This window comes from Iodobacter arcticus, assembly GCF_042664895.1.
In the GTDB taxonomy this organism is placed as follows: Bacteria; Pseudomonadota; Gammaproteobacteria; order Burkholderiales; family Chitinibacteraceae; genus Iodobacter; species Iodobacter arcticus.
This window is the reverse complement of sequence record NZ_JBHTBQ010000044.1, coordinates 1-57,671: the sequence shown is the minus strand read 5'-3', so window position 1 is coordinate 57,671 and position 57,671 is coordinate 1. Positions and strand designations below refer to the sequence as shown.

At 48.5% G+C, this 57,671-nt stretch carries 53 protein-coding genes (1 of these 53 running past the window's edge); 9 read left to right on the top strand and 44 right to left on the bottom strand.

The window, feature by feature from the left end:
- Both ACFQNF_RS17735 and ACFQNF_RS17730 read right to left on the bottom strand, forming a co-directional pair.
- On the bottom strand, positions 1 to 440 hold the 5' portion of the coding sequence (locus ACFQNF_RS17735; protein WP_380189240.1) for a phasin family protein. 127 nt of this gene lie to the left of the window's left edge; only the first 440 of its 567 coding nucleotides appear in the window; its start codon is at positions 438 to 440; its stop codon lies off the left edge, out of view.
- A 117-nt stretch (positions 441 to 557) separates the two neighbouring features.
- Entirely contained in the window at positions 558 to 743 is a 186-nt protein-coding gene (locus ACFQNF_RS17730; RefSeq protein ID WP_380189239.1) for a YjfB family protein, read from the bottom strand.
- A 123-nt stretch (positions 744 to 866) separates the two neighbouring features.
- On the opposite strand from ACFQNF_RS17730, the gene dnaE reads away from it, so the two are divergent.
- The 4 genes from dnaE (at position 867) to mltA (ending at position 8,150) form a co-directional block, all read left to right on the top strand.
- Positions 867 to 4,304 (top strand): DNA polymerase III subunit alpha, encoded by a 3,438-nt coding sequence (gene dnaE, locus ACFQNF_RS17725; protein WP_380189238.1) that lies wholly within the window; start codon positions 867 to 869, stop codon positions 4,302 to 4,304.
- 97 nt (positions 4,305 to 4,401) lie between these two features.
- Positions 4,402 to 6,672 (top strand): NADP-dependent malic enzyme, encoded by a 2,271-nt coding sequence (locus ACFQNF_RS17720; RefSeq protein WP_380189237.1) that lies wholly within the window; start codon positions 4,402 to 4,404, stop codon positions 6,670 to 6,672.
- A 69-nt stretch (positions 6,673 to 6,741) separates the two neighbouring features.
- Positions 6,742 to 6,987 (top strand): PhaM family polyhydroxyalkanoate granule multifunctional regulatory protein, encoded by a 246-nt coding sequence (locus tag ACFQNF_RS17715; RefSeq protein ID WP_380189236.1) that lies wholly within the window; start codon positions 6,742 to 6,744, stop codon positions 6,985 to 6,987.
- On the top strand, positions 6,984 to 8,150 hold the full coding sequence (gene mltA / locus ACFQNF_RS17710; protein ID WP_380189235.1) for a murein transglycosylase A: 1,167 nt from the start codon (positions 6,984 to 6,986) through the stop codon (positions 8,148 to 8,150). Before ACFQNF_RS17715 ends, mltA begins: the two co-directional genes overlap by 4 nt.
- A 76-nt stretch (positions 8,151 to 8,226) precedes the next feature.
- On the opposite strand, the gene ACFQNF_RS17705 is transcribed toward mltA, so the two are convergent.
- From ACFQNF_RS17705 to acnB, 3 genes are all read right to left on the bottom strand, one after another.
- Entirely contained in the window at positions 8,227 to 8,754 is a 528-nt protein-coding gene (locus ACFQNF_RS17705; RefSeq protein ID WP_380189234.1) for an outer membrane beta-barrel protein, read from the bottom strand.
- A 143-nt stretch (positions 8,755 to 8,897) separates the two neighbouring features.
- A complete protein-coding gene (locus ACFQNF_RS17700) occupies positions 8,898 to 10,010 on the bottom strand; it encodes an aromatic ring-hydroxylating oxygenase subunit alpha (RefSeq protein WP_380189233.1) in 1,113 nt (370 codons plus the stop codon).
- 214 nt (positions 10,011 to 10,224) lie between these two features.
- A complete protein-coding gene (acnB, locus tag ACFQNF_RS17695) occupies positions 10,225 to 12,798 on the bottom strand; it encodes a bifunctional aconitate hydratase 2/2-methylisocitrate dehydratase (protein ID WP_380189232.1) in 2,574 nt (857 codons plus the stop codon).
- Between the two features lie 391 nt (positions 12,799 to 13,189).
- Here acnB and ACFQNF_RS17690 point away from each other — a divergent pair, with 391 nt between their 5' ends.
- The 4 genes from ACFQNF_RS17690 to ACFQNF_RS17675 all read left to right on the top strand — a co-directional run bounded on the left by ACFQNF_RS17690 (position 13,190) and on the right by ACFQNF_RS17675 (position 18,629).
- A complete protein-coding gene (locus ACFQNF_RS17690) occupies positions 13,190 to 14,770 on the top strand; it encodes a DEAD/DEAH box helicase (RefSeq protein WP_380189231.1) in 1,581 nt (526 codons plus the stop codon).
- A 124-nt stretch (positions 14,771 to 14,894) separates the two neighbouring features.
- Positions 14,895 to 15,434 (top strand): GNAT family N-acetyltransferase, encoded by a 540-nt coding sequence (locus tag ACFQNF_RS17685; RefSeq protein ID WP_380189230.1) that lies wholly within the window; start codon positions 14,895 to 14,897, stop codon positions 15,432 to 15,434.
- 102 nt (positions 15,435 to 15,536) lie between these two features.
- Positions 15,537 to 16,715, top strand: coding sequence for a DUF2863 family protein (locus tag ACFQNF_RS17680; protein WP_380189229.1), 1,179 nt, complete (start codon positions 15,537 to 15,539; stop codon positions 16,713 to 16,715).
- Positions 16,716 to 16,820: 105 nt separating this feature from the next.
- Complete coding sequence (locus ACFQNF_RS17675; protein WP_380189228.1) at positions 16,821 to 18,629, top strand: GGDEF domain-containing protein; 1,809 nt, start codon at positions 16,821 to 16,823, stop codon at positions 18,627 to 18,629.
- A 77-nt stretch (positions 18,630 to 18,706) separates the two neighbouring features.
- Here the strand turns inward: ACFQNF_RS17675 and rfaE1 are convergent, their stop codons facing one another.
- The 19 genes from rfaE1 to ACFQNF_RS17580 all read right to left on the bottom strand — a co-directional run bounded on the left by rfaE1 (position 18,707) and on the right by ACFQNF_RS17580 (position 36,614).
- On the bottom strand, positions 18,707 to 19,630 hold the full coding sequence (rfaE1, locus tag ACFQNF_RS17670) for a D-glycero-beta-D-manno-heptose-7-phosphate kinase (protein WP_380189227.1): 924 nt from the start codon (positions 19,628 to 19,630) through the stop codon (positions 18,707 to 18,709).
- Between the two features lie 27 nt (positions 19,631 to 19,657).
- On the bottom strand, positions 19,658 to 20,353 hold the full coding sequence (pyrF, locus tag ACFQNF_RS17665; RefSeq protein WP_380189226.1) for an orotidine-5'-phosphate decarboxylase: 696 nt from the start codon (positions 20,351 to 20,353) through the stop codon (positions 19,658 to 19,660).
- 53 nt (positions 20,354 to 20,406) lie between these two features.
- A complete protein-coding gene (lapB, locus tag ACFQNF_RS17660) occupies positions 20,407 to 21,576 on the bottom strand; it encodes a lipopolysaccharide assembly protein LapB (protein WP_380189225.1) in 1,170 nt (389 codons plus the stop codon).
- 8 nt (positions 21,577 to 21,584) lie between these two features.
- Positions 21,585 to 21,827, bottom strand: a complete 243-nt coding sequence (locus ACFQNF_RS17655; protein WP_380189224.1) for a LapA family protein — start codon at positions 21,825 to 21,827, stop codon at positions 21,585 to 21,587.
- Positions 21,828 to 22,039: 212 nt separating this feature from the next.
- On the bottom strand, positions 22,040 to 22,324 hold the full coding sequence (locus tag ACFQNF_RS17650) for an integration host factor subunit beta (RefSeq protein WP_046350225.1): 285 nt from the start codon (positions 22,322 to 22,324) through the stop codon (positions 22,040 to 22,042).
- Positions 22,325 to 22,340: 16 nt separating this feature from the next.
- Positions 22,341 to 24,017, bottom strand: coding sequence for a 30S ribosomal protein S1 (gene rpsA / locus ACFQNF_RS17645; RefSeq protein WP_130108283.1), 1,677 nt, complete (start codon positions 24,015 to 24,017; stop codon positions 22,341 to 22,343).
- A gap of 243 nt (positions 24,018 to 24,260) precedes the next feature.
- Complete coding sequence (cmk, locus tag ACFQNF_RS17640) at positions 24,261 to 24,929, bottom strand: (d)CMP kinase (RefSeq protein ID WP_380189223.1); 669 nt, start codon at positions 24,927 to 24,929, stop codon at positions 24,261 to 24,263.
- 30 nt (positions 24,930 to 24,959) lie between these two features.
- A complete protein-coding gene (locus ACFQNF_RS17635; protein WP_380189222.1) occupies positions 24,960 to 25,946 on the bottom strand; it encodes an aldo/keto reductase in 987 nt (328 codons plus the stop codon).
- A 45-nt stretch (positions 25,947 to 25,991) separates the two neighbouring features.
- On the bottom strand, positions 25,992 to 26,867 hold the full coding sequence (locus ACFQNF_RS17630; protein WP_380189221.1) for a prephenate dehydrogenase: 876 nt from the start codon (positions 26,865 to 26,867) through the stop codon (positions 25,992 to 25,994).
- Positions 26,867 to 27,517, bottom strand: a complete 651-nt coding sequence (locus tag ACFQNF_RS17625) for a DUF4377 domain-containing protein (protein ID WP_380189220.1) — start codon at positions 27,515 to 27,517, stop codon at positions 26,867 to 26,869. Before ACFQNF_RS17625 ends, ACFQNF_RS17630 begins: the two co-directional genes overlap by 1 nt.
- A 16-nt stretch (positions 27,518 to 27,533) precedes the next feature.
- A complete protein-coding gene (locus ACFQNF_RS17620) occupies positions 27,534 to 28,544 on the bottom strand; it encodes a 3-deoxy-7-phosphoheptulonate synthase (RefSeq protein ID WP_380189219.1) in 1,011 nt (336 codons plus the stop codon).
- An 80-nt stretch (positions 28,545 to 28,624) separates the two neighbouring features.
- Positions 28,625 to 29,194 (bottom strand): CDP-diacylglycerol--glycerol-3-phosphate 3-phosphatidyltransferase, encoded by a 570-nt coding sequence (gene pgsA, locus ACFQNF_RS17615; RefSeq protein WP_380189995.1) that lies wholly within the window; start codon positions 29,192 to 29,194, stop codon positions 28,625 to 28,627.
- Positions 29,195 to 29,346: 152 nt separating this feature from the next.
- Positions 29,347 to 31,209: an excinuclease ABC subunit UvrC gene (uvrC, locus tag ACFQNF_RS17610; RefSeq protein ID WP_380189218.1), complete on the bottom strand. Its 1,863-nt coding sequence runs from the start codon at positions 31,207 to 31,209 to the stop codon at positions 29,347 to 29,349.
- 256 nt (positions 31,210 to 31,465) lie between these two features.
- Positions 31,466 to 31,621 (bottom strand): hypothetical protein, encoded by a 156-nt coding sequence (locus ACFQNF_RS17605; RefSeq protein WP_380189217.1) that lies wholly within the window; start codon positions 31,619 to 31,621, stop codon positions 31,466 to 31,468.
- Between the two features lie 177 nt (positions 31,622 to 31,798).
- Positions 31,799 to 32,794: an ADP-glyceromanno-heptose 6-epimerase gene (gene rfaD / locus ACFQNF_RS17600; RefSeq protein ID WP_380189216.1), complete on the bottom strand. Its 996-nt coding sequence runs from the start codon at positions 32,792 to 32,794 to the stop codon at positions 31,799 to 31,801.
- A gap of 66 nt (positions 32,795 to 32,860) precedes the next feature.
- Complete coding sequence (locus ACFQNF_RS17595) at positions 32,861 to 34,555, bottom strand: glycoside hydrolase family 9 protein (RefSeq protein WP_380189215.1); 1,695 nt, start codon at positions 34,553 to 34,555, stop codon at positions 32,861 to 32,863.
- Positions 34,556 to 35,440: an ROK family protein gene (locus ACFQNF_RS17590; RefSeq protein ID WP_380189214.1), complete on the bottom strand. Its 885-nt coding sequence runs from the start codon at positions 35,438 to 35,440 to the stop codon at positions 34,556 to 34,558.
- A complete protein-coding gene (locus ACFQNF_RS17585) occupies positions 35,437 to 36,108 on the bottom strand; it encodes a uracil-DNA glycosylase (protein ID WP_380189993.1) in 672 nt (223 codons plus the stop codon). Before ACFQNF_RS17585 ends, ACFQNF_RS17590 begins: the two co-directional genes overlap by 4 nt.
- Positions 36,108 to 36,614, bottom strand: a complete 507-nt coding sequence (locus ACFQNF_RS17580; protein ID WP_380189213.1) for a PilZ domain-containing protein — start codon at positions 36,612 to 36,614, stop codon at positions 36,108 to 36,110. The genes ACFQNF_RS17585 and ACFQNF_RS17580 overlap by 1 nt, the downstream gene beginning before the upstream one ends.
- A gap of 113 nt (positions 36,615 to 36,727) precedes the next feature.
- Here ACFQNF_RS17580 and ACFQNF_RS17575 point away from each other — a divergent pair, with 113 nt between their 5' ends.
- A complete protein-coding gene (locus ACFQNF_RS17575; protein WP_380189212.1) occupies positions 36,728 to 37,708 on the top strand; it encodes a carbonic anhydrase in 981 nt (326 codons plus the stop codon).
- A gap of 10 nt (positions 37,709 to 37,718) precedes the next feature.
- Here ACFQNF_RS17575 and ACFQNF_RS17570 read toward each other — a convergent pair whose 3' ends face one another.
- The 20 genes from ACFQNF_RS17570 to rpsB form a co-directional block, all read right to left on the bottom strand.
- Positions 37,719 to 38,492, bottom strand: a complete 774-nt coding sequence (locus ACFQNF_RS17570) for a TrmH family RNA methyltransferase (RefSeq protein ID WP_380189211.1) — start codon at positions 38,490 to 38,492, stop codon at positions 37,719 to 37,721.
- Positions 38,493 to 38,508: 16 nt separating this feature from the next.
- Positions 38,509 to 39,930 carry an HDOD domain-containing protein gene (locus tag ACFQNF_RS17565; protein ID WP_380189210.1) on the bottom strand — a complete coding sequence of 474 codons (1,422 nt, stop codon included), beginning with the start codon at positions 39,928 to 39,930 and terminating at the stop codon, positions 38,509 to 38,511.
- Entirely contained in the window at positions 39,918 to 40,637 is a 720-nt protein-coding gene (locus ACFQNF_RS17560; protein ID WP_380189209.1) for a class I SAM-dependent methyltransferase, read from the bottom strand. The genes ACFQNF_RS17565 and ACFQNF_RS17560 overlap by 13 nt, the downstream gene beginning before the upstream one ends.
- Positions 40,634 to 41,518 (bottom strand): flagellar motor protein MotB, encoded by an 885-nt coding sequence (gene motB / locus ACFQNF_RS17555; protein WP_380189208.1) that lies wholly within the window; start codon positions 41,516 to 41,518, stop codon positions 40,634 to 40,636. The genes ACFQNF_RS17560 and motB overlap by 4 nt, the downstream gene beginning before the upstream one ends.
- Positions 41,519 to 41,546: 28 nt before the next feature.
- Entirely contained in the window at positions 41,547 to 42,407 is an 861-nt protein-coding gene (gene motA, locus ACFQNF_RS17550; protein WP_380189207.1) for a flagellar motor stator protein MotA, read from the bottom strand.
- 110 nt (positions 42,408 to 42,517) lie between these two features.
- The gene (rnhB, locus tag ACFQNF_RS17545; RefSeq protein ID WP_380189991.1) at positions 42,518 to 43,093 is read right to left on the bottom strand and encodes a ribonuclease HII; all 576 of its coding nucleotides are present in this window, start codon (positions 43,091 to 43,093) and stop codon (positions 42,518 to 42,520) included.
- Positions 43,094 to 43,095: 2 nt separating this feature from the next.
- A complete protein-coding gene (gene lpxB / locus ACFQNF_RS17540) occupies positions 43,096 to 44,268 on the bottom strand; it encodes a lipid-A-disaccharide synthase (protein ID WP_380189206.1) in 1,173 nt (390 codons plus the stop codon).
- Position 44,269: 1 nt separating this feature from the next.
- On the bottom strand, positions 44,270 to 45,046 hold the full coding sequence (gene lpxA, locus ACFQNF_RS17535; RefSeq protein WP_380189205.1) for an acyl-ACP--UDP-N-acetylglucosamine O-acyltransferase: 777 nt from the start codon (positions 45,044 to 45,046) through the stop codon (positions 44,270 to 44,272).
- Positions 45,047 to 45,063: 17 nt separating this feature from the next.
- A complete protein-coding gene (gene fabZ / locus ACFQNF_RS17530; RefSeq protein WP_380189204.1) occupies positions 45,064 to 45,516 on the bottom strand; it encodes a 3-hydroxyacyl-ACP dehydratase FabZ in 453 nt (150 codons plus the stop codon).
- 159 nt (positions 45,517 to 45,675) lie between these two features.
- Positions 45,676 to 46,725, bottom strand: a complete 1,050-nt coding sequence (gene lpxD, locus ACFQNF_RS17525; RefSeq protein WP_380189203.1) for a UDP-3-O-(3-hydroxymyristoyl)glucosamine N-acyltransferase — start codon at positions 46,723 to 46,725, stop codon at positions 45,676 to 45,678.
- 4 nt (positions 46,726 to 46,729) lie between these two features.
- Positions 46,730 to 47,224 carry an OmpH/Skp family outer membrane protein gene (locus tag ACFQNF_RS17520; RefSeq protein ID WP_380189202.1) on the bottom strand — a complete coding sequence of 165 codons (495 nt, stop codon included), beginning with the start codon at positions 47,222 to 47,224 and terminating at the stop codon, positions 46,730 to 46,732.
- Positions 47,225 to 47,243: 19 nt separating this feature from the next.
- A complete protein-coding gene (bamA, locus tag ACFQNF_RS17515; protein WP_380189201.1) occupies positions 47,244 to 49,508 on the bottom strand; it encodes an outer membrane protein assembly factor BamA in 2,265 nt (754 codons plus the stop codon).
- A gap of 154 nt (positions 49,509 to 49,662) precedes the next feature.
- Positions 49,663 to 51,012 carry an RIP metalloprotease RseP gene (gene rseP, locus ACFQNF_RS17510; RefSeq protein WP_380189200.1) on the bottom strand — a complete coding sequence of 450 codons (1,350 nt, stop codon included), beginning with the start codon at positions 51,010 to 51,012 and terminating at the stop codon, positions 49,663 to 49,665.
- Positions 51,006 to 52,220 (bottom strand): 1-deoxy-D-xylulose-5-phosphate reductoisomerase, encoded by a 1,215-nt coding sequence (gene ispC, locus ACFQNF_RS17505; protein WP_380189199.1) that lies wholly within the window; start codon positions 52,218 to 52,220, stop codon positions 51,006 to 51,008. Before ispC ends, rseP begins: the two co-directional genes overlap by 7 nt.
- A gap of 247 nt (positions 52,221 to 52,467) precedes the next feature.
- The gene (locus ACFQNF_RS17500; protein ID WP_380189198.1) at positions 52,468 to 53,295 is read right to left on the bottom strand and encodes a phosphatidate cytidylyltransferase; all 828 of its coding nucleotides are present in this window, start codon (positions 53,293 to 53,295) and stop codon (positions 52,468 to 52,470) included.
- Positions 53,289 to 54,041: a polyprenyl diphosphate synthase gene (uppS, locus tag ACFQNF_RS17495; RefSeq protein WP_380189989.1), complete on the bottom strand. Its 753-nt coding sequence runs from the start codon at positions 54,039 to 54,041 to the stop codon at positions 53,289 to 53,291. The genes ACFQNF_RS17500 and uppS overlap by 7 nt, the downstream gene beginning before the upstream one ends.
- 62 nt (positions 54,042 to 54,103) lie before the next feature.
- Positions 54,104 to 54,661 (bottom strand): ribosome recycling factor, encoded by a 558-nt coding sequence (gene frr, locus ACFQNF_RS17490; RefSeq protein ID WP_380189197.1) that lies wholly within the window; start codon positions 54,659 to 54,661, stop codon positions 54,104 to 54,106.
- A gap of 105 nt (positions 54,662 to 54,766) precedes the next feature.
- On the bottom strand, positions 54,767 to 55,486 hold the full coding sequence (gene pyrH, locus ACFQNF_RS17485) for a UMP kinase (RefSeq protein WP_046350092.1): 720 nt from the start codon (positions 55,484 to 55,486) through the stop codon (positions 54,767 to 54,769).
- Positions 55,487 to 55,574: 88 nt separating this feature from the next.
- On the bottom strand, positions 55,575 to 56,450 hold the full coding sequence (tsf, locus tag ACFQNF_RS17480) for a translation elongation factor Ts (RefSeq protein ID WP_380189196.1): 876 nt from the start codon (positions 56,448 to 56,450) through the stop codon (positions 55,575 to 55,577).
- 155 nt (positions 56,451 to 56,605) lie between these two features.
- Complete coding sequence (gene rpsB, locus ACFQNF_RS17475) at positions 56,606 to 57,328, bottom strand: 30S ribosomal protein S2 (protein WP_046350090.1); 723 nt, start codon at positions 57,326 to 57,328, stop codon at positions 56,606 to 56,608.
- Between the last annotated feature and the right edge of the window lie 343 nt (positions 57,329 to 57,671).

Here is a 57,671-nt window from a genome sequence, read left to right as displayed (position 1 = left end):
TCAACGACATTACGCAATGCGTTTACAGCAACGCCTGAGCCTGCTGGTGCGTTTTCAGTGGCTTTATCTAAAGTAGCCAGCAGGTTTTTGTTGAATTCTAAAACTTGTTCTTCGATCAGGCTGTTGAGTTCTTGCTGAGTTGCACTTGCCGCATCAAATACATTACGAGCCACCGACATACTTTTTTCTACGGATGGCTGAGCAAGCTGACGCTGAAATGCCACCAAGCCTTGTACATCTTTTACGCTTGAAAGCGCTTTCGTTGTTTCTGCGTGCTCTGCCATCAAATCACGAGTGATACCAATTTGCAGATTAACTAAACGCTCTACGCTGCTCAATGCAATATTGGTCAGACGTAGTGTTTTGTTCAGATTGGCTTGGCTTAGGTCCGCAAATTGTGTGGTGTTGAATTGTGGGGCTTTAAATAGGTCTTTGAACATGGTTTTTCTCCGGTTGTGCAGTGCAACAATGCAATTCATTATGAATGCACCATTCAGGGGAGTCAAACAATTTTGTGCAGTGCAACAAAATATTCAAATTCCAACACAAAAACAGAGCTAAGCCCTTGTATCTACAACGCTTCCAAGCCCTGCGGGGTTGTTGTATTTAGGTGCAGCAGGCACGGCATCAAGCAAGCTAAGCGCTGATTGTGCTTGAATATCCATGGTTTTTTTCATCACCATAAGGGCTGCAGTGCTTTGCACGGTTGCAGCGCCACTGGCACTTGCTGCGGAAACATCCATAAATCACCTCTAAGCAAGGATTTGTTGACTCCCATTCTAGCATTGGGCCGCTTTATTTTCTGCGTGAAATTATCTACTCCATCTTTGAGCCGCTTCGCGGCTGATGAGTGATAAAATGCGCGCATGAATTCGCCCTCCTTTATCCATTTACGTCTCCACTCCGAGTTTTCAGTCACCGATGGCATCGTCCGCCTTAATGATGCGGTGAAAGCGGCCAAGTCAGGCGGCATGCCTGCGCTTGGCGTTTCGGATTTAATGAACCTTTTCGGCATGGTGAAACACTATAAAGCCTGTCGCGAGGCCGGAATTAAACCCATCGTCGGTATTGATGCCTGGATAGAGAACCCAGACGATCGGGACACGCCCTTTCGTATTCTGCTGATTTGCAAAAGCCGAGCAGGCTATGGCCGCCTTTGCGATCTGCTATCGAATGCTTTTCGTAATAACCAATACCGTGGTCGTGCCGAGCTTAAAAAAGAATGGCTCACGAACGGCGATAACAGCGAGCTAATTTGTCTATCAGGCGCAGGGCTGGGTGAAATTGGCCAACTTCTGATTGCCGGGCAATACGATGCGGCTCTGGCAGCAACGCTCTGGTGGGCAGATACCTTTCCTGATCGTTTCTATCTGGAGCTGCAACGCACGGGCTTTCCAACGTGCGAGCCTAGCGTGCAAGGACACTTGGATTTAGCATCAGATCTGGATTTACCCGTTGTGGCTACCCACCCTGTGCAGTTTATGGATAGGGATGATTACAAGGCACACGAAGCGCGTGTTTGTATTGCCGAAGGCAATATGGTGTCGGATAAGCGCCGCCCTCGCCTCTTTACCGAAGAGCAATATTTTAAATCTACGGCCGAGATGGCCGAGCTGTTTGCCGATGTGCCGCAAGCCCTCGCCAATAGTGTGGCGATTGCCGAGCGCTGTAATTTATCAGTTACGCTCGGCAAAAACTATTTGCCGGATTTTCCTACGCCTGACGGCATGACGCTGGATGATTTTCTTGTTTTTGAAGCCAAACGCGGCTTAGAAACCCGATTGCAACTACTTTATCCGGATGAAACCAAGCGTGATGCCGAGCGCCCGCGTTATTTAGATCGGCTCAAGTTTGAAACCGATACCATTGTGCAAATGGGCTTTCCAGGTTACTTCCTGATCGTTGCCGACTTTATTATCTGGGCCAAGCACAATGGCTGTCCTGTTGGTCCCGGCCGTGGATCGGGAGCTGGGTCCTTAGTTGCTTACAGCATGGGCATTACCGATATCGACCCTACGGCCTATGCCCTGCTGTTTGAGCGTTTTCTGAATCCTGAACGCGTTTCCATGCCCGACTTCGATATCGATTTTTGTCAGGAAAACCGCTGGCGGGTCATTGAATATGTGCGTGAGAAGTATGGCGTTGAGGCGGTCAGCCAGATTGCTACTTTTGGCACGATGGCCGCCAAGGCTGTGGTACGCGATGTGGGCCGTGTGCTTGATCTGCCCTATATGTTTTGTGATGGCTTATCCAAGCTGATCCCTGCTGCGCCCGGCAAGCAATATAGCCTGGATGACGCGCTGGAAATGGAGCCCATTTTAAAGCAGCGCGTTGAAACTGAAGACGAAGTGAAAGAGCTGTGGGTGCTGGCTAAAAAGCTGGAAGGAATTACGCGCAATATCGGCATGCACGCAGGGGGCGTCTTGATTGCGCCCGGCAAGATCACCGATTTTTGCCCGATTTACTTAGCTTCTGGTGCGGATTCGGCACCGGTTTCGATGCTCGACAAAGACGATGTTGAAAAAATCGGTCTGGTTAAGTTCGACTTTTTGGGTCTGCGCAACTTAACCATTATTGAGCTGGCATTAAGCTATATCCGCGATATGGAAGGCAGCGCTCCCGATTTAATGCTGCTCGGTTTTGAAGACCCTGCCGCTTATAAAGTCTTTAGGGATGCCAACACCACCGCCGTGTTTCAGGTGGAATCGGACGGAATGAAGCGGCTGCTGGCCAAGCTAAAGCCAGACCGTTTTGAAGATATTATTGCGGTATTGGCGCTCTATCGTCCTGGCCCATTGGGCTCGGGGATGGTGGATACCTTTATTAACCGTAAAAACAAGTTAGAAGAAGTTGATTACTTTCACCCAGACCTGACAGCTTGCCTCGACCCCACTTACGGTGTGATCGTATATCAAGAGCAGGTGATGCAGATTTCGCAAATTATCGGTGGCTATACCCTCGGTGGTGCGGATATGTTACGCCGCGCCATGGGGAAGAAAAACGCCGATGAAATGGCTAAGCACCGCGAAAAAATCGCTGAAGGTGCGGCGCTAAAAGGCTACAACCCTAAGCTTGCCGAGCAGCTATTTGACTTGATGGCGAAGTTTGCCGAGTACGGTTTTAATAAATCGCACACGGCAGCTTACGCGGTGGTTTCCTACCATACTGCTTGGCTAAAAGCGCATCACTGCGCGGCGTTTATGGCCGCCACCATGAGCTCGGAGCTCGACAATACCGATCAGCTTAAAGTGTTTTATGACGATAGCGTCGAAACCAATAAACTGACTTTATTGCCGCCCGACGTGAATCACAGCTTTCATAAGTTTGTGCCCGTTTCACGCAAGGAAATACGCTATGCACTTGGTGCAATCAAAGGTGTAGGTGAATCTGCCGTGCAAATGATTGTGCGCGAGCGAGAAACCAACGGCCCATTCACTGATTTATATGATTTTTGCCGCCGCACCGAAAAGCGCGAAGTCAATAAACGTACTTTAGAAGCCTTGATTCGTGCGGGGGCATTTGATCAGATCGATGATCATCGTGCTCGCCTTTTGGCCAATGTAGAGCAGGCGATGGCTTTGGCTGAAAGCGAATCAGCCAATAAAAATCAATCCAGTCTGTTTGATATGCTCGAAGCCGTTGATGTGCCCCAAGTGGCCATTATTGAAGCGCCTCTATGGGATGAGCGGGTAAAGCTGGCCGAAGAAAAAAATGCAGTTGGTTTTTATATTTCCGGCCACCCTTTTGATGCCCACGCCAAAGGCATTCGCCAGTTTATTAAATCGTCTTTAGAGCGCTTAGAGCCAAGCCGCACGCCACAAATGATGACCGGCATTGTGAGTGGCTTAAGAATTAAAAACGGCGAGCGTGGCCGAATGGCTTTTGTGACCTTGGATGATGGCAAATCACGCCGTGATGTCACGGTTTATTCCGAAGTATTTGAAGCCAACCGGAACAAAATTAAAGAAGACACGCTCTTAGTGATTGAAGGCAAGGTTTCCGAAGATCGGTTTTCAGGAGGCTTACGCATTATTGCAGATACCATTTATGATATTGCAGAAGCGCGCAGCCGTTTTGCGCGCAGCATGACACTGGGAATGCGCCAAGGCATGGATGCCCAGCGTCTTAAAAACTTGCTGGCGCTGCACCGTGGTGGAGAGTGCCCCGTTGAAGTGGATTACCAAAATACAGACGCAGCCTGCACTCTTTCACTGGGTGAAAGCTGGAGAATTACATTGCACGATGAATTACTGGCAGAATTAAAAAGCTGGCTAGGAAATGAATCAGTTTCTGTTAAGTTTTAAACACAATTTTAACAACTACTGAAACACCTGATTACAACATGCTTAAAGAAAGCACAGCATCTAAGCCGAACATCAGTTTTTGACAAGGGATACAAATATGGACGAAGAAATTCGCAAGAAAGCCCTCGAATATCACCGCTTTCCTAAGCCAGGTAAGATTCAGGTTATGCCTACTAAGGCTTTATCAAGCCAACGCGATTTAGCGCTGGCTTACTCTCCAGGCGTTGCGGCTGCATGCGATGCCATCGTTGAAGATCCTAACGAAGCGCGCAACCTTACTGCGCGAGGCAATTTAGTCGCGGTCATCACCAATGGCACTGCAGTACTCGGCCTAGGCGATATCGGCCCGTTGGCGAGCAAGCCAGTCATGGAAGGGAAAGGCGTTTTATTTAAAAAATTCGCCGGAATTGATGTATTCGATATCGAAATCGATGAAAAAGACCCTGTAAAGCTCGTTGAAATCATTGCCTCGCTTGAGCCCACTTTCGGCGGGATTAACTTAGAAGACATTAAAGCGCCAGAATGCTTCTACGTTGAAAAAATGCTGCGTGAGCGGATGAAAATCCCCGTCTTTCACGACGACCAGCATGGCACTGCGATTATTGTGGGTGCTGCCGTTAAAAATGGCTTACGTTTGATCGGCAAGAAAATTGACGAAGTAAAACTAGTGGCCTCAGGTGCCGGTGCGGCGGCCATTGCTTGTTTAGACTTACTGATATCCTTAGGTGTAAAACGTGAAAACGTGACCGTTTGCGATTCCAAAGGTGTGATTTTTGTAGGCCGCGGCCCGCTGGATGAAACCAAACAGCGCTACGCGCAAACCACAGAATCACGCACGCTTAAAGATGCACTGGTGGGTGCGGATATCTTCCTGGGTCTGTCAGGCGCGGGTCTTGTTACCGGCGATATGATTCAGCTTATGTCAGCTACCCCGCTGATTTTAGCGCTGGCTAATCCTGATCCAGAAATCACCCCGCCGGATGCGCGTGCCGCACGCAGCGATGCGATTGTTTGTACTGGCCGCTCGGATTACCCAAACCAAGTTAATAATGTACTTTGCTTCCCGTTTATTTTCCGTGGGGCGCTAGATGTTGGCGCGACCACGATTAATGAAGCGATGAAGCATGCTGCGGTGAATGCGATTGCTGAATTGGCACATGCTGAGCAATCCGATGTCGTTGCCGATGCATACGGTGGCCAGAATTTAAGCTTTGGCCCTGATTACCTGATTCCAAAACCCTTCGACCCACGTCTGATTATCAAAATTGCCCCTGCTGTAGCACGTGCGGCAATGGAATCAGGCGTTGCAACCCGCCCGATTGAAGACTGGAGCGTGTATATCGAAGAGCTGACGCAATTCGTATACAAATCAAATTTATTTATGCGCCCAGTCTTTACTGCCGCGAAAAAAGCCAATAAACGGGTCATTTTCTGCGAGGGTGAAGACGAGCGTGTCTTGCATGCTGTACAAGAAGTAGTTGATATGGGCATTTGCCAGCCGATTATTATTGGCCGCCCTGCCATTATTGAAAATCGCATTGAAAAGCTCGGCTTGCGAATTAAAGCAGGTGTAGATTTTCAGCTGTGTAATCAAGAAGACGACCCGCGTTTCCGCGAATACTGGATGGAATACCACGACATTATGAAGCGTCGCGGTGTGGCAGAAGAGCTAGCCAAAGCTGAAGTTCGTCGTAAAACTACGCTGATCGGTGCATTGATGCTAAAGCGTGGTGAAGCGGATGCCATGATTTGCGGTACTTATGGTCAGTATCAGCGACACCACTGGTATGTCAGCAATGTTTTGGGCTTACGTAAAGGTGCCAAAGTCACTGCGGCAATGAATGCCTTGCTCTTGCCAACGGGCAATGTATTTATCACAGATACTTACGTTAATCACGATCCAAATCCTGAAGAATTGGCCGAGATTACCCTGATGGCCGCCGATACCGTGCGTAAATTTGGTATTCAGCCTAAGGTTGCCTTGCTGAGCCACTCTAATTTTGGCAGCATGGATACGCCATCGGCACGTAAAATGCGCGCTACATTGGCCATCTTGCGTGAACGCGCGCCAGATCTGGAAGTCGATGGCGAAATGCATGGCGATGCCGCTTTGTCTGCAGCCGTACGTCAGCAAGTATTTCCAACATCCACACTGAAAGGTGAGGCAAATCTATTGATTATGCCTAATCTGGATTCCGCCAATATCTCCTTCAATTTATTGAAAATGACTAGCGGTGATGGCGTAACGATTGGCCCGATGTTAATGGGCTTGGCTGCGCCAGTGCATATTCTGACGCCAACGGCTTCAGTACGCCGCATTGTCAATATGTCGGCTTTGGCCGCAGTAGAAGCTGCAGCCAGAGACTAGTTGTAAAGTAAGCCCGGCATTTCTGCCTGTAAGATGCCGGGTTTTTTATTTTTCAGCGAAGGGAACGATATGAGTGAATACAACCCTAATGATCCATTCGGCTTGTTTACCCAGTTTTTTAAGTCTGCAGCGGGAAGCCCTTTTACTCCGCCCATGACGATCGAAGAAATTGATCGTAAAATTGCAGAATGCCGCACGGTAGAGCAATGGCTCTCCATGCAGGTAGGCATGCTGCAAATCACGGTTAAAACCTTAGAAATGCAAAAAGCAGGAATTGCTGCTTTTAAACAAGGACTCGACCCAAAGGACCCATGATTGATATTCGCTCTAGTCGCTCCCTCAGCCTCGCCGCCCTTGCTGCGGGGCTTTTTACTGCCTGTGCCACTCCTCCTTCTCCAACAGCACCTTCTTTACCAAAGCAAACAGCCTCTCAGCCTGCTCACGCTGTTTATCAGCCCAGCACTTGGCAAAAGCTGCCTAACTGGCCAGGAGACGATTTAAACGCTAGTTTTGCAGCCTGGCAAAAATCCTGCCCAAAATTAAAACAACAGCCTTGGCTTAAATTATGCAGCGAGGCCAAAAACATACCCGCTCAGAGCGCGCAACAATTTATTGAATCTCGCTTTAGCCCTTATCAGCTCACCAATGCTGATGGCAGCCAAACTGGCTTGATTACCGGCTATTACGAGCCAGTCTATCTAGGCAGTTTACAAAAAACCACGCTCGCCCCCTACCCCGTGTACGCGCCTCCTAAGGATATGATTACGGTAGAGCTGGCAGCACTTTACCCTGAGCTAAAAGGCAAGCGGGTGCGTGGCCGGGTAATCGCCAATAAATTAGTCCCTTATTTTAATCGTGCCGATATCGTAAAAAACAATATTGATGCACCCGTTTTGGCTTGGCTGGAAAGCCCTATGGATGTGCAGTTTTTGCAAATACAGGGCTCTGGCCGTGTACGTTTAGCAGATGGCAAGGAATTGCGCTTAGGTTATGCAGATCAGAACGGGCACCCTTATAAACCCGTTGGGCGTTGGCTGGTTGAGCAAGAAAAATTAAAAGCGGCCGATGTCTCGATGCAAACGATCAGAAGCTGGGCTGATGCAAATCCTGAGCAAATAGAAACACTGCTTGATAGCAACCCCAGTTATGTTTTCTTTCGCACCCTGCCTCCCTCGAATGACGGCCCAGTTGGAGCGCAAAACATCCCTTTAACCGCGGGCTTTAGCATTGCCGTTGATAAGAAAATAATTCCTTTGGGAAGTATGGCCTTTATTGCAACGGAGAGGCCGGATAACGGTGGAGGCATTCACCGGCTGGTCGCAGCCCAAGATACGGGCGGGGCGATTCATGGCACGGTACGCGCTGATTTTTTTTGGGGTACAGGCGATGCTGCAGGTGAGCTGGCTGGGAAAATGAAACAAAGTGGGCAACTTTGGCTGCTTTGGCCCAATGATCACCCCCTGCCTGCGGCGGATTAATAGCCGCATCTTAAAAACAATCTGATATTTTTTGCATATTTATAGATGAGGGTATCAAACCCTCATCTATATTTGCTTAAAAATGGTATTGACCACCCAAAAGAGTGGTATTTACTTTTGCCTGATTAAAATATTGATGTTCAATCTTTAAAGCCCAATGGCTGCCTAATGCCATACGTAATGCAAGGCCCACATTGCTATCGGTTTTATAATAATCTTTGGCACCTAAGCGTCCGCTTTCAAAACGTGTGCGACCAATGCCTAATTTTGCCTGTAGATCGAAGCGTTCATTAATCGGCAGGCTGCCAATCGCAGAAACACCATAATTGGCGCTGGGCGTGTAATAAGCTTCTTTATCAAACATCGTTGTCAAGCTATCAAATAAGGGGCTAACAATACCAAGCGCAACAAACTGCCCTTCAATTGCAAAATATGGATTAATTTGATAGGCAATTTGTCCGGAAAAAGCCGCATCGTATTCTGATGTGCGGCTATTGGAGTGCTGCGATCTTCCTGCTGCAAAATCAATCATTACGCCGGGTTTAATCTCGGCATGGCCATGAGCTGCAATCAACAAACAAAGTAGCGCACTCAGTAATCGCATCGTATTCCTTAAATAGAAAGTGTATTTAATTACGTGGCATTTATTCTACCGCACAATTACACAGCAAATACAAAATATTTCCTTATGCTTTCTGCGCCAATAAAAAATGACAGCGCTGGGCTGCCATTTTAAAAATAATTGTGCTAACGAATTACGCCGCCTAATTCCCGCCGTAAAAACGCATGAAAATGACGCATACCGTCTTCCATCGGGCTTTGATATGGCCCGGTTTCATTACGCCCTGCTGCATAGAGCGCACTGCGGCCCGCCTCCATTCTACGGATAATATCCTGATCCTCAACGGCGGTTTCTGTATAAGCAGCCTGTTCTGCTGCTAATAACTCAGGCTCAAACCATGCGATATCTTCCGGGTAATAAAATTCAACTACATTTTTATAGCTGCGTGGCCCCGTTGGAATAATGGTTGAAATCACCAAGGTATGCGGATACCACTCCACCATTATATTGGGATAATAAGTCAGCCAAATCGCGCCATGTTTAGGCGCTTTGCCTTGGCTATAGCGCATTAATTCGGAATGCCAGTCGGCATAGACTTGCGAGCCGGGTTTAGCTAATGCGTTATGTACCCCAACGGTTTGCACCGAATACCAATCGCCAAATTCCCAAGCCAAATCAGCGCATTCAACAAAGTGCCCAAGGCCAGGATGGAATGGATCGACGTGATAATCTTCTAAATAAACTTCAATGAATGTTTTCCAATTGCCTTCGTATTCATCTACGGCAACGCTATGGAATACATATTTAGAAAAATCTAAATCTTTAGCTACGCCCAAGTTTTTTAAATCGCCTTCAATATCGCGACCAGATTCAAAAAGCAGTCCATTCCAACTTTGCAAAGGCGTGCTGGGTAAATGCAGGCAAGGATTTTTTTTGAAGTGCGGCGCGCCAAGCAATTGCCCTTTTGCATCGTAAGTCCAGCGATGAATGGGGCAAACAGTATGAGCTTGATTACCTCGCCCTTCGAGCATTAAGGCCTGACGATGGCGGCAAATATTAGAAAGCAGGCTGATGCCGCCTTCGCTGCGCTTTAAATATCGTGCGTGATGATCGGCTTCAAGCACATGATAATCACCCACTTCGGGCACCATCAATTCGTGGCCGATATAACGCGGGCCGTGGGCAAATAAACGTGCTTGTTCTATTTGATAAAGCTGCTCGTCAAAATAAGCGCTTACAGGCAATTGTGAATTAACGATTGTGTCTTGCACAAGGGCAATATTTGCCACGCTGGACATATCCCACACCCCCAAAAAGAGAAGGTCTAAGAGGTCTTGCCACTGCCGCTGTATCCACAGCGAGCATCAGATGGGCGGGCAAGCCATCAATAAAAAAGCCGGGCATGGCGCCCGACTCGCAAAGGATCGTGATTTTCGCCGAAACAAGCCACTTTAGGCAAGTTATCTAGCTAAAAAGCCACCACCTCACATGACAAGTGGTGGCTTCGTCTTTTTACTTCACTTCTGCTGCAATATCGCTATAGCGCTTGATTTGATCAAAATTCAGATAGCGGTACACTTCGTCCGATTTTTGCTCAAGAATGCCAATATTTGCGAGGTATTCTGCATGCGTTGGAATCTTACCCAGCATTGCGCAAACTGAAGCCAGCTCAGCCGAGCCCAGATAAACACGGGTATCAATCCCTAAGCGATTTGGGAAGTTACGTGTCGATGTAGAGAACGCAGTCGAGCCCTTACGCACTTGTGCTTGGTTACCCATGCACAATGAGCAACCTGGCATTTCCATCCGTGCGCCAGTACGGCCCAATACGCCGTAATGGCCTTCTTCTGTCAGTTGCTGAGCATCCATCTTGGTTGGCGGTGCAATCCACAAACGAACTGGGATATCGCTTTTGCCTTCAAGTAATTTAGAAGCCGCACGAAAGTGGCCGATATTGGTCATGCATGAGCCAATAAACACTTCATCAATCGTATCGCCAGCCACTTCAGACAAGAATTTCACGTCGTCCGGATCATTCGGGCAAGCGACGATCGGCTCTTTAATATCGGCCAGATCAATTTCAATAATCGTGGAATATTCAGCATCCGCATCGGGTTGCATCAGCACAGGGTTAGCCAGCCATTCTTCCATTGCAGCAATACGACGCGCCAAGGTACGGGCATCGGCATAGCCTTCAGCAATCATCCACTTCATCAGGGTAATGTTTGAAGTGAGGTATTCAGCGATCGGCTCTTTATCAAGCTGCACCGAACAACCCGCAGCAGAACGCTCAGCAGATGCATCAGACAATTCAAAGGCTTGCTCAACTTTCAGCTTAGGCAAGCCTTCGATTTCAAGGATGCGGCCGGAGAAAATATTTTGTTTGCCTTTCTTTTCTACCGTCAGCAAGCCTTGCTTGATGGCATACAGCGGAATGGCGTTCACCAAATCACGCAGCGTAATACCTGGCTGCATTTCGCCTTTAAAGCGCACCAGCACCGATTCAGGCATATCAAGCGGCATTACGCCAGTTGCAGCAGCAAAAGCCACTAAGCCAGAGCCTGCTGGAAAGGAGATGCCGATTGGGAAGCGGGTGTGGCTGTCGCCGCCCGTGCCCACGGTATCTGGCAGCAATAAGCGATTAAGCCATGAGTGAATCACGCCATCGCCTGGACGCAGCGATACACCGCCACGAGTCGAGATAAATTCTGGCAATTCGTGGTGCATCTTCACATCCACAGGCTTTGGATAAGCCGCGGTATGGCAGAACGATTGCATCACCAAATCAGCCGAGAAGCCAAGGCAAGCCAAGTCTTTTAGCTCATCACGGGTCATCGGGCCGGTGGTGTCTTGTGAACCCACCGAAGTCATACGTGGCTCGCAATATGTGCCCGGACGAACGCCTGTTACGCCACAGGCTTTACCCACCATCTTCTGCGCCAAGCTAAAGCCTTTGCCAGAATCAATCGGTGCAACTGGGCGTTTGAATACGGTCGATGCAACCAAGCCCAGTGATTCACGGGCTTTATCGGTTAAGCCACGGCCAATAATCAAAGGAATACGGCCACCCGCGCGTACTTCATCCAGCAATACATCGGTTTTTAGGCTGAAGGTTGAAACAACTACGCCGTTTTTCTCGATTTTGCCTTCCAATGGGTAAACATCGATCACATCACCGGTTTCAAGCGTAGAGACATCCACTTCAATCGGCAAAGCACCTGCGTCTTCCATGGTATTAAAGAAGATAGGCGCAATTTTTGTGCCTAGGCAAAAACCACCAAAGCGCTTATTAGGCACATAAGGAATATCGTCCCCTGTAAACCACAGTACTGAGTTGGTCGCTGATTTACGTGAAGAACCTGTACCCACTACATCGCCAACATAAGCGATTTTGTGACCTTTGTTTTTGAGCGCATCCAGCTGCTTGATCGGGCCAACGCTGCCTGGCTGATCGGCCACAATTCCCGGGCGCGGATTTTTTAGCATGGCTAACGCATGCAATGGGATATCTGGGCGTGACCAAGCATCCGGTGCTGGCGACAAATCATCGGTATTGGTTTCGCCAGATACTTTAAATACCGTCAGCGTTACTTTTTCAGGCACAGCCGGGCGGCTGGTAAACCATTCCGCATCAGCCCAAGATTGTAAAACTTGCTTGGCAAAGACATTACCTGCATCGGCTTTCGTTTTTACATCGTGAAATGCATCAAACATAAGTAATGTTTTAGAAAGTGCGGCAGCGGCAATTGCGGCAACGCTCTCATCATCTAACAAATCAACCAGTGGCGTAATATTAAAACCGCCCAACATGGTACCTAATAATTCTGTGGCTTTAGCGCGGCTGATTAAACTGCATACTTCGCTACCATGCGCGACGGCGGCTAAGTAGGATGCTTTTACCTTGGCAGCATTATCTACACCGGCAGGCACACGGTAAGTAATCAGATCGACAAGAAAGGCCTCTTCTCCCAAGGGCGGGTTTTTCAACAGCTCGATCAGATCGACTGTTTGCGACACATTCAGTGGAAGCGCTGGGATACCCTGTGCTGCGCGCTCTGCAACATGCTGACGATAGACTTCTAGCACGGTTGGACCTTTCAAGTGATGATGGGATAGTGTCGAGAAAAACTCAGACTAGTGACATTTTACCTGTCTGGCTTTTAGATGTGAATCAAAGTGTAACGACTTTTGTTGCACTACAATAAAAAAGCCCCCCCACAGACCACCATTCGTCTTGCCCTAAAAGAGGCTAAGACGATTTAGCTTGCATTTATGCTACTTCATAGGTATGATCCGCAACCTTCTTTGTGCTTTATCGCACAAATCCCCATCGTACCCTGACCTTCCCCCGCCTGTGCTGTATGAGATGCGGATTGACCGGTTAGCGTCGATGTAACGCTGACGGCCGGTTTCCGTATTTACTTCCGGAATGCGCCCGTCTTCCCGCTCGCCGCGGGATATATTCAAAGGAATATTCATGCCACATCGCGAAACTCATTCTGAAACTACGCCTAACGCTTTTGCCGAAATGGGTCTTGCCACTGAATTAGTGCAAGAGTTGATTAAGCTTGGTATCACCACACCGACTCCAGTACAAGCTGCTGCAGTTCCATTACTGATGGCTGGCCATGATGTGATGGCATCAGCTCAAACAGGTACAGGTAAGACTGCTGCATTCTTATTGCCAGCCCTGCACAAGCTGTTTAAACCAGCTAAGCACAATGCACGTGGTCCACGCGTTCTTGTTCTTACACCAACACGTGAACTTGCTGAGCAAGTTGCTAAAGTTGCTACAGATTACTGCAAACTCATCCCACGTTGCAAGGTTGCTTGCGTAGTGGGTGGTGTTCCTTACCCAGTACAAAACCGTATGTTAGCCCAGCCTTACGATGTACTCGTTGCTACACCAGGTCGCTTATCTGACCTGATGCGCGGTGGTCGTATTGACTTTGGTCGTTTAGATATGTTGATTCTGGATGAAGCGGATCGCATGTTAGACATGGGCTTCATTGACGAAGTTGAAGCGATTGTTTCTGCAATGCCGAAAGATCGTCAAACCGCCCTGTTCTCTGCAACACTTTCAGAAACAGTACAGCGCTTTGCCGGCCCAATGCTGCGTGACCCACGCTTAGTTGAAATGGAAGTAACTGCTAGCGCTCAGCCACAAATCGAGCAAGCTGTTCATTACGCTGACGGTTACGAGCACAAGCAAAAACTGGTTGCAGCCTTGTTAAAAGAAGCCAGCGAAACACAATCGATTGTATTTACTGCAACTAAAGCAGACGCTGATGGCTTGGCTGAATGGCTGAAGCTGGAAGGCTTCCGCGCTGCAGCAATGCACGGCGATTTGGCTCAACGTGATCGTCGCCGTACTTTAGATCGTTTACGTCGCGCTGAAATCGACATCTTGGTTGCAACTGACGTTGCTGCCCGTGGCATTGACGTTGCTGGTATTGGCTTGGTATTGAACTTTGACCTGCCACGCTTTGCTGAAGATTACATCCACCGCGTAGGTCGTACTGGTCGTGCTGGTCGTACTGGTAAAGCCATTTCACTGGTTACTAAAAACGATTTCATGTTGCTGACACGCATCCGTCGTCGTTACAACATCGATTTCGGCACTGTTTCCATGCCAGGCCTTGAAGCACGCTTCAAGCCAGGTCAAGGCGGCAGCACAGGCGGCTACGGCGATCGCAAGCCTTCCGGTGGCTACAAAGGTAAGCGTCCACAAGGTGGTGGCGGTTACGCTGGTTCAGGCTCAGGCAATGGTGGCGGCGGCTACGGTGCAGGTAGTGGTGCAGGCAACGGCGGTGGCTATGGCGACAAGCGTCGCAATGAATCACGCGGTGCAGATAGCCGTGGCACAGGCGAGCGCAGCAGCTTTGGTGGCAATGCAGGTGGCGAATCACGTGAAGCACGTGGCAGCTTCGGCGGCGGCGCTGGTAATACCAGCAGCAACCCAGGTAGCTTTCGCAATGGTAGCAGCGACCGCGGCGCGCCACGAGCAGAACGCCCGGCCGGCAATGGTGAAACACGCCAGCGCCGCGCTAGCTGGTAAGCGTATCTAGCCATTGAATCTAACCCTTATTCTGGCGCTTGTTCGCAAGCAATCAGATCAGCGTCTTTAGATTAAATGAACAGCCCATCCTTTCGATGGGCTGTTTTTACTTATGAGCTAAGCCGTGAAAACAAAGCATCTAACACGCATTCGTCACCTCAACCCTAGCGATATCCCCGCAATCATGGATATCCAGAGTGCCTGCTACCCTGCCGAGCTACTCGAAGATGCCGCCCACTTACTCGCAAAGCACCAGCAATCCCCTGCAAGCTGCTGGGTTGCAACCATCCAAGAAGAAGTATCCGCCTATTTACTGACTCATCCATGGTCTGGCGATACCCCTCCCGATTTAAACGCACCACTCCCCCCTGCCAGCACTCACTGCAATATTCATTTTATTCACGACTTAGCCGTTCACCCCAAGGCACAAGGAGCTGGATTAGCCCGTTTATTAATGGATAGCGCTTTATCCTGGTCACAGCAACACCCCTTTACCCATCTGCGATTGATTGCAGTTGCGGGCGCAAAGCATTTTTGGCTAAAACAAGGATTCACCCTCATTGAGCCGCTTAATAACAAAATAATAAACAAGCTCAATCGCTACGGGCCTGATACGCACTATCTTGAAGCAAACCTTTATTCCACCCATAAAATATCGCCATAAGCGCACAAAAAAAACCAGCCCGCTTGCCTTAGCACTCAATTTTCTATAAAAAAATTAAACGCATATTCATTTCAATTAAATAAACCACGATCAAACGAGAAAATGACTAAACGCCCTCGCACCGTTCGCCGTAGCCGTGGTGCAGCTGAAGTTGATGAACTCATCCACATTGCCAGCAGCCTATCCCTGTCATGCACCCTTGCAGAAGATCGCTTCTGGCAAGATAAGCTCGTCGATTTACTCGAAGAGATCATTGCTGACGAAGATGAAGACACGCTCAACAGTGCTCTAGATACTTTATCTAAAACAGATCCACAAGCATGGAATGAGCTAGCCGATCTCGTTGAAGCATGCACAGAAACCCAGAGCATCACCATCAACAAACAAGAGTGCCAAACGGTGTTGTTTGCCGTGCCTCTATTAGCTTGGTCACGATTTAATATCCCTTCCGGCCCACTCGGCGATGAACGTACACAGCATTTACGCCAACACTTAAGTGAGCAAGTCTTTGCCAAAGGCGTTCACTTATCTTTGGCCGATTTTTTATTTAGCCCCGATCAGCTCCCCCAAGGCTATTGCAACACCGCAAAGCTGAGCAAAATGCTAGCCAAGCTAACTGCAGAAAATGGCACACTGGCATGCGAGCAAGCCAGTAGTGCAGAACCCGCCGCCTTTTTAACTGATACCCGTTATTTATTGGGGGCCATTGCTGCACCCAAGGGACAAGCCCTGTTTCGCTGGCAAGAGGACGAGGGCAGTACGCGCAAAGAAGTATTGGCTCAATGGCAAAAGCAAGGGCTAAGCTCACTGCAGCCTTTATTTGCCGGCTGCGCAATGGAATCACTCCTGCCCGTTTCCTACTTTGCCGCTTGGCGGGAATCTGATCGCGCCTCTAGGGGCTATTCGCTTCGCGCCACAGTGTCATTTCTACAATTACTACTCAATATTGAAGCACGGCAGCTCACCTGCGTCATTGCCGCATGCCATGGCAAACGCCTGGAAGAATACCGGGTTGGGTTTATAAGACGCAATGAAGAGCCCATGCTGCACGGCGTGGTCTGGCCACTCCTTGACGGAGAAGATGAGCACACCGAATGCATCGCCGAAATTGAGACCATTTTACGTGAATCAGGTATCACCGATATCGTAATTCACGAGCACACTTTTCCCATGGATCAATGCGATGATTGCGGCAACCCGCTATTCCCCAGCTTAGATGGCGATCTATTACATATAGAAACACCAGAGAACAACGACACACCCTCACCTCACCTGCATTAAAATCAAACAGCAGTGGCGAACGGCAAGCTCGCCACTGCAACGCAAGCCACACGGCCGACCTTGATAGACTATAATTACTGTGCCACTTAACTGAAATGACCTGCCATGCAAAAGCTCAGCAATCCCACTGATATTGCTCGTGAAACGCTCAAGCAGCTCACAACGCGCCGTGTTCCGCCCACACCCGATCATTACGAGTCGATTTATCATGAAATTGCCGGGACCACTGAGCGCGACAGATTACATCCTGCAATTAAAGGACTGATCGCCAGCATGGGGGCCTTTCCAAGACAAACCCCTGAATTACACCGCAATATTGAACAGATACAAAAGCACGCCAGTCAATCCAACTGGGCAAATATGCCTGCCTTAATTATTCGCAGCATTGAAAGCCAAGGTGGGCAAACCGGCCTAAGCCGCAGCTGGGCAGATTTAATTCGTGATCTCATCCGTCAATGGGAATTACGCAACCCTGTTTACACCCCCAGCCGTAAGCAAGAATCACTAGAAAAAGTACTGATTAATTTTGGCAGTGACGCCAGCTCCCTTAATGAAAAGTTATCCGCACTGATCAAGGCATGGGCCGGTGCCAGTGTAGAAAGCGGAGAAAGCCCCGAAGCCTTATCAGACAGCAGCTTTGACCCGGCCAACAACGCAACAGCAAACACCGCCCCCTCGGCAGAAGATGGAGATTGGCGGGATTGGCGAGATGCACTCACCCTTGCACTCACCGTAGGCATTGAAGCCCGCCTGACTCATAACGTTGACTTACAAGAAGAGGCAGCCAATCTGTCCACCGAAGTGGCTACGGTGACTAATCAGGCAGGCACCCAAAAACTCATGCCACGGCTACGTAAATTCTGGTTGCGGTTAGAACTGCAAAATGATCAGGAAATACGACTTTGCGACGGCTTAATGGGCTTGCTGCGTTTATTAACTGACAATATGGCGGAAGTTGTTATTGAAGATGAGTGGGTGCGCGGGCAAGTGGCCGTTGTACAAGCCATTATGGCGCAGCCCTTGGATATGCGAGTGATTTATGATGCTGAGGCAGGACTAAAAGAAGTTTTATTCAAACAAGGGCAAATTAAACACAACCTTGTAGAAACGCAAACCGTCCTTAAAAACATGATTGCCACATTTATTGATCGCTTAAGTGTGATGTCTGATAGCACCGATCAATATCACAGCAAAATCAGTGAATATACCGAGCAAATTCAACAGGCCAACAATCTAAGCAGCATCAAAGATGTGCTGGAGTCCCTGCTTGGTGACACACGCAGCATGCAGCTTGATGTGCGCCGCTCACGGGATGATCTGATCGAAGCCCGTGCTCAGGCCGACCATGCCCAACACCGCATTCTTGAGCTTGAACAAGAGCTCACGCACGTTAGCCAGAAAGTACGTACTGATCAGCTAACAGGTGCATTAAACCGCCGCGGTTTAGAAGAAATATTTGATGTAGAGCTGGCAAGAGCTTTACGCAGCGAAAGCCCACTCAGCATTGGCTTATTGGATATCGACAACTTTAAAAAATTAAACGATAGCCAAGGGCATGCTGCCGGTGATGCTGCACTTGTGCACTTGGTTTCTGTAGTGAAAGATCTTTTGCGCCCCAGCGATTCTGTAGCTCGCTATGGTGGCGAAGAATTTGTATTGATTCTGCCAGAAACAGGCATTGATGAGGCGGTAAGCGTGGTGCAACGCTTACAACGCGAACTCACCAAACGCTTTTTTCTGAATAATAATGAAAAACTGCTAATTACATTTAGTGCGGGTGTTGCGCTGGTTTTACCCGGCGAAGTAAGAGATCAAGTCATCGAGCGCGCAGACCAAGCCATGTATCAGGCAAAAAAGCTAGGGAAAAACCGCGTAGAAATCGCCGAAACGCCTACCGGTGTAGCCTTAAGATAGCCCTCATTGCCATAAAAAATGCCGCCATAACCATGGCGGCATTTTTTATTTTAAAAGCAGATCAACTCTTACTTTATTTAAGCAAATAGCTCATCAGGATCCACCACCGCCGTACCCAATTTAGCCACCACTACACCGGCAGCACGATTCGACCAATCCATTGCCTCTGGCAGCTCCAGACCCGCTGCCAGCATCAAGCCCAAGGTGGCAATTACGGTATCCCCAGCACCTGACACATCAAACACTTCATGCGCATGAGTTGGCTTATGCACGACGCCTTGTTTGCGAAACAGAGTCATGCCCTCTTCACTACGGGTAACAAGCAGCGCATCTAAATCCAAGGAAGCACGTAAGGCCTCGGCTTTTTCTGCCAGCTCGTCATCAGTTTTCCACTTTCCAGCGACCTGTTTAAACTCGCTACGATTAGGCGTTAGCAAAGTCGCGCCGCGGTAGCGCTCGTACTCATCGCCCTTAGGATCAACCAGCACGGTTTTGCCTGCGGCACGGGCAATTTCAATCATCATCTGCACATGGCGCAAACCACCTTTACCATAATCAGACAAAATCACCACATCAACATTCGGCAAGAGCGCTTTAAAATCATCTAGCTTCGCAGCCAAAACTTCATGGCTTGGCTCGCTTTCAAAATCAATCCGCAATAATTGTTGCTGCCTTGCCAGTACACGCAGCTTCACCGTGGTATCAATATTCAAATCACGGTGAAAATAAGTGTTTACTTTGTCAGTAAGCAATAGGTCTTCTAAGCTACGCCCTGCCTCATCGTCACCAATCACAGCCAAAAGATAAGCCTGCCCGCCGAGTGCCGCAATATTACGCGCCACGTTGGCGGCACCTCCTGCACGCTCTTCAGTACGACGAATTCTCGCCACCGGCACAGGTGCCTCAGGCGAAATACGCTCTACATCGCCAAACCAATAGCGATCAAGCATTACATCGCCCACCACCATCACACGCGCCTTTGCAACAGCGCGTTGCAGCATTTTTTTGCCTTCAGGAGAGAGCATCGCCTACCCCGCTAAGCTGGCGTTAATTGCAGCCAGTGTTGCAGCAGGATCTTCACTTTGAGTAATTGGGCGGCCAATCACAAGGTAATCGGAGCCTACTGCAATCGCCTCCTGAGGCGTCATAATACGGGATTGATCATTTACCGCCGTGTTGGCCGGACGGATCCCCGGTGTCACTAATTTGAACTCAGGGCTACTTAATGAGCGTACTAAACCCGCTTCATGGGCAGAGCAAACCACGCCATCCAGGCCGCAGCTATACGTCAGGCGTGCCAGCATTTCGACTTGCTTGGCAGGCTCTGGCAGCATTAACTCGGCCAAGTCACTGCTATTCATGCTGGTCAACACGGTAACAGCAATCAGTAAAGGGCGCTGCGGCAATGCTTCCAGCGCATCACGCGTGGTTTCCATCATGCGGCGTCCACCGCTCGCATGAACATTCACCATCCACACACCCAGCTCAGCAGCAGCCTTGCAGGCCTGCGCGACGGTGTTCGGTATATCGTGAAATTTAAGATCCAAGAAAACATCAAAACCACGTGCAACCAACTGCTCAATCAATTGAGGGCCGCAACGAGTGAACAACTCCTTACCCACCTTTAAACGACAAAGCGCTGGGTTAACACGATCAGCAAACGCCAATGCTTCGGCAGCACTTGCATAATCAAGGGCAACGACCACTTTGGATGAGGAAGACATACAAGATCCTGTGTTTATAACTATTTAAATAACTTCAAATTCTAAAATATCAATCAGCTGGATTTTTGCGCGCCGCGCACAGGCGGAAATGTTTCCCACTCGGTACATGCAGGGCAATGCCAGAAATATTGCTTTGCTTTAAAGCCACAATGCGTGCAGCGATACATGGTTTGCTCGCGTGTTGCATCGTGAATCAGCTTCACAATCAGCTCCAGCTCAACTTTCTGATCGTCTGGTGCGACTAAAAGGTGCGCTTCCAGTACTTTGCGCAAACTGGGCATGGTTGGATGCGCTTTAAGACGCTCGCGAACAAACTCATGCGTGGCCAGCAGGCCTTGCTCGGTGAGCAGCCGCTCATAAGCCAGATCCAGCACATCCAGCTCAGGATATTGCCGCAACAAACCAAGCAGAAGCTGAGTGCCCTCGCTAGCCCGGCCTTGTGCATCGTATGCGGCCAACAAACCTCTTGCAGCTAATGCGATATATAGAGGCTCTTGTGATTCAATTCTTAACCATGCTTCAATGGCTGCATCAACATTGCCAGCGGCAATCTCCAGCTCGGCAAGCAGCATATTTGCCCGAGCACATTTACGGTGCTCTGCGATGGCTTTTTGCAAATAGACTCTGGCAGCAGCAGGCTCGGATCGTAAAACACCTTGCGATGCTAACTCACAATAAAACTGCGCAATTTCATGCTGATAGGTGTGACGCTCATCGCGCAATTGCTGGGCGGTTTCAATTGCTTTCGCCCATGCTTTTTCCTGCTGATAAACGCCCAGTAATTCAACACGTGCCTGACGGGCATAATCGGTATCTGCCAGCTCAGTCAGCAAGCTCTCAGCCCGATCAAACAGGCCTGCCTGCATAAAGTCTAAGGCCAATTCAAATTGTGCAGTTTGCCTTTGTGCCACAGTGAGCTCACGCCGCACCAATAATTTTTGGTGCATACGAATAGCGCGTTCCAATTCCCCACGGCGACGGAATAAATGCCCTAGGGTAAATTGTAATTCAATCGTTTCTGCATGGTGACGTGCAATATCCACATAGACATCAACAGCTCGATTGGTTTCGCCATTCAATAAGTAATTGAGCCCTTTGAAATACGCCACCGGCAAGGAGCGTGTTTCAGACAAGACATGTTTAATATCTACGCGCGCAGCTAACCAGCCCAGCGCAAAAAATGCTGGCAGGGCAATTAACCACCAATATTCAATTTCAAGCATAAAGGGATTTACAACGCATCACGAGGTTGTTCAACAAAAAGATCTGGCGCTGAATCTGCGGTGGTTTGTTTGGTGCGTAATTCTTTTTTTAAGCTAACGACTTCACGACGCAAGCGAATAATTTTAGAAAAAGCGGCCAATAGACCAAACACAGCACCAATCACAAAGAAAACCAGTAGCAGCAAAGCAAGAGGCGCCTGCCAGAAGTAGCCTAAAAAGAATTTAAGCACTACAGGTTCGGCATTATGCATTGCAAAACCAAACATAATGACAAATAGAAAGAATTTGATAAGCCAGAACAAATAGCGCATTGGTCTAAACCATAGAAATAAGCTAGACCGTATTGTAACCGATTAAGCGCAATCTAAACGATCAGCAATCACTTGGTATTAAGTAAGAATGAAATACACCGCTCTTTTATGCAAAAAGGCGACACCCTGAGGTGTCGCCTTGAAGCAGAACATCAAATCAGGGCATCAACCCTTTCTCTCAGCTCTTTACCCGCTTTAAAGTGGGGAACAAATTTTTCCGGAACCGATACTTTCGTACCTGATTTCGGATTGCGCCCCACTCGTGGCGGGCGGTAATTCAGATCAAAACTGCCAAAGCCACGAATCTCGATGCGCTGGCCTTGAGACAAGCTCTTGGCCATTGCATCTAAGATGGTTTTCACAGCCAGCTCTGCATCCTTCGCAACCAGCTGCGGATAACGCTGGGCGAGCTTTGCAATAAGCTCGGACTTGGTCATCCCACCTTGATCCATATTACTCAGCGCCGGACATCTTAGCTTTCAGCAGAGCGCCAAGGCTAGTTGTACCTGCAGTGCCTGTGCTTTCTGTAGACAGCTTGCTCATTACTTCTGTTTCGTCAGCGGAATCTTTCGCTTTGATCGACAGATTGATCGAACGGTTCTTACGATCAACGTTGATGATCATGGCTTCAACTTCGTCGCCTTCTTTCAACACAGTACGGATGTCTTCAACGCGATCGCGTGAAACTTCTGTAGAGCGCAGGTAACCTTCGATTTCTTCAGACAGAGCAATGATCGCGCCCTTAGCATCCAAAGATTTCACAGTACCCTTAACAAGGGAACCTTTGTCGAAAGTAGAAACGTAGTTATTGAAAGGATCACCTTCCATTTGCTTGATACCAAGGCTGATGCGTTCTTTTTCAGTGTCGATAGACAGAACCATCGCTTCAACTTCATCGCCTTTCTTGTAGTTGCGAACAGCTTCTTCGCCAGCCACGTTCCAAGAAAGATCAGACAAGTGAACCAGACCGTCGATACCGCCAGCCAGACCAACGAACACACCGAAGTCAGTAATAGACTTGATAGCGCCCTTGATCTTGTCACCCTTCTTGAAGTTTTCAGCGAAATCATCCCATGGGTTAGCCATGCACTGTTTCATACCCAGTGAGATACGACGTTTTTCTTCGTCGATATCCAGAATCATTACTTCTACTTCATCGCCAAGCTGAACAACCTTGGATGGATGAACGTTTTTGTTAGTCCAATCCATTTCTGAAACGTGAACCAGACCTTCGATGCCTTGTTCGATTTCAACGAATGCGCCGTAGTCTGTAAGGTTAGTAACCTTACCGAACATACGTGTACCCGATGGGTAACGACGTGACAAACCAACCCAAGGATCTTCGCCCAATTGCTTCAGACCCAGAGATACGCGGTTCTTCTCTTGATCGAATTTCAGAACCTTAGCTTCAACTTCATCGCCAACAGCCAGAACTTCGGATGGGTGCTTCACACGACGCCAAGCCAAGTCAGTGATGTGCAACAGACCGTCAATACCACCCAGATCAACGAACGCGCCGTAGTCTGTGATGTTTTTAACGATACCCTTGATGATTGCGCCTTCCTTGAGTGTTTCAAGGAGTTTTTGACGCTCTTCGCCCAAGGACTCTTCAAGCACAGCACGACGCGAAACAACAACGTTGTTACGCTTACGGTCAAGCTTGATCACCTTGAATTCGATTTGCTTGCCTTCGAATGGAGTGGTGTCTTTAACCGGACGAATATCAACCAAAGAACCTGGCAAGAATGCGCGCAGACCGTTAACCATAACAGTCAGACCACCCTTAACCTTACCGGAAATAACACCGGTCATTACCATGGCTTTTTCGAGGCAGTCTTCAAGCTCAATCCACGCAGCCAAGCGTTTAGCTTTTTCGCGGGAGAGTTTAGTTTCGCCGTAGCCGTTTTCGAGGCTATCAATTGCAACAGGAACGAAATCGCCAACTTTAACGTCAAGTTCGCCGTTGTCGTTTTTGAATTCTTCGAGCGGGATGAGCGACTCGGACTTCAGGCCAGCATTCACGGTCACGAAGTTATGGTCGATAGCAACCACTTCAGCAGTGATCACTTCACCGGCGCGCATTTCCTGACGCGTTAGGCTTTCTTCGAATAGAGCGGCAAAGCTTTCCATGGAGCCGGACAGAGTAGCAGTAGTCATATAAATGGAAATTTCCAAGCATTTTTGGCGGAATGCCAAAAATAAGTTAGTTAAACAAATGTTGCAGCGCTTTGCGCCCTGCTAACACGACAAATACCCAAAAGGGCAAAAGCCACGGCCTAGGGCCATGGCTTAGGGGGCGATTCTAAAGAATTCTCTGTTATAGTTCAAGTACTTGGAGACAAAAGGTGTGATTTATAACAAGAAAAGCCACATTTAAAGCGATTGCATACGTGTTTTCCACGAGGATAAAACGCATTCCACCACCTGATCCAAGTTTAATCCCGAGGTTTCCAGCAATAAAGCGTCATGCCATTGACGTAACGGGGCCTCTGTCCTTGCAGCATCACGCTCGTCCCTCGATTGCAAATCGCGTGTAATTGCAGCTAAATCCGCCGACTCACCTCGGGCAATCAATTGCTGATAACGGCGCTCAGCCCGAACTTCTGCGGTAGCGGTGAGAAAAATCTTGAGCTGTGCATCAGGAAATACCACCGAGCCCATATCCCGGCCATCAGCAACCAGACCTTGTTTAGTGGCAAATGCACGCTGCCGCGCCAACAAAGCCTGCCTCACCGCAGCAAAAGCAGCCACTTGTGAAGCCCCTACTCCGATCGATTCGCTACGAATCACCGCACTTACATCCTGCCCGGCCAGTAAAACCCGCTCATTTTCAAAGCGCACGTCTAAAGATTGAGCGATTTGCGCAACGCTATGCTCATCATTCCAACCCACACCCGCCCGCTGAGCCGCCAAAGCAGTCAGACGATACAAAGCACCCGAATCAAGATAAGCAAACTCCAGCACCTCTGCCACACGTTGTGCCACCGAGCCTTTACCCGAAGCAGAGGGGCCATCTATAGCCAAAATAGCAATACCCAACATATTTTCCTTTTTAACGGCGCACACGCGCCGCTACTCTTTTAAAATTAATTCAATCGCATGCAACTCGGCCACATCGAAGGCCAAGTTTTGTACTGCTAAAATATTTTCTTGAATTTGTGCAACTTGGCTGGCACCAATAATCACCGATGTCACTTTGAGTAGCGCCCAAGCCAAAGCCATTTGTGCCAAGGTTTGTCCGCGTGATTGCGCAATATGATTTAAAGCTTTGACCTGAGCAATACGTAATTCCACTTTATCTGCAGTCAAAAATGGGTTGTCAGATGCGGCCGCACGAGAATCGGCCGGAATGCCATTTAAGTAACGCGATGTCAGCAGACCTTGCGCCAAGGGGCAAAAAGCAATCGAGCCGATTCCCTCTTCAGCCAGCACATCACACAAGCCACCTTCAACCCAGCGATCGAACATCGAATAGGATGGTTGGTGAATTAAGCAGGGTGTACCCAGCGCTTTTAAGATGCGGCTTGCTTCCTTTGTTTGCTCGGCAGAATAAGATGAAATCCCCACATACAGCGCTTTGCCTTGCCGCACCATCGCATCCAGCGCCGACATGGTTTCTTCAAGCGGCGTTTCTGGATCAGGGCGGTGCGAGTAGAAAATATCCACATAATCCAAACCCATGCGCTGCAAGCTTTGATCGAGACTGGCCATTAAATATTTACGGCTACCCCACTCACCATAAGGGCCGGGCCACATCTCCCAGCCTGCCTTGCTAGAGACAATGATTTCATCACGATAAGACTTGAGATCTTTAGCCAGAATCCGGCCAAACGTCGATTCAGCCGCGCCAGGTGGTGGGCCATAATTATTAGCCAAATCAAAATGCGTAATACCTGCATCAAAGGCAGAGAGAACCATATCGCGGCTGACTTCATAAGCGCGGTTTCCGCCGAAGTTATGCCACAGACCTAAAGAAATGGCGGGCAACTTTAAACCACTACGGCCCACTCGGCGATAAGGCATATTCTGATAGCGCGTTTCACTGGCTAAGTAATTCATTTTTATCCCTTTAGTGCAGAGGTAAGAATACGCGAAAGGGAACGATTATGACCTAGACTGACTCCCCCATTGATTGCGCGCCGTGCTGGCGCGAACAATCTGCTCGTTCAAGCCTAAAGCATCGTGGTTTTCAATGCTGTCTATTAATGCCAGTAATTGTGCCGCATTGGCTTTTAAATCTAGCAAAATGGCTTCTTTATTGGCCAGCGTGATATCTCGCCACATCTCCGGGTGAGAAGCTGCAATACGGGTAAAATCCCGAAACCCCGTGGCCGCAAAATCAAAGCAAAGCTCGGCATTATGGCGATCAAGCACCGCATTCATATAGCTAAACGCCAGCAAATGCGGGACATGACTTACCGCAGAAAAAACACCGTCGTGCTCTGCCGCGCTCATTTCAAACACTTGCGCACCGCAGGCTTGCCATAAGGATTTTAATAACTCGATCGATTCAGGAGCACTTTCAGCCAGCGGCGTCAACACCACTCGCCGCCCTTCATACAAACCATATTGCGCAGCGGCGGCGCCTGACAATTCAGAACCCGCAATAGGGTGACCCGGCACGCAGCGGCTTAAGTGCTGCGGCAAGTATTGCTGATAGAGCGCACATACATCCTGCTTGGTGGAGCCTGCATCACTCACGATGCAATGCGCAGGCAGATGAGGTGCAATTTGCTGCAAAAGCGCCGCCATCTGACCAACTGGCGCACTAAGCAAGACTAAATCAGCATCTACCACGGCCGAAGCGGCGTCATTACTGGCTTCGTCAATCACTTTTAACTCAAGTGCCCGCGCCAGATTGTCTGGATTGCGACCCACACCCACCACATGCTCGACGCACTTTGCCCGCTTGAGCGCCAAAGAAAACGAGCCTCCAATCAGGCCCGTCCCAAGCAAAACCAGCTTTTTAAGCTTGCGCATTAATCACCCAAAACCTCGAGTAATACATATTTAAATGCGGAAGCATCCGCAGGCGGATTGGCGACTTTCTCGCGCCGTACTTTGATTTTGTAGCTTTTACCCGCCACATAATCGAAGCCTTCGATCTGATTATAAAAAAGAGTCCATTGCCCAGAAGGTGTTTCACGTATTTGCATGCACTCCATTGGAGCCACACCCGTGCATGACTTTGTTTCTGGCGCAATATAGAGCACTTGCTCGATGGCATCGGCCTGACGAACAAACGTTAAGCGCTCACCCTTAGCTCCACTAAATTCTAGGCGATTTGGCTGTTTTAATTTAAAGCGCTTAGCACCTTCAAATACCGCCAGCACGGCAGATTCATTGCGTTGTGCAACATCCCCCAAACAGGCCATACGTGTTGTTGCAAGCGGACCCACTTTAAACTTAGGCACGGTGCTGATTGAGCCTGAATAACGATTGCATCCGGCAAAACCACTAATGCGATCGCCTTGAATTGTTAAGGTGGGCGCTTTTTCATGTGGACGAGACGAAGCACCTGCATGCCGCCACTCACTTAAAACATAATCACCATCGAGCAAAGAACGCGCCTCTACCAAGGCAGACAAAGACAGCAATGCGATCAGCGCTGTGTTTTTAAATATTTTCATGTCAACCCTCTGCAATTTATAAGGAACGCCCTAGCGCCGCAGCTAAAGGCCTCAATCCCGCCATGAGCTTCATTAAATCCGCCGGACTCAAGGCCTGATCTGCCGCATAGCGTGCCTCAGCAGGGCAAGGATGCACATCCAGCAACACCCCGTCAGCGCCGGCAGCTATCGCTGCTTGGGTTAAAGCAGGCACCATCCATGATTTACCACAGGCATCGCTCGGGTCGACCATCACAGGCAAATGAGTTTCCTGCTTTAATACAGCAATTGCGCTGATATCTAACACATTGCGATAGGCATTTTCAAAAGTACGAATACCATGCTCGCAAAAAATAATATTATGATTGCCTCCCGCTGCAATTGATTCAGCCGCCATCAGCCATTCAACAATCGTGGCGGATACGCCGCGCTTTAGGATAATCGGTTTATTAATTCGCCCTACTTCTCTGAGTAAATCCAGATTTTGCATATTGCGCTCGCCAATCTGAATCATCTCAATATCGTATTCCATAAAGGCATCGAGCATACGCACATCAGGCAGCTCGGCCACCACGGGTAGCTGATGGCGAGCAGCAGCGTCCTTAAGCCAAACCAAGGCTTCGCGCTCTTTTCGCGGCGCGGCATAAGGCTCTGCATGAAATGCACCGCAACGCATCAGACGGCAAGATGCTGTGGCTAGCGCGTCGGCCGTTAAATCCATTTGTTGCGCCGATTCGGCGGCATAAGGCCCGGCAATGATTTGAATTTGTGCGCCACCAATTTCAATGCCGCGCACTTTAATCGTTGTGCCATGTGGGTGGGTACTGCGAGAAACAATTTTGTATTGCTTGGCAACGCGATTAACTCGATCGACCCCTGGTAAAATCGCAAAACGGGAAGGCTCCAGCCTTTCCTCGTCACCAATCACGCCGATAATCGTCAGCTCTGCGCCACGCGAAAGATGTTCTTTTAAGCCAGACTGATGAATCTTATGCACTACCGCATCGATCTGCGCTTCACTTGCACCGTACTTCATCACAATAATCATACGATCGCCTTTTAATACGGGCTCATAAAAAACCTGCAGGTGTTTATTACTGCAGGTCTTTATTAAAATATTTTCGCCACTTATTCTTCTTTAAATTGCTTAGCTGCCAGTTCCAAATAATAGAACATCGAAACGATCGTCAATATGCCGGCCACATACAACGCCAACTCGCCCACAAATTGAGTAGAAACACCTGGCAATAAAGGTCCAGACCAAAGTAATAATAAAATAGCAACCATTTGCGCACCGGTTTTTAATTTTCCGATATAAGCAACCGCCGTGTTTTTTGATTTACCCAGCTGAGCCATCCATTCGCGTAGCGCAGAAATGGTGATTTCTCGACCAATAATAACCACCGCCAGCCATGCAGGTGCACGTGCCAGCTCGACCAATAGAATAAGCGCTGCGGCCACCATCAGTTTATCGGCAACAGGGTCTAGAAACGCGCCAAAACTGGAAGTTTGGTTCCAGCGACGTGCTAAATAGCCATCAAACCAATCGGTAATTGCCGCTAGAAAAAATAAAGAGCCCCCTACCATATTTTGCATCGTCACCGGCATCACGGTGGCTGGCAGGTAAAAAACGCCCACAAAAATAGGGATCAGCGCCACGCGCAACCAAGTCAGAAAAATCGGCAAATTAAAAGGCATGCGAATACGGAACCCAATGGCAAATATTGCAAGAAAACCGCATTCTACCAGCATGTACCGGCATATTAGCTGTCAATGGTATTTTATTGCGCGCATTCGTAAATAATCTGCAACAGGCGCTTAAAAGCCATAAAAAACCAGGCATCCTGGAATCAAGCATGTAAAACCGCATAGATTTTTTCTGCCAGTGCAGAGTTGATCCCTTCAACCTGTTTTAATTCAGCTAATGTCGCCGCCTTTACACCCTGCAAACCTCCAAAGCTCGCCAATAGTTTTTGGCGGCGCTTAGGCCCGATTCCTTCAACATCTTCCAATGAAGAAGTCACCCTCGCTTTTGCTCGCCGTGCGCGGTGGCCGGTAATGGCAAAGCGGTGTGCCTCATCGCGAATTTGTTGAATCAGATGCAAAGCAGGATGATCGCGCTTGAGCAAAATGGGCGCAGGCCTGTCATTTAGAATCAATTGTTCTAGGCCCGCTTTGCGTGTCTCACCCTTGGCCACGCCCAGCAAAATAGGGCTACTCATTCCGACTTCGGTCATGGCTTCGGTCGCCATCGAGAGCTGGCCTTTGCCGCCGTCGATCAACACTACATCAGGCACAATGCCCTCGCCCGCAGCGATTTTACCGTAGCGCCGAATCAACGCTTGGCGCATCGCGGCATAATCGTCCCCAGGCGTAATGCCTTCAATATTGTAACGACGGTATTCTTTGGGCTGCATATCGAAGCGGTCGTACACCACGCAAGAAGCAACGGTGGCTTCACCCATGGTGTGCGAAATATCAAAGCACTCGATCCGCGCCACTGTATCAGGCCAATTCATCGCCTCAATCAAAGATCCTAGACGCGCGTGTTGCGTGGCAGTTTGGCTGCTGCGCTGCAAAATCGCCAACTCGGCATTTTTAATCGCCATATCCAGCCAAACCCGCCGTTCGCCATTGGGATTGCTATTCAGGATCACTTTATGTTCGGCTTGCTGGCTCAGTAAATCGGCCAAGACCGCTGCATTCTCAGGCTCTGGCTGGCAAAAAATCACCGGCGGCACATTACGATCTAAATAATGCTGCGCCAAAAACGCCTCTAGTGCGGCAGGTGCATCGTAGCCATCCGCATGAGATGGAAATAGATTTTTATCCCCCACATGCCGACCACCACGTACCATGGCCAGATTCACGCAAATCATGCCGCTGCTAATCACGCAAACCACAATATCGGCATCGACTTCACTGCTATTGCTGGATACAAATTGCTTATCCTGAATCCGCGATAGCGCACTAATTTGATCACGAATGGCGGCGGCCTCTTCAAACAACCAAGCCTCAGATGCGGTTTGCATCCGCGTTTCTAATTCGCCCAATACTTCACTGGCTTTGCCATTTAAAAAACGCACCGCGTTATTTACATCCGCGCGATAGTCGTCAGCCGTAATTAAATCCACACAGGGGGCCGAGCAGCGTTTGATTTGATGCAATAAACAGGGACGGGAGCGGTTGGCAAATACGGTATCTTCGCAGGTGCGTAGTTTGAATACCTTTTGCAATAACTGAATACTTTCTTTGACCACATAGCCATTCGGGAAAGGGCCGAAATACTGATGACGCTTATCTAATGCACCACGGTAATAAGCCAATCTGGGCGAGGCATGCCCAGTAATCACCACATAGGGATAGCTTTTATCATCTCGGAATAAAATGTTATAGCGTGGGCTTAATGCCTTAATCAGATTGTTTTCTAAAACCAGCGCCTCACCTTCAGAGCGAACGACCGTCGTTTCTAAGTTGACCACCTGTGCCAGCATCAAGCGAATACGCGGGCTGTGATCATTTTTCTGAAAATAAGAACCAACGCGTTTTTTAAGACTAATTGCCTTTCCCACATACAGCACCGTACCGTCCGCGCTAATAAAACGATAGACTCCTGGCTGACTCGGCAAGCTTTTAACTTGCTCCAAAAGGACTTCTTGCAAACTTAGGGTGACAGGACTCGAAGGGGGCTCTGGTAAAGATTGTTCAGGCATGGCTCAAAAATAGTCAGGATGAGAATGTAATTCTACCCCTAAGCCGCAGTGGCCCGCGCCAAATAAAGTGGTTTTTATACTGAACAGCACTTTGCTTGCCTTGTGAAGCAAACACCCTAGTAAGTAATGCGTTATTTTAATGACGCTTTAGCAAGAAAAAACAAAGCACAAGGGATGCGTTAGCTCTGATGGCGGAGCTAGATTTTTCTTTCTAAACTCGCCATCTGGATATCGATTCATCAGGCAGGCTTGAGGATCAAGTCAAGTCCACTGCTTGCTGCACAGGCGCGGCAAACGTAGAAACCTGTACCTCCTTAATACTTTCTTCGTGAGCGTTCACAATAAAGAGATATAGGGCGATGTGCACAAAGGCAACAAAGAAAAGAACCAGTAAGTGTGAAGTGGTTTTCATGATGGTGACTCCATTCAGTGCTGTCGATAAGCTCACTGTAATGGGCCAAATGGCGAGTAGATAGGTGTAAGCGATAAGCTGCTAAAAGCTGGGGTTGAAATGCAAAAAACAGTTATTGAAGTGCTATAAACAAAGGGGTGCGCCAAAAAAGCCGAGCGACTGCTCGGCTGCTCGGCTTTACTTGCTTAGCAATACTTCGACATAACGGCGAACACCCTCTTCTACCGTAAGGAAGTCTTCGTCGTAGCCAGACTCCCTTAGCAAGGTGGTATCGGCCTCGGTAAAGCTTTGGTACTTACCTTTGAGCGAATCTGGAAAATCAATATATTCCAGTACGCCCTGAGCGATCATTTCTTCCAAAGTGAGTACTGATTTGCCTTCGTGCTCACGGCAGGTATTGACCACAGCCAATGCGACATCGTTAAATGGCTGTGACTTGCCCGTACCTAGGTTATAAATTCCACATACATCGGGATTATCTAAGAACCATAAATTGGCTTTAACGACGTCTTCTACCGAAATAAAATCGCGGGTATGCCCGCCGTTGGCATAGCCACCATATTCACCAAACAATTTCACTTTGCCGTGTTCACGGTATTGATTGAAATGATGAAAAGCCACCGAAGCCATGCGGCCTTTATGCTGTTCGCGTGGACCATACACATTAAAATATCGAAAGCCCACTACCTGCGCGGTAATTTCATTCATACGCTGGCGCAGCACTTGATCGAATAAAAGCTTGGAATAGCCATAAACATTCAAAGGCGCTTCGCAATCTGGGCTTTCAATAAAGCCATTATCGCCATTGCCATAAGTGGCCGCGCTGGATGCATATAAGAATTGCACTTCTTCAGCTTGGCACCAATCAAACAGGGCCAAAGTATATTGATAGTTGTTATCCATCATATACTTGCCGTTATGCTCCATCGTGTCCGAACAAGCGCCTTCGTGGAAAATGGCGGTAATTTCGCCGTCATAACGCCCTTCGCTTAAATCAGAAATGAAATCTTCTTTATCGGCGTAATGACTAATTTGGCAATCGACCAGGTTTTTAAATTGATCTGGCAGGGCTAAATCATCCACCGCAATAATATCGGTTTCGCCGCGCGCATTCAGTCCCTTAATAATATTTGAGCCGATAAAACCGGCCGCTCCGGTAACTACTATTGCCATTTTGTTTTCCTTTCAAATCATCGTCATTAAAGCGTGGGCAAGATAAAACGCTTACCCACCCTACATTTAATCTTTGCCAATTCTCGTGCTGAGCGCCAAGAACAGCCAAGCGCCGTGCGGCATCCATTGCTCTGTCCAGCGCCAGCTATTGGCCATGGTGGCTATTTCAGACTTTTTAAAATCAATATCGTTTTCGTCATTTAAGCCGCTGGTAATTCCATTGCACACTCCGCCCGGCGCATTATAAAAGCCGACCTCATAGCGTGGATTATTGCGGCCCCAACCTTGCAGCATGCAGGCGTCAAATGGGTTTGCGCCTAGCAGCCAATCCAGCGCAGCTTGCTCGTATTTTGCCAATTGTGTGACTAGGGGCGATTCACTAGCAAACAGCGTTTGTGCGCGTGAGCTAGCTGCCGCGATCGAGCCTAGCCTAGCGTTCTCGCCCTGCCACCAATAGCCAGTGCCATTGTCATGCGGAATAAAAAACTGCTCGCGTCCTGTTTCGCCAGCTTGCTTTACAAACTGCCGTGGATAGCCAAAGGGATTGTTTGCGCTGGCAAAAGTGATTTTGAATTCATACTCAAAAGCACAGCGCAGCACTTCGCGAATCCGCCCAACTAAAGGCGAGCCAGGCACAACTTCGATAAAGCGCATCAGCGCGATATAAGGCAGGCCCGCTTCCGCAGCGTGAAAATAACTACGATCCCCAGCAGCATCGGCCTTAAACCAACCTTGTGCCGTTTGTCGTTCCAATAGATTTAAAACACGCCGTGCAGCGGCATCTGCATAAATCCCTTCGCCACTCACTGCCAGTAATTCGCAAGCCGCCAGCAAGGCGCAGTAATCGTCGATAATGTTTTCAACGCCATTATCTAAGTATTCAAGATTGTGCTGCTCAAGATGGGCAAAACCACGCTGCGCTGCTTGCAGATATTGAGCACGACTGAACTCGCCATCACGCTGCAAAACCGATGCGCGCGCCAAAGCGGCAATCGCCACGCCACCGCCCTGACGGTAGCCCGCTTGATAGCTGGCAAACTTCTCGCCTTTTTGCGTTTCATAAGCGCAAATATCACGCCGGTTTTCGTCTTTAGACCATTGATCAAATACGGTAATATAAAAATAACCCGCCGGATCTTGCATACGCAGCAGGTAATCCGCGCCGTGCAAGGCTTCGTCGACGATTCTTTCATTAAACCACTTGGATTGCGGCGGCAACTGCGCCAAGCCGTCGAGCAAATTCCACACCACTTGCGGTGTTTGCTGCGGATTCATAAAGTTGGCAAACGACAAATGGCTCAGATATTTAGAGCAATCCCCCGACGCATCGTACCAACCACCGTGCACATCTCGGCGCTCTTCACTCCCCCACTTAGGTCGACTACGATCGGCTTCGTCATACAAACCAGTGCAACGCTGGCCTTTGATGTAATGCACGACATCCGACAGGATTTGCTCAGAAAATAGCTTTTTAGCAATGCTAAAAGTATGCGAGGCAAAAGGAGGATTGATGCCATCAACGACTAGAAAATACTCACCCTCAACATCTAAGGAAGAGAAATCAGCCGTCCAGTAATGCCACCTCCCCTCGCCCCAATGATCTACGCCGCCGCTTTGCTTGATCTCACCCGCAAAAGCCAGCTCGCGGCTCTCTGCGTGATACACGCTAAAATGGCGTGCTGCAAAATCAGTAGGCGCATCAATAATGGCGGTTTTTTGCCCTGCCAATTCAAAACCAAGGTGATTCAATAATATTTTCATTTACGCGCCCCCGTGTGTATTCAGCCAGTTACGTACAGCACCCAGCATCCCCGCATGATTACCTGCAGTTGCAAGTGCCAGTTTGGTCATTGTTTTAAAATCGGGTAAAAGTTGTTGATCAACAGCATTGCGAATAGCGCTCAAAAAAAGCTCGCCGCGCCCTGCAATGCCGCCGCCCAATACAATTTTTTCTGGATTAAAGGCGTAGATTAAATTGGCAATCCCCGTAGCGAGTAGATCTAACCACTCAGCCACCACCTTTTGCATCAGGGCATCCCCAGCATCTAGGCGAGCAAAAATCACTTTGCCATTTAATCCAGCCCCTCCTGTTGTGGCTTCTGCGCTGCGCACCAAGCCCGACATCGACGCTTGCGATTCCCAAATCTGCCCGCCGATCTTCATATAGCCCCACTCACCGGCTGCGGCGCGATGGCCACGATGTAAGCGCCCGCCCAAAACAATACCACCACCAATCCCTGTGCCAATGGCAATCGCCAGATAATCTTGAACGCCTTGTGCTGCGCCCGTCCAGCCTTCGGCCAGTGCTACACAGTTCACATCATTTTCTGCCGTTGTAGGCAAGCCAAAAGCGTTTTCGAATGTAGGGATCAGCGCTATTCCGGGGTAATCCGGCACGGCTTCGGCGGCACCAAGCACCGTACCACGAAGAGGCTCGATCAGGCCAAGGCTGCTAATGGCAATACCAATCGGCTGATACTGGGCAATCAAGGGCTGGGCTAAAGCCAGCAATCTGGACAATAAAGCGGGGCCGCCATCTGCCGCGCAGGTATTTTGAACTTCAGCATAAAGCACTTCACCCGTGTCGCTAACGATGCCGTATTTAATTTGTGTGCCGCCAATATCAAAGGCTAAGAGATGGCTCACTCGTTAATTTCCCACTGAATAGCTAATTTGCCCTGAGCGAGCAGATAGCGATTAGCCGCGGAAAAATGTCCATTGCCAATAAAGCCGCGATAGACCGATAACGGCGAAGGATGCGCTGAACACAAGATGCAATGCCGATTGGCATCAATCAAGGCTTGCTTCTTTTGCGCATAAGCGCCCCAAAGCATAAATACGATATGGCTGTGTTGTGCAGCTAGTGACTTAATTAAAGCATCGGTCAGCACTTCCCAGCCCTGTCTGGCGTGCGACGCGGCTTTATCGGCCTCAACGGTTAACACACAATTGAGCAACAAAACACCCTGCGCCGCCCATGCTTCCAGATTCCCATGCTGAGGTGGGTTGTGGCCTAGATCGCGCGCCACTTCTTTAAAGATATTGACTAAGGATGGCGGCGACTTAACGCCAATGGGCACAGAAAAGCTTAAGCCATGCGCCTGGCCCGCGCCATGATAGGGATCTTGTCCAAGCACAACCACCCTGACCTGCTCTGGCTTCATATATTCAAGCGCGGCAAACCATTGCGATGGCTTGGGATAAATCAGCTTACCTGCAGCAAGTTCAGCCTCTAAAAATGTACCCAGCTGCTGCCACTTTGCACTTTGCAATACATCACTCACTAAAGGCTGCCATGCGGCAGGCAACGTCATCACGTTTGTGCTCCGCGCTCGGCATGCACAATGTGGCGATGGTTTCTGAAAACAGTGCGCTCAAACCAATCCCGTAAGGCTTCTTCTTTTAATAACAAACGGGCCGTTACTGTATACGCTTGATCCGCTCCCACGCATGCAACAATTTCGGCAGGTAATTGCAGGGAAAAAGGCAATACTTGCGAAAGACTGATTGCCAACGCGCCATGCGCCCCCACAGGCAAGGCAGCCACATCACGCCAAGAGATCGTCTCTAAACCAATCACGACTTCTTTAGCTGCAGGCAGATTATGGCTGGCATTTTTAGCAGTCCAAAGCAGCATCAAATCCAGCTTGGCATGCAAGGCGTCTTGCGCATGGCTTCGCTCATCACTTGTGGATTCAAACTCGGCCAAAACAGCAAGGTATCGCGTAGCCTCAAAAGCACTTTGCTGCCACACGCCATGCCACACCAAGGGCAAATGGGCCGAAAAATGCACACCATCAGGAACAGGAAGCTGATTCATAGGGTTTAACCTAGGTTGTTTTTATAAATTATAACGCGACAACGTTGTCTTTTCGCAGATGACAGCTAAGCTTTCAAAAAGACCCATGACATTATTGAATTGGAACTTACACCATGCGCTATCTTGTCCTCATGATAAGCCTAGCTTTTCCCCTCGTTTCGGCCAGCGAGCCAAGTCATGATGCGCCCGCCAAAGCCCCTGCAAAGGCAAGCCCTGAAGCACCTAAAACCAAGCATGATGCCCCAACTGCCAGTCATGAGGAGCCTGCACCGCCCGCCCCACATACGGCACCCGCAGGCAAGCACGGCATTCCTCCCCGCATAAGCGCCCCTCGCCCTGCCGCTAAAAAACACAAGCCCCCCACGGCGGGGCACGGCACAGCAGCCGCAAATCACGCTGCACCGCATGCAGGCGGGCATTGGGGCTATGAAGGGGGCCGGACTGGACCCAACAACTGGGGAAGCATGAGCCCTTCTTTCGCCCTGTGTGCAGAAGGAAAAGAGCAATCCCCCATTAATATCACCACCAGTTATGCGCAAGAAATGGATAAGATAAAATTCAGCTATGGCATGACAAAAATAACGGTCATTAATAATGGGCATACGATCCAACTGAATATCGACCCCGGCAGCTTTATTGAAGCATTAGGCAGCAAATATCAACTTTTGCAATTTCACTTTCACACTCCCAGCGAAGAAGCCATTGGTGGCCTTCGCTATCCAATGGTGGCGCATTTAGTACATAAAAGTGAAGAGGGAAAATTAGCCGTGGTTGCTGCATTGATTCAACAGGGCGCGCAAGATAACCCATTAATTGAAGCGTTCTGGGACAAAATACCTAGCGAGCATAATGAAACACGTACTTTTGACAAACTCACCTACAGCCCTGCTGCCTTACTGCCACTCGACCAGTCTTTTTATACTTTTATGGGTTCTCTGACCACGCCACCCTGCTCTGAAGGCGTGCGTTGGCTGGTCATGAAAAATCCACTGAGTATTTCGGCAAGGCAAATTGCTCGTTTCCAGAAAGAGTTCCCCATGAATGCAAGGCCCATTCAGGCAATCAATGCACGTAATGTAATGGAAGGCATGTAATCACGCCCCATCAAGCACCGAGCTGCCTTTGCCGTTCATAGCAAAGAATGGCGGCCGCTGCTGCCACATTTAAAGACTCAATTTGCCCGCCCATTGGAATAGTCAGCCGTAAGCTGGCCATTTCTTGCATCGCTTGCGAGACCCCCGCGCCTTCAGAGCCTAAAACCAAGGCTAAATCACCCACCAAATTCGCTTGATACGGTGCAATCGCTTGCTCAAGCACGGTAACGGCCAAATCACCATCAAACTCGGCCGCAAAAGCAGGCAAGTTTGTGTGCTCAAGCATTTCTAAAACAAAATGAGCGCCCATCCCTGCACGCAACACTTTAGGCGACCAGATATCGGCGCATTCATCGGCCAGCAGCACCTGATCAACACCAAAAGCCGCTGCAGTGCGCAAAATCGTCCCTACGTTACCAGGATCTTGCACTCCGTCCAGCAATACGCAAAAACCGTTAGTCTTAGCCGCAGCGGCAGCAGGGATACAGTAGAGCGCCATAATGCCGGTGGTGCTGGGCAAATCGCTTAGCTCAGCAAACAATACTTCATCTAAAACACATTGTTCGGCCGTAAAGCGCCGCAATACGGCGAGCACTTCCGGATTATCTAGCGCGGCAGGAGTCAGAATAATTTTTTCAACTTCGCCGCCCACATCGGCCAGCGCAAGTAAAAGGTGCGTGCCATCCAGCAGGGTTTGCCCTGTTTTACGTCGTTCACGACGGCTGGAAGACAGTTTTAATAAAGACTTAAAAAAAGGATTCTGACGTGAAGAAATAACAAGCATAAATAACCTAAAACAATCAGCGGGGCTGAGCGGGGTGATGAGATAAAGCGCGGCTGGTTAGCAAGCCAATCTGCTTAAAATGTTGATAGTGAGCATCCGCAAGGAGATCCCCTCCTCGCCGGTCTGCATAAATAATGCCTACCGCCTTATCGCCTACAAAAATCGACATAGCACAAAAATCTTCCGGCCCAATTTGGGCGCGAAATCCAGTAGGCAATATGGGCTCTAAACTCGCGGCATTACCAGAATTTAGCCAAATACTTTGCTGCTTGAGCATCAGTTTTGTCAGCAGATGCGGCTCATCCAGTTTGACATGGAGCTGCCGCGCAGGATCATTTGCCTCAATACCGTGAGCAAAACGCGCCTTGATGGCGTTTTCTCCGGCAACCAGCAAAGCAAATAAAATACGCTTCATGCCCAGCCCTTCGGCCAAAGCACGCACGGCCAAGCCCATAATCTGGTTAGCTGGCGCACCTTGCGCCCCTGCCAGATGCAAAGCCTGCATCCGCTCAGCAAGAACATCTACTTCAGGCTTGATCACTTCGGGCTTTGCCGGGGCCGCCGGCGCTGATGCCTGTGTGGCCACAACAGGCTGCGGCCATTCGCCTGGCAGCATAGGCAACCAGCGCGCAGCGGGCCAGCCTTGTTTTTGCGGCTCAGTGCGGGCGTATTGCAACATCAGGCGGTTCGTTCGCTGCCAAACATCATCAACGCTGGTGCCCAGTATTTCTGCCATGATTTGTAGCGCGCTACTTACATCTGGCTGCCACCAGCCTCGGTCAAGCAAATGAGCCAGCTGCAATGTGGCATGCTGCAAAGCCTGTCTAGATAAGACTTCACCGCCCGTATTGGCGAGCAATGCACTTAAAGATGGCGGCAACGACCAAGCTGCCAGTAAGGAATGAGGTTGATCCCGGCCACGTGGCGCGGAAGGGTCGGTATCGTGCGCTAATAGCTCAAGTATTTCTGGCACGTGGCTAAACAAGGCAGAAACAAAAACCTCGTCTAAATGCGCATCGTAACGCTCGCCAGCAAACTCACGCGCCATTTTTGCAGCAAAACGACTATCCGCAATATGCTTATGAATGCGGGCAATGGTTCGGGGATGGCTTTGCAAAACCTCTTCCAGCACAGGCATTCGGGCAAAGTGCTCGATAAAGGGGGCGATACCCATCAGCATCACAATGCCATTAATCGTGGTGATATCAGCCGCTAAGCTGCTTTTTTGCCGCTGATTAATATAACGCAGTGCTTGCGCGGTAAGCAGCGGATCTTTTAAAACAATATCGGCTAAATCGGAAGGATGCAGACGATCTGCGCGGCGCAAGGCCGCTAGTAATTGTTCACGGCTTGATTGCAAAATAGGCAGGCCGCGCCGCGCCCAATAGGCAAGCCAGGCGACATTACTTGTTGCTGCTGTTGGGGTTAGATTTTCCATACTAAAAGTCGGCTGCCTTTCCAATCTCCAATATTACATACGCGCTCAGGTGGCACATTGGGAATATCAAAGCTATTGCTAATTAACAGGCTGCCCGGACGCATTTCTTTTTGTGCCTTTGTCCAAAGCAAGCTCATGGGCTCAGGGGATAAATAAGCGTAAACCACATCATAAAGTGCTAAATCGGCGGCAAAAGCATCGCCATGTCGCCAGCCCGCTTTGCTATTGGCTAAACGAATGCGGCCAAGCAACCAAGGAAGCCATGAAAACTCAATCCCATCGACTTGCACATCAGGCCGGTGGTGAACAAACCAAGCCAGTACCGTGCCGGTGCCTGCGCCTAAATCGAGCAAACGCGCGCCTTTTGGAACCTGCTCCGCCAATCGCTCTAATGCACGTGCATTGCTTAAATAAAGGGGGACCCGATTACGCAATACGCCGCCAAAAATCATCCAGCACAATAGGAGTGCCGCCAGATACCAAAGCGGATCAATCGAGAAATGGAAACCCAGCAATAATAAAAACGGAAATGCCAAGTGAATAAATCGCCACCATTTTCCATCATGCCAGCGCAAAGCCCCAAATAAAGACAAAAGAGCAACTAAAATGGCCCAGTGCAATGCGGGCCATTTAAAAACACTGACCATCAGCGCAGCCATCATCATTGCGCATAATTGAATGATGGCAAAACGCAATGCCTGCGTCATTGATCTGTCTTTTTCACAGGAGCAACTTCTTCCTGGCTCTTTCCTGCCTGCTGACGAATATTGTCTTCCGCATCATGGTTTAACACCACAATACTGATCCGCCGATTAACGGGGTTGTAGATATTGCCCTTATCAAGCGGCACAACATCGCCAAAGCCATTCACGCGCAATATTTTTTTATCAGACAAACCACCCGCTACCAATTCACGGCGAGAGGCATTTGCACGATCCGCAGACAACTCCCAATTGCTATAGCCTTCATCTCCGCCGGCAAAACGGGAAGAGTCGGTATGCCCTGATAACGAAACCGCATTAGGGACTTCATTTAAAAACTCTGCAATTTCCCGCAACATGTCCCGACTAAAAGACTCCAAATCCGAGCTACCAGATTTAAACATCGGCCGATTCTGCTCGTCTACAATTTGAATTCTTAAGCCTTCCGCAACCATATCCAATTTTAATTGGTTTTTAAATTGAGCAAGCTTCGAGTTTGCTTTGATTTTGTTATCCATCAAAGCTTCAAACTTTTGTTTTAACTCTGATAGACGTTTTTTGTCTTTAACCGCTTCTGAAGGAGGATCACCTTTTTTAACCTGCCCCGTTTGCTTGGTTAAATCATTCCCGCCGCCCTTAATTAAAGACGTAGCGTCGCCCGCACCGTCCCCACCCGACATCGACACTTTAAGCGGGTTAGCAAAATAACTGGTAATCCCCTTCATAGTCCCCTTAGAAACCGAGCCTAATAACCACATCAATAAGAAGAAGGCCATCATCGCCGTTACAAAGTCGGCATAGGCAATTTTCCAGGCACCGCCATGATGGCCATGACCGCCTTTTTTGATGCGTTTTACAATAATGGGGCGTTGTGAATCATCGCTCATTTGGGGCTACCTTAAAATCAATGCGGTTTTACTTACCTTTGGCGCTCTTAACGTGCTCTTCCAACTCTTTAAAGCTAGGTCGATCACTACCACTGAGTGCTTTACGACCAAATTCAACCGCTACTTGCGGAGCATAGCCATTCAAGCTGGCCAACAAGGTGACTTTCACTGACTGAAAAGCAATACTCGTCGCGGCGTTTTGTTTTTCCAATACCGTCGCCAATGGACCAAAAAACCCATACGCCAACCAAATCCCCATAAATGTTCCCACCAGCGCGGCACCAATTAGCTCACCCAAGGCAGGTGGAGGTAAGTGTAAAGAACCCATCACGTGCACCACGCCCATAACCGCCGCCACAATACCGAAAGCGGGTAGACCATCGGCTAATTTGGTAATCGCATCAACGGCAACGTGTGCATCGGCATGATGAGCGTCTAATTCCACATCCATCAGATTTTCAATCTCCATGGAATTAAGATTCCCCCCCACCATTAATCGCAGGTAATCGCAGAGAAACTCAGTGAGATGATGGTCTTTTTCAATTGAGGGGTATTTAGAAATAATCGGGCTGGAATGTGGGTCTTCAATATCGGTTTCAATCGACATCAAACCTTCTTTTCTCACTTTTGAGAGAATCTCAAACATCATGGCAAATAAATCCATGAAAAAAGGCTTGGTATACGGCGTGTTTTTAAACAGTAAAGGCAGGGCTGCGACGGTTTGCTTCATCCCCTTTCCACCCTGAGCAGCAATCATCGCACCGATAGCACCACCGAAAATAATAACAATTTCTGATGGTTGCCAAAATACGGCCAAATGCCCGCCGTGAGCGGCGTAAGCGCCCAGAATACAAACACACATAAAAATATAGCCAATAATGACGAACATGCGTCAGCTTCCCTGTGATAACTATATAAAATAACTTACTCTGACTGCATATTAGAATATTGAATAGAACGCCACAACTAATCAAAGCGAATTAAACAGAAAAGTCTGATTTACCAAAGAGACGCTTGTGCATAAGCCTTGATCACCGGACCAAAACTTTTTCTATGCACAGGGCAAGGACCAAGGCGCTTTAACGCCTCTAAGTGCTGGGCAGTGGGATAGCCTTTATGCTGGGCAAAGCCATAGCCGGGATATAAAACCTCAAAGGTTTCTACATCTCTATCCCGGCTGACTTTGGCCAAAATCGATGCAGCAGAGATGCACGCTTCTAAGGCGTCCCCCCCAACAATCGCACGCCCTGGCACAGTTAAACCCTTAGGCACACGATTGCCATCGATCAAAGCTTCATCAGGCACAACAGATAAGCCAGCAACAGCACGCTGCATCGCCAGCATGGTGGCGTGCAAAATATTTAACTCGTCAATTTCTTCAATCGAGGCGGTTGCTACCGACCAAGATACAGCGCAAGACTGGATTAAATCAAAAAGCACATCACGACGACGCGCCGTGAGTTTTTTGGAATCATTTAAACCGGGCAAATCATATTGGGCGGGCAGAATCACTGCAGCCGCATACACCGCGCCCGCCAAAGGGCCTCTACCTGCCTCATCAACACCACAAATCAAACTCACGCCCTCGCTCCCAATACTGAGCACACCGCATCTGCCGCTCGTTCAGCAGCACCGCAGCGCAGGCTCAGATGCAAATCGGCAAAGCGTTGGCTTAAACGCGTAGCAAACCGCTTGTCATCGTATAAATTACTGATGGCTTGCACCAAGTTGTCCGCTGTTGCATCATCTTGCAATAGCTCAGGCACAATAAACTGCCCCGCCAGCACATTTGGCAAACTGACATAAGGCAGACGCAGTTTTCTTTTGACCATGCGATAAGTCAGCGACGACAAACGATAAGTCACCACCATAGGCTGACGCGACATCATGGCTTCCAGTGTTGCCGTGCCAGACGCCAGTAAAATCACATCCGCCGCCTGCATGGCTTCATGCGCATGACCAAACATCAAGCGAAACGGCAGCGCTTGTGCGCCCTGCTTCCAGATTTCCTGCTCAAATAGCAAGCGTGTTTCACGCGTCACAAAAGGCACTAAAAACAAGGCATTTGGATAACGCTCAAGCAGCTTTCTTGCTGTTTCCACAAATAAAGCAGCCAGCATTTCTACTTCGCTTTGGCGGCTACCCGGCAACAAAGTAAACACAGCTTTTTGTGCTGGAATTTCCAGCACTTCGCGTACAGCAAGCTGATCGGGCACCGCAGGAAAAATCTCTGCCAGAGGGTGCCCCACATAAGTGGCGGGAATAGACGCTTCCTGATAGATTTTTTCTTCGAAAGGAAAAAGCAGCAACATATGCGAAACGCATTGGCCGATTTTTTTAAGCCGTTCCGAACGCCAAGCCCAAACAGAAGGCCCAACATAATGTATCGTTGGAATACCCGCCTGTTTCAAAGCTTTTTCTAAGCCAAAATTAAAATCAGGCGCGTCAATCCCAATAAATAAATCAGGTTTATCCGCGAGCAATTGTCGTTTTAATTGCCGGCGAATGCGTAGTAATTCGGGCAAATGACGAATCACCTCCAGATAGCCGCGCACCGCGAGTTTTTCCATAGGCACAAACGAGGTGCAACCGGCGGCTTGCATTTTTGGCCCGGCAATTCCAAAGAATTCGGCATGAGGCAAGCGCTGTTTCAGGGCCAGAATTAGCTGGCTGCCTAATAAATCGCCCGAAGATTCACCAGCCACGACGGCAATACGTAGGCGGCCATGAGTATTCAATATGCGTTGCATACTAACGAATGATTCCGCGCGTTGATTGTGCAAAAAAATCGAGGAAAGCTTGCAGCTTTGGCTGAGTGGTGCACTGCTCTTCAATCACGGCACGCGCCTCAGCAAAAGGCAGGCCTTGGCGGTAGAGTGCTTTATAAGCGCGTTTGATATGGGTAATTTCATCGCTACTAAAACCACGGCGCTTTAATCCTTCACTATTGATGCCATTGGGCACGGCGCGATTACCCGCCGCCATCACAAACGGTGGCACATCTTGCGCCACAGCCGCAGTAAAAGCGGTCATGGCATGGGGTGCAATTTTGCAAAACTGGTGCACGGTGGTAAAGCCGCCCAGAATCACCCAATCGCCAATATGGACATGCCCAGCGAGCGTAGTGTTATTGGCAAAGATGGTATGGCTGCCAATTTTGCAATCGTGTGCAATATGCACATAGGCCATAATCCAGTTATCGTCACCCATCATCGTGACGCCATCATCCTGCGCCGTACCTGTAGAAATCGTGACATTCTGAAAAATGGTATTTCCGTCGCCAATCACGAGCCGAGTTGGCTCGCCCGCATATTTTTTATCCTGCGGTGCACAGCCAATGCTTGAAAACGAATAAATGCGATTATTGCTGCCAATTTGAGTATGCCCGTCAACCACCACATGGGCTTCTAATCGGGTACCAGAGCCAATGGACACATGCTCCCCAATCACACAAAAAGGACCGACCTCTACATCAGTAGCAAGCTCGGCACCATCATGAATAATGGCAGAAGGGTGAATTTTAGACATATAGATTACTCAGGCAATTAGCGCTTGATTTCGCGTTGCGCGCACATCAAATCCGCTTCGGCGGCCAATTCGGTTCCTACAAAAGCCTGCGCTTTGTATTTCCAGATGCCTCGCTTATTGGCTGTAATTTGCACGCATAAAGTCAGCTGATCACCCGGCACAACCTGGCGCTTAAAGCGCGCATTATCAATACCCGCAAAGAAATAAAGCGAGTCTTCTGAAGGGGCGACTTCCAGACTCTTATAAGACAGAACACCCGCAGCCTGAGCCAGCGCTTCCAGAATCAGCACACCGGGCATCACCGGATAAGTCGGGAAATGCCCTTGAAAAAATGGCTCATTAATCGTGACATTTTTAATGGCTTTAATTGAAACACCGAGCTCCATCTCTACGACGCGATCAATTAATAAAAACGGATAGCGATGCGGTAAACACTTAGCGATTTCTAAAACATCCATAATCTGATTCATTACTCTTATTCTCCAACCGGTGCTGTAGGCACCATAATTTTTTTTGTAAATTGCTTAATTCATAAAGCCAATGACTCAGCAAAAAACCCCAGCTTCGGCATACCTTAGCAGGGGAATTGTTTCGCATCTTTCATCAATCAAACAAGGTGCTATTTGGATTTATTCCTCAAGCTTTTTTACCGGATATTGCAGCACTAGGATTTCTTTTTCAAGCTGTTTAACCCGCTTGGCTAATTCATCCAAATGCCGTAAATGAGCGGCATTGTGCCGCCAATCATCATGTGTTTGCATCGGGTAAGAACCTGAGTACACGCCTGCTTCACGAATAGTCTTGCCCACCAGCGTGCCACCTAAAACCGTAACGCCATCACAGATTTCCAAATGCCCGGAAATCATTACTGCACCCCCGATCTGACAGCGCGCACCAATTTTGGTCGAGCCCGCAATGCCTACACAGGCCGCCATCGCAGTGTGCTCGCCAATTTGTACGTTATGCGCCACCTGGATCAGGTTATCAATTCGAGCACCATTACCAATAATGGTATCGTTAAGTGCGCCCCGATCTACCGTCGTACACGAGCCTATCTCAACATCATGACCGATCAATACGCGGCCAAGCTGAGGGATTTTTTCCCAATGGTCCACAGCCCAAGCATTGCCGAAACCATCGCCGGCAATCACCGCATTGCTATGCAAAATAACGCGATCACCAATAAAAGCCCCGCGATGCACGCTGGTATTAGGGTGAATCAGGCAATCCGCCCCAATTTCAACCTGCTCACCGATATAAGCGTTGGCCATCACAATCGTGCGCTCGCCAATCTGGGCACCGGCCTCAACCACCGCTCCGGGGCCAATTTGCGCGCTTTTTGCCACAAATGCCAATGAATCAACCACCGCACGGGGATGAATACCTGCCCGTGCAACCGGCCTTGGGTGTAGCAATTGCGCTACTTGTGCAAAATAAAGCTGCGGATCTCGCGTGACAATATGCGGGCGATCTAAGCTGGCGCTTTCTGCTGGGCGTACAATAAAGGCCGCCGCCTTACTGCTTTGCAATTGCGCACGCAAACGAGGGTTAGCTAAAAATCCGATTTCACCTTCCGCAGCCTTCTCTAAAGCAGAAACACCTGTAATCAATACGTCATCACCATGGCGTTCCCCGCCTAGCAACTCCACAAATCTGGATAAAGTAAAAGATAAAGCCATGCGTTTATTTATCCATTAAAAGCTTTAATACTTTGTCTGTAATATCAATCCGCGGGCTGCGCCATGCCACTTCCTGCAAAATTAAATCGTACTTTTCGCTGGTGGCAATTTGTGCAATTGCGCTATTTACACGCTCTTGCAGGCCCGATAATTCTTCGTTACGGCGTGTATTCATATCTTCATTAAATTCACGCTGCATACGCTGAAAGTCTTGATTCATTTTAATGAGCTCACGCTCTTTAATACGCCGATCGGCCTCAGCAAGCGTGCCCTTATCTAATAGCTGCTGCAACGCTTTACCTTGCGCCGATATTTTCTGCAAATCAGACTTACGTGGATCGAACTCACGCTCTATCTTTTTGGCCGCCCTGACGGCGGGAGACGCCTCACGCAAAATGCGCTCGGTATCTACAAAACCAATTCGCATATCCGCTGCAAATGTACTGGTAGACAGTACAACACCCATTGCCAGCAATATTGCACGTGGCCATTTCAACATAGATAGTGGCTCCTTAAAATCAGAATACTTGACCCAATTGGAATTGAAGACCGCGTTCAACTCTATCGTTTGGCTGAGCATTAAATGGTGCGGCCCAGCTTAATTTAATCGGCCCTACAGGTGAGACCCAAGTAAAGGCCACCCCAGCGGAATAGCGCATTTCGCTCACATTGGGTTTTGATCCTGCACCCCATACCGCACCTGAATCAGCAAAGACACTTAAACGTGTCGAGCGATCATTTTTCAGGCCTGGAATCGGGAAGAAGAATTCAAAGTTATTAATAACCCGCTTATCGCCCCCCATCCCGTCACCACGGCTATCAACTGGCCCAACCGATCCGGATCTGAAGCCGCGAATAGAACCTACACCACCGGCATAAAAGTTTTTATAGAAGGGGTAAATGCTATTGCCATAGGTGTGGCCGTAGCCGCCTTCCACATTCCACATCAAGCTCATTTCTTTGCCAAATGGAATAAAGTATTGGCTTCTTGTCGAAAGCTTGTAATAGTCAATATCCGAGAATGGTGCGGTTACTTCGCCATTCAAGCTTAATAGCCAGCCTGATGTCGGGTATGAGCCACTATTACGTGTATCACGGCCCCAGTTAATACTTACCGGATAGGTTTTGTTTCTAGAGCCTTGGCTATTCACAAAATCCAGCACATGTTTAGGCGCAGAAGCATCTGCCTGAATGGCGAGGCTCTCAAAGCCCAAGCCAAAACCAATACGGTTCGATTCTGTTAATGGCAAGCTAAAGTTAGAGCTAAAACCATAAGATGATGTGGTGTACTGACCCAAATCCACGCGGGAAGGATCGGTATCCCGGCGATAAATATTCCAGCCCACAGACACGCCATCCGGCGTGGCATAAGGATTGGTTACGCCAAGTGAATACACTTTATTAGACGAGCTGGAATTCACTTCAACCGCAAATTGCTTACCACTACCTAAGAAGTTATTTTGTGAAAGAGATAAAACTAAAACAATCCCTTCACTTTGCCCATACCCTGCGCCAATATTGAAACTGCCTGATTTCTTTTCAGTAACGGTGACATTCATATCAACCTGATCGGCCGTATCTGGCACCAGAGGGGTATCGACGACAATCTCGCTAAAGTAATCAAGTTGCTCCAAACGCTGTTTAGAACGCTTGATTTTGGCACCATCGTAAGCGGCGGATTCTAACTGGCGTAATTCGCGGCGAATGACCACATCGCGTGTTTGTGAATTTCCATTTACATTAATCCGCCTTACATAGGTTTTTTTGCCCGGATCAACATAAAAGGTAAAAGCGACTTTATTGTTCTTCTGATCGATTTCAGGTACGGCATTCACATTAGCAAACGCATATCCCTCTTCACCCAATGCCTCTGTAATAGCAGCGGTTGATTTGTTTAAACTTTCACGCGAAAACACTTCGCCCGTGTTTAGAGTAATGAGCTTCTTTAAAATAGCGGGATCAATAACCGTATCACCGAGTAATTTAACGTCGCTCACTTCAAATTGCTTGCCTTCAGTTACATTGAGCGTTAAGAAAATACCTTCACGGTCTTCCGAAATAGCAACCTGGGTGGATTCCACATTAAATTCAATATAACCGCGATCCATATACCAAGACCGCAGTTTTTCTAAATCGGCAGATAGCTTTTGTTTTGAATACTGATCAGCCTTGGTATACCAAGTCATCCAGCCACCGGTAGTCTGGCTCAGCATATCGAGTAAATCATCTTCTGAATAAGCTTTGTTGCCAACGATATTAATCTGCTGAATACGCGCAACTTCGCCTTCAGAAATATCCAGCTGCACACCCACACGGTTGCGCTCTAATTTGGTGACTTCTGACTTAACGACCACAGAGTAGCGGCCACGCGAATAATATTGCTGTTTGATTTCTTGTACTGCAGCGTCTAAAACGCTCTGATCAAAAATGCGCCCCTCTGCAAAGCTCTGGCCTTTCAGCGCGCTTTTAATTTGATCTTTCTCCAGCATTTTGGAGCCATTGACATTAATCTGTGCAATGGTCGGGCGCTCGTCAACGGTGACAATCAAGACACTGCCGTTTGATTCAACCCGCACATCGTTAAAAAAGCCAGTTGCAAACAAGGCCTTAATCGCTTCTTGTGCACGATCATCATCAAAACGATCGCCGACTTTAACCGGCAAATAATTAAAAATCGTTCCGGCGTCGGTACGTTGCAGCCCCTCAACGCGAATATCGCGAATCACGAATGGCTCAACCGCCCAACCAGGTAAGGCAATACCGGCGAGGGCCGCTGCTAACAACAAGTTTATCGATTTTAATTTCATTATTCTGAAGAGTCACTAATGAGTTAGCAGGCCATAGCGAAACAACCGCAAAGCCCACACTGCGTTAAAAAACGGCCCAAAACCCTTAATTACAGCGGTAAACCCTGGCCTTGAATTTCTTGGCAAACAGCTAACCAAGAAACAGTCGATGGATATCGTTATAAAACGCGAGGGACATCAGTCCCAATAATAAAATAATGCCAACGCGCTGGCCAAATGCTTCGGCCTCAGGCGGCAGACGCCGCCCCGTCAAAAATTCTACCGTATGATACATCAAATGCCCGCCATCCAGCACCGGCAAGGGTAGCAGGTTTAAAACCCCCAAACTAATACTAATTACACAAAGATATTCAAGAAATGCATTCAGCCCCAATCGGGCACTTTCTCCCGCAAAAGTTGCAATCGTAATTGGCCCGCTTACTTGCTTAATTGACACATCCCCTGTCAGCATTTTCCAAAACATCACCAAAGTAAGACGACTACCCTGCCATGTTTTTTGAAGGCCATATTGCAAGCCTTCGAAAAAGCCAAAATCACGCACAAATCGCTGCTCTTTCCATGCCGCAGCGTCTACTTCCGGAGCGAGGCCAAGCTTGCCTATTTTCTTGCCGTTTTCTTCTATGGCATCAGGAATAACTGTGCGTTCAATGACTTGCCCGTTTCGCTTCCAGCTTAAAAGCAGGGGTTGAGCCGCTGAAGAAGAGACTTTTTGCTGTACATCCTGCCAGCCATGCAGGGACACGCCGTTAATCATCAGTAACTGATCGCCCACCATTACCCCCGCCTTGGCCGCCGCACTTTTAGGTGCAACTTGCGCAATGCGCAGGCTTAAAGGAACAGGAGAAACGCCCAAGCGAGATAACAGCTGCTGATCAATTTCATCACGGCTTAAATGACTCAAATCCAGATTGGCCACACGTTCTGAACCAGTAATTGATCTAAGCTGCAAGGCTACTGTTACCGCGCCACCACTCTGCTCTAACAGCCCTAATTGCAGCTCATCCCAACTGGAAATCGCTGTACCTGATACAGACAGCACTTCATCACCGGGCCTTATCCCCGATTTTTCTGCAGCAGAGCCGGGGCTTACAAAGGAAACAAGGGGGCGTAAAGCCTCAACCCCAGACAAAGACAAACCCCAGTAAAGCAAAATAGCCAGTAGAAAATTGGCCAACGGCCCCGCCACAACAATCGCCATTTTTGCCAGGGGCGATTGGCGATTAAATGCCCTTGGCAAATCAGCCTCGGCAATCGGATCGCCCTCTCGCTCATCCAGCATGCTGACATAGCCGCCCAGAGGAATTGAGCAAACCTGCCACAGCGTTTCACCACGCTGCCATTGCCAAAGTGGCTTGCCAAAGCCAATCGAGAAGACCAATACTTTTACACCACAGCTTTTTGCAACGCGGTAATGCCCGTACTCATGAATAGACACCAAAATACCAATTGCAATCACAAACGCCAGCATAGACGTCAACATAGGGGATGCGCCTGCAGCCATGCCCGTGCAGCAAGCCGAGCGGATTGATCCGCCGCTAGCAGAGCACCTAATGATTCGGCCGTTGCACGGTGAGTGCATTCATTGAGCACAGCATCAATCAAACGGGGAATATTCGTAAAACACAGGGATTTATTCAAAAAACCTTCAACGGCAATTTCATTTGCTGCATTTAAAATGGCAGGCGCAGCCCCACCTGCGGCAAGCGCATCAAACGCCAGCTGCAGGCAAGGGAAACGTTGTAAATCGGGCGCTTCAAAATCCAAACGACCTACACTAAAGAAATCGAGGGATTTCACGCCTGCATCCACGCGTTCCGGGTAAGCCATGCCATATGCAATTGGCGTACGCATATCGGGATTACCAAGCTGAGCAAGGACGGAGCCGTCCATATATTCGACCATCGAATGCACCACGCTTTGTGGGTGCACAATCACCGAAATATCGCTTTTTTCGGGGGCATTAAATAACCAGCGCGCCTCAATGACCTCCAAACCCTTATTCATCAAAGAGGCAGAATCGACCGAGATCTTGCGCCCCATCGACCAGTTAGGATGCTTACAAGCCTGATCCGGGGTGACATGCTGCAATTCGGCCTGAGGCATGGTACGAAACGGCCCACCTGAGGCGGTGAGTAGAATACGTTTAACACCTGCCGCCTGTAAATTTGCTGCGTAAGGGTTTTCTCGATAAAACGGGGGTAAAACCTGAAAAATCGCATTGTGTTCACTATCAATGGGCAATAACGCCGCACCCGATTCACGCACGGCATCCATAAATAAGGCGCCCGCAAGCACCAGCGTCTCTTTATTCGCAAGCAAAATGCGCTTGCCTGCACGCGCCGCGTCCAAAGTAGGCTGCATACCTGCCGCTCCTACAATAGCCGCCATCACCGCATCCACTTCAGTAGCACAAGAAACATCGCTCAGCGCCGACGCACCCCACAAAACTTCAGTAGCAGATCCTTTTTCTTTTAAAAGCACTGCTAAAGTTTGAGCAGAAATCGCATCCAAAACAACGGCAAAGCGCGGCTTAAATTGCACGCATTGCTGGGCCAGCTTTTCTAACTGACTGGCTCCGCTTAATGCAAAGACTTGATAACGCTCAGGATATCGGGCAATTACATCAAGCGTATTGACGCCAATGCTGCCAGTAGAGCCAAGAATAGTGATTTTTTGTATAGAGGACATGATGATATGGCCTTGCGCTTTAATATGTCTGAAAAGACAACAACAAAACACAGCCTATTTGAAACAAGCAATAAAATCGACAACACAAATACCTGTTTAAATCATGCCTGATATCGGTCATTTATTTTCATCAGGCATGATTTTCAAGCGATTGTCTTATCTGCATTGCGATTTTAAAGCTTGCCACTCAAGCAATAAGAATTGTTCGTTTATCTTGCAACAGACAATTGATGTGCGCAGTTTGAATTTAGAATAACAAGAAACCAAGATAGATCGCAGCAGCGATAGGCAATATCGCCAGCAAGCTATCAATTCTATCCAGTACGCCACCATGGCCAGGCAATAAATGGCTACTGTCTTTGATTCCTGCTTGTCGTTTAAATAAGGATTCCAACAAATCACCCATCACACTAACGGCGGTCAGTACTACAGCAATGGCCAGCCACACAGACAAGGCCAATAACTCGCCATGAAAAAACAGGTACTTAGGAAGAAAAAAGGTATAAACCAAGACACCAAACAAGCCGCCTATTGCACCTTCCCAGCTTTTACCAGGGCTGATTTGCGGGGCTAGCTTGTGCTTACCAAATGCTTTTCCGAAAAAATATGCCGCCGAATCTGCAACCCAAGCAATCGCCAAAACAGCTAGCAAGGCCCAAGGGCCCGCGGTGCGTAAAACAATCAGCGCCAGCCCTGCAGGCATCAGCAAGGCCCAGCCAAGCAAAATATTTAAATTGCCTGCATTCGCCAGCTTCCATTTCTTTGATAGCCAGCAAGGTGTAATGAAGAGCCAAAAAAGACTAGCCCCCAGCATCAGGCCAAGCAATAAAGAGGGCCTATAAACAAGCTGACTGAGCGCAGCAAATAAAAGTGCGCTCAGCAATGGATAAGCTTTAGCCACCCAGCCTTGCATGCCGGATAAACGTTGCCATTCCCAAGAGGCAACCACAACCACTAAGCCGCAAAAGGCAATCCATGCAAATGAGCCGATGACGCCCATTTGCGGTAACAAGAAAATAGCCGCCAGCACAATCGGCAGCAGCAACAGAGCGGTAAGAATACGGGCTTTTAACATGAGGATTGAAGTTGCTCGCTAATACGGCCAAAACGACGCTCGCGGCCGTGATACCAGTCAATTGCCACTTCTAATGTCTTGCGATCGAAATCCGGCCAAAGCATGTCGCTAAAATAAAGCTCGGTATAAGCAAGCTGCCATAAAAGAAAATTGCTGATTCGTTGCTCGCCGCCTGTACGGATAAATAAATCCGGCTCAGGAGCATAAGCCATCGCCAGATAAGGCGATAAATCATCCTCGGTAAAGCAAGTGCTTAATTCAGGATGTTCAGCCAGCATTTTATGTGTGGCATTGATGACATCCCAACGGCCGCCGTAATCCGCAGCAATTGAAAGCGTTAAGCCGGTATTGGCCGCAGTTTTTTCTTCGGCCGCATCGATTAAAGCCACTAATTCGGGGCCGAAATGTTCACGATTACCCACAATTTTCAGGCGAATATTTTTTTCATGCATACGGCTGACTTCACCGCTTAACACTTTCAGAAAAAGCCCCATCAAAAAGGAGACTTCATCCTGCGGGCGACGCCAGTTTTCATTACTAAATGCAAATACAGTGAGATAGCCTACGCCCAAGGCATCGCAAGCTCGAACCGTATCACGCAAGGCTTCTACACCACGCTTGTGTCCAAAAACACGAGGCATCATGCGTTTTTTTGCCCAACGGCCATTGCCATCCATAATCACGGCAATATGACGAGGAACAGCTGCAATATCTTGCGGTACTTCTTTAGTAGAGCTACTGAATATGGCCACACCAAACCCCTTACGTTTACTGGCCGGCACAATAGATTGCACCGGCCAGTAAATGATTACATTGTCATTAGTTCTTTTTCTTTTTCTGCCAACAACCTATCAATTTCAATTACATATTTATCTGTTAATTTCTGAACATCATCACTTCCACGACGCTCATCATCTTCAGAAATGTCTTTATCTTTCACTAGGCGCTTTAGTTGCTCATTGGCATCGCGGCGAATATTACGCACCGCAACCTTAGCATCATCTGACTCGTTACGAACAACCTTTGTTAAATCTTTACGGCGCTCTTCGGTCAGAGCAGGCATCGGCACACGAATTACATCGCCGTTGGTTGACGGATTTAAGCCTAAATCACCATCACGAATTGCTTTTTCAATCTTGGAAATCATGGTTTTTTCCCAAGCTTGCACACCAATGGTACGAGAATCAATCAAAGTGACATTGGCTACCTGATTAATTGCAGTAGGTGCACCATAGTAATCAACATTGATATGATCCAATAAACCAACGTGTGCGCGACCTGTGCGAACTTTTGCCAGATTAACTCGCAAAGCCTCGATTGATTTTTGCATCTTAGTATCGGTATTGCTTTTAATATCTGCAATCATAATGTATTCCCTTATTTACTCTATTCTAATGAGTAATCATTTGTAGCCATGGCCAACTCATCACGCAAAGCGCCGCTTAAAGCTTGGCCGCCCATTTAAAATGGCTTAGCAGTGTACCAGCGTCCCTTCATCTTCCCCAAGAACTACACGCTTTAATGCGCCTGCTTTGAAGATACTGAACACGCTTAAATTCATATTTTGATCGCGGCAAAGCGCGAAAGCTGTGGCATCCATCACTTTCAGATTACGGCCAATGGCCTCATCGAAAGTCAAGGTTTGATAGCGTACGGCATCTGGGTTTTTCTTAGGATCATCGGTATAAACGCCATCGACCTTAGTGGCCTTCAGTACAATATCAGCACCTACTTCCATGCCGCGCAAGGCTGCGGCAGTATCGGTAGTAAAGAAAGGGTTACCCGTTCCTGCGCCAAAAATAACGACTTTATTTTCTTCAAGATAACGAATGGCTTTGCCACGAACATACGGCTCAGCCACTTGCTGAATGGTCAGTGCAGATTGAACACGGCTTACAATACCAGCGCGCTTCATTGCATCTTGCAAAGCCAGTGCATTCATCACTGTAGCCAGCATCCCCATATAATCTGCAGTGGCCCGATCCATCCCGGCAGCAGCAGGTGCTACGCCACGGAAGATATTACCTCCACCGATCACTACGCCAACCTGAACACCAAGATCTAATACCGCTTTGATTTCACCAACAATACGATCAATCGTAACGCGATTAATGCCATAGCTATCCTCACCCATGAGGGCTTCGCCGGAGAGTTTCAGCAAAATGCGTTTATATTTGGGTGCTTGGCTCATTTGAAGCTTCCTTATCCATGGAGGGCGAATTGTGGAAACGCCGCACGTTACCGCGCGGCGCATAGAACAACAATCTAATTAAATAGACTTAAATCTTTGCAGCAGCAGCTACTTCAGCAGCGTAATCAACCACTACTTTTTCAATACCTTCACCAACAACAAACAGATTAAATGCATTCACTGTTGCTGAGTTGTTTTTCAACAACTGCTCGATGGTTACTTTGTCGTCCATTACAAATGATTGGCTCAGCAGAACAACATCTTTCAGGTACTTTTGAACAGTGCCTTCAACGATTTTTTCCAGCATGGCTTCTGGCTTGCCCGCTTCTTTAGCGCGCTCAGTTGCAACACGACGTTCAGTTTCGATCAATTCAGCAGGTACGCCACTTGCATCAAGTGCTTTTGGCTTTGTTGCTGCAATGTGCATCGCAATTTGCTTGCCTAATTGCTCATCACCGCCAACGATGTCGAGCAATACACCAAGCTTGTTGCCGTGCAGATAAGCTGCAACCTGGCCTGCTGTTTCATAGCGTGCAAAGCGACGCAATGTAACGTTTTCGCCCAGTTTAGCAACAGCATCTTTACGGATTTCTTCAACTGTTTTGCCATTCACTACAACTTGCGACAATGCATCAACATCAGCCGGGTTTGCATCAGCAACAGCTTGAGCAGCCAGCTTAGCAAAAGCGATAAAACCTTCGTCTTTAGCCAGGAAGTCTGTTTCACAGTTTACTTCAAGCACCGCGCCGATTTTTTTATCGTCAGAGATAAATGCAGCAATAATACCTTCAGCAGCAGTACGGCCAGCCAGCTTGGATGCTTTATTGCCAGACTTGATTCGCATGACTTCTTCAGCTTTTTTGATATCGCCATCGGCTTCAACTAAAGCTTTTTTGCATTCCATCATGCCAAGGCCAGTCAGCTCGCGCAGCTGGGCAACCATCTTCGCGGTAATTTCCGCCATGATTATTTCTCCTGAAACCGGGTAAAGAGTAGAGCATTTATAAATGGGGCATTCGGCGCATAAAAACGCTTGCCCGCAATAAATACAAAGCTACTTATCTATCATTTACAAAAAAGGGGCGAAACGCCCCTTTTTCGCATATTAACTTTACGATATTACTGTGCAGTGGCTGCAGCAGCTGCTTCGACAAGTTCTTGTGCTGATTGGTTTTTACCTTCAAGCACGGCATCAGCCATACCTTGAGCGTACAAACGAATTGCGCGGCTTGAATCATCGTTACCAGGGATAACGAAATCAATACCTTCCGGGTTGTTGTTGGTATCAACTACGCCAATAACCGGGATACCCAGTTTCTTAGCTTCAACCAAAGTACCCTTCTGGTAACCTGTGTCGATCACGAAAATCGCGTCTGGCAGACCCTTCATATCCTTGATACCGCCTAGGCTACGATTGAGTTTTTCAACTTCGCGATTCATGTCTAGCAATTCTTTCTTACCGTAGCCGCTGTTTTCATTAGCAACGATAACTTGCAACTCTTCCAGACGTTTGATCGACTGCTTAACTGTTTTGTAGTTAGTCAGCATACCGCCTAACCAGCGGTGATCAACGAAAGGCATGCCGCAACGTGCTGCTTCTTCAGCAACAATTTCACGAGCTTGACGCTTAGTACCTACGAACAGAACAGTACCTTTGTTTGCAGCAATACGACGAGCGTATTTAACAGCTTCTTCAAACAATGGCAGTGTTTTTTCGAGGTTGATAATATGAATCTTGTTACGTGCGCCAAAAATGTATTGACCCATCTTTGGGTGCCAGTAACGAGTTTGGTGACCAAAGTGGACACCGGCTTCAAGCATATCGCGCATGCTAACGGACATAGTAAAACTCCAAGCTAAGGGTTACATCTAGCGCCCACACGACACCCCAAATCAATGATTCAGAGCACCCTTAACGGGGTGAGCGCCAAAATTATCTGCAGGCACCATGCCCACAGAGCACAGGATTATAATCACTTCATGCCCTGTTACTCAAGAAAAAGTACGGTTTGCTGTAAAATTAGCCATCCGCAGCCGAGATTAAAGCCTCTACCCACCCCATAAAAACACCAATAGCATTTAAATTAACCTGATTATGTCTCTTGCTCAGGAACCCTTGATTTAGCCATTCGCGCGGCGTAAAGTGAACGAACGTTCTATTTTGCGGAGGTGGATCATGCCCATC

What these genes read in the sequence shown, in the direction of transcription:
- ACFQNF_RS17730 (WP_380189239.1), bottom strand. Translation starts at nt 743, where the DNA reads ATGGATGTTTCCGCAGCAAGTGCCAGTGGCGCTGCAACCGTGCAAAGC.
- dnaE (WP_380189238.1), top strand. Translation starts at nt 867, where the DNA reads ATGAATTCGCCCTCCTTTATCCATTTACGTCTCCACTCCGAGTTTTCA.
- ACFQNF_RS17720 (WP_380189237.1), top strand. Translation starts at nt 4,402, where the DNA reads ATGGACGAAGAAATTCGCAAGAAAGCCCTCGAATATCACCGCTTTCCT.
- ACFQNF_RS17715 (WP_380189236.1), top strand. Translation starts at nt 6,742, where the DNA reads ATGAGTGAATACAACCCTAATGATCCATTCGGCTTGTTTACCCAGTTT.
- mltA (WP_380189235.1), top strand. Translation starts at nt 6,984, where the DNA reads ATGATTGATATTCGCTCTAGTCGCTCCCTCAGCCTCGCCGCCCTTGCT.
- ACFQNF_RS17705 (WP_380189234.1), bottom strand. Translation starts at nt 8,754, where the DNA reads ATGCGATTACTGAGTGCGCTACTTTGTTTGTTGATTGCAGCTCATGGC.
- ACFQNF_RS17700 (WP_380189233.1), bottom strand. Translation starts at nt 10,010, where the DNA reads ATGTCCAGCGTGGCAAATATTGCCCTTGTGCAAGACACAATCGTTAAT.
- ACFQNF_RS17690 (WP_380189231.1), top strand. Translation starts at nt 13,190, where the DNA reads ATGCCACATCGCGAAACTCATTCTGAAACTACGCCTAACGCTTTTGCC.
- ACFQNF_RS17680 (WP_380189229.1), top strand. Translation starts at nt 15,537, where the DNA reads ATGACTAAACGCCCTCGCACCGTTCGCCGTAGCCGTGGTGCAGCTGAA.
- ACFQNF_RS17675 (WP_380189228.1), top strand. Translation starts at nt 16,821, where the DNA reads ATGCAAAAGCTCAGCAATCCCACTGATATTGCTCGTGAAACGCTCAAG.
- rfaE1 (WP_380189227.1), bottom strand. Translation starts at nt 19,630, where the DNA reads ATGCTGCAACGCGCTGTTGCAAAGGCGCGTGTGATGGTGGTGGGCGAT.
- pyrF (WP_380189226.1), bottom strand. Translation starts at nt 20,353, where the DNA reads ATGTCTTCCTCATCCAAAGTGGTCGTTGCCCTTGATTATGCAAGTGCT.
- lapB (WP_380189225.1), bottom strand. Translation starts at nt 21,576, where the DNA reads ATGCTTGAAATTGAATATTGGTGGTTAATTGCCCTGCCAGCATTTTTT.
- ACFQNF_RS17655 (WP_380189224.1), bottom strand. Translation starts at nt 21,827, where the DNA reads ATGCATAATGCCGAACCTGTAGTGCTTAAATTCTTTTTAGGCTACTTC.
- ACFQNF_RS17650 (WP_046350225.1), bottom strand. Translation starts at nt 22,324, where the DNA reads ATGACCAAGTCCGAGCTTATTGCAAAGCTCGCCCAGCGTTATCCGCAG.
- rpsA (WP_130108283.1), bottom strand. Translation starts at nt 24,017, where the DNA reads ATGGAAAGCTTTGCCGCTCTATTCGAAGAAAGCCTAACGCGTCAGGAA.
- cmk (WP_380189223.1), bottom strand. Translation starts at nt 24,929, where the DNA reads ATGTTGGGTATTGCTATTTTGGCTATAGATGGCCCCTCTGCTTCGGGT.
- ACFQNF_RS17635 (WP_380189222.1), bottom strand. Translation starts at nt 25,946, where the DNA reads ATGAATTACTTAGCCAGTGAAACGCGCTATCAGAATATGCCTTATCGC.
- ACFQNF_RS17630 (WP_380189221.1), bottom strand. Translation starts at nt 26,867, where the DNA reads ATGCGCAAGCTTAAAAAGCTGGTTTTGCTTGGGACGGGCCTGATTGGA.
- ACFQNF_RS17625 (WP_380189220.1), bottom strand. Translation starts at nt 27,517, where the DNA reads ATGAAAATATTTAAAAACACAGCGCTGATCGCATTGCTGTCTTTGTCT.
- ACFQNF_RS17620 (WP_380189219.1), bottom strand. Translation starts at nt 28,544, where the DNA reads ATGATTATTGTGATGAAGTACGGTGCAAGTGAAGCGCAGATCGATGCG.
- pgsA (WP_380189995.1), bottom strand. Translation starts at nt 29,194, where the DNA reads ATGCCTTTTAATTTGCCGATTTTTCTGACTTGGTTGCGCGTGGCGCTG.
- uvrC (WP_380189218.1), bottom strand. Translation starts at nt 31,209, where the DNA reads ATGCCTGAACAATCTTTACCAGAGCCCCCTTCGAGTCCTGTCACCCTA.
- ACFQNF_RS17605 (WP_380189217.1), bottom strand. Translation starts at nt 31,621, where the DNA reads ATGAAAACCACTTCACACTTACTGGTTCTTTTCTTTGTTGCCTTTGTG.
- rfaD (WP_380189216.1), bottom strand. Translation starts at nt 32,794, where the DNA reads ATGGCAATAGTAGTTACCGGAGCGGCCGGTTTTATCGGCTCAAATATT.
- ACFQNF_RS17595 (WP_380189215.1), bottom strand. Translation starts at nt 34,555, where the DNA reads ATGAAAATATTATTGAATCACCTTGGTTTTGAATTGGCAGGGCAAAAA.
- ACFQNF_RS17585 (WP_380189993.1), bottom strand. Translation starts at nt 36,108, where the DNA reads ATGACGTTGCCTGCCGCATGGCAGCCTTTAGTGAGTGATGTATTGCAA.
- ACFQNF_RS17580 (WP_380189213.1), bottom strand. Translation starts at nt 36,614, where the DNA reads ATGAATCAGCTTCCTGTTCCTGATGGTGTGCATTTTTCGGCCCATTTG.
- ACFQNF_RS17575 (WP_380189212.1), top strand. Translation starts at nt 36,728, where the DNA reads ATGCGCTATCTTGTCCTCATGATAAGCCTAGCTTTTCCCCTCGTTTCG.
- ACFQNF_RS17570 (WP_380189211.1), bottom strand. Translation starts at nt 38,492, where the DNA reads ATGCTTGTTATTTCTTCACGTCAGAATCCTTTTTTTAAGTCTTTATTA.
- ACFQNF_RS17565 (WP_380189210.1), bottom strand. Translation starts at nt 39,930, where the DNA reads ATGGAAAATCTAACCCCAACAGCAGCAACAAGTAATGTCGCCTGGCTT.
- ACFQNF_RS17560 (WP_380189209.1), bottom strand. Translation starts at nt 40,637, where the DNA reads ATGACGCAGGCATTGCGTTTTGCCATCATTCAATTATGCGCAATGATG.
- motB (WP_380189208.1), bottom strand. Translation starts at nt 41,518, where the DNA reads ATGAGCGATGATTCACAACGCCCCATTATTGTAAAACGCATCAAAAAA.
- motA (WP_380189207.1), bottom strand. Translation starts at nt 42,407, where the DNA reads ATGTTCGTCATTATTGGCTATATTTTTATGTGTGTTTGTATTCTGGGC.
- lpxB (WP_380189206.1), bottom strand. Translation starts at nt 44,268, where the DNA reads ATGCAACGCATATTGAATACTCATGGCCGCCTACGTATTGCCGTCGTG.
- lpxA (WP_380189205.1), bottom strand. Translation starts at nt 45,046, where the DNA reads ATGTCTAAAATTCACCCTTCTGCCATTATTCATGATGGTGCCGAGCTT.
- fabZ (WP_380189204.1), bottom strand. Translation starts at nt 45,516, where the DNA reads ATGAATCAGATTATGGATGTTTTAGAAATCGCTAAGTGTTTACCGCAT.
- lpxD (WP_380189203.1), bottom strand. Translation starts at nt 46,725, where the DNA reads ATGGCTTTATCTTTTACTTTATCCAGATTTGTGGAGTTGCTAGGCGGG.
- ACFQNF_RS17520 (WP_380189202.1), bottom strand. Translation starts at nt 47,224, where the DNA reads ATGTTGAAATGGCCACGTGCAATATTGCTGGCAATGGGTGTTGTACTG.
- rseP (WP_380189200.1), bottom strand. Translation starts at nt 51,012, where the DNA reads ATGTTGACGTCTATGCTGGCGTTTGTGATTGCAATTGGTATTTTGGTG.
- ispC (WP_380189199.1), bottom strand. Translation starts at nt 52,220, where the DNA reads ATGTCCTCTATACAAAAAATCACTATTCTTGGCTCTACTGGCAGCATT.
- ACFQNF_RS17500 (WP_380189198.1), bottom strand. Translation starts at nt 53,295, where the DNA reads ATGTTAAAAGCCCGTATTCTTACCGCTCTGTTGCTGCTGCCGATTGTG.
- frr (WP_380189197.1), bottom strand. Translation starts at nt 54,661, where the DNA reads ATGATTGCAGATATTAAAAGCAATACCGATACTAAGATGCAAAAATCA.
- pyrH (WP_046350092.1), bottom strand. Translation starts at nt 55,486, where the DNA reads ATGAGCCAAGCACCCAAATATAAACGCATTTTGCTGAAACTCTCCGGC.
- tsf (WP_380189196.1), bottom strand. Translation starts at nt 56,450, where the DNA reads ATGGCGGAAATTACCGCGAAGATGGTTGCCCAGCTGCGCGAGCTGACT.
- rpsB (WP_046350090.1), bottom strand. Translation starts at nt 57,328, where the DNA reads ATGTCCGTTAGCATGCGCGATATGCTTGAAGCCGGTGTCCACTTTGGT.